The organism is Rhodoferax aquaticus (assembly GCF_006974105.1).
Lineage (GTDB): Bacteria > Pseudomonadota > Gammaproteobacteria > Burkholderiales > Burkholderiaceae_C > Allorhodoferax > Allorhodoferax aquaticus_A.
This window is the reverse complement of sequence record NZ_CP036282.1, coordinates 1,192,833-1,250,503: the sequence shown is the minus strand read 5'-3', so window position 1 is coordinate 1,250,503 and position 57,671 is coordinate 1,192,833. Positions and strand designations below refer to the sequence as shown.

The following is a 57,671-nucleotide window of genomic DNA, read 5'->3' as shown; positions in this document are numbered from 1 at the left end:
CATGTGCAGCGCTACCCAGACACGGCCTTTGAGCACACGCTTGTGAATAGCGGTGCACTCAGCCAGGATGGCGTCAAACGCCGCGCCGGTGAAGATGGCTTGCAGCGGTGCACGCAGCTGGGTCTTCCAACTGGCGCGCAGGCTGTGGTCCTGCAGTTGGGGGAACAGGGTTTCCACCCCGTCCAGCCAACCCTGCCACTGGCCGCGCACTTGCGCCACCAGGTCTAGCGCCTGGCCCACACGGTCTTCCAGCAGCTCGGCCGATGGAATGTCGTTGGCGTCATCGGTCTTGCCCAAAGGCAGGTCACTGCGCTCAAAGAAAGCGGTCAGTGCGTCACACAGGGCCAGCTTGTTCTGCAGGCTCAGCTCAATGTTGATGCGCTCAATCCCGTCGGTGTACTCCGCCATGCGGGGCAGCGGAATCACCACGTCTTCGTTGATCTTGAAGGCGTTGGTGTGCTTGCTGATGGCAGCGGTGCGCTTGCGGTCCAGCCAGAATTTCTTACGGGCCTCGGGGCTGATGGCTACAAAGCCTTCGCCGCTGCGGCCGTTGGCCAGGCGCACCACTTCGCTGGTGACGCGGGCCACATCGTCGGCGTTGTCACTAGCGATGTCGCCGAACAACACCATCTTCGGGAAGCCACCGCGCTTGCTCTTGGTGGCATAGCCCACCGCTTTCAGGTAGCGATCGTCCAAGTGCTCCAGGCCGGCCAACAACACGCCGCTGCGCTTTTGCTCGGCGAACATGAAATCTTTGATATCCACAATGCTGGGCACCGCGTCCTTGGCATTGCCAAAGAACTCGAGGCACACCGTGCGGGTGTGCGCAGGCATCTTGTGGACCACCCAGCGCGCGCTGGTGATCAGGCCATCGGTGCCCTCTTTCTGGATGCCGGGCAAGCCGCTCAGGAACTTGTCGGTGACGTCTTTGCCCAGGCCTTCTTTGCGGAAGGTGGTGCCGGGAATGTCCAAGCGCTCTTTGCGGATGGGCGTTTTGCCATCTGCCTTGTAATACTGCAGCTCAAAGCTGGCCACGTCCACGTCATGGATCTTGCCCATGTTGTGGTTGATACGGGTCACTTCCAGCCACTCGGCCTGCGGCGTCACCATGCGCCAGCTGGCGAGGTTGTCCAGGGCCGTGCCCCAGAGCACCGCTTTTTTGCCACCCGCATTCATGGCGATGTTGCCGCCAATACACGAGGCTTCGGCAGAGGTGGGGTCCACCGCAAACACATAGCCGCCGCGCTCTGCGGCATCGGCCACCCGCTGGGTGACCACACCGGCTTCCGACCACACCGTGGCCACGTCGCGGTCCAGACCGGGGAGGCGTTTCATCTCCACCTCGGTCATGGCTTCGAGCTTTTCGGTGTTGATGACCACGCTCTTCCAGGTCAGCGGAATCGCGCCGCCGGTGTAGCCGGTGCCGCCTCCACGGGGAATGATGGTCAGACCCAGCTCAATACAGCCCTTCACCAGACCGGCCATCTCTTCTTCAGAGTCCGGGCACAGCACCACAAAGGGATACTCCACGCGCCAGTCGGTCGCGTCGGTCACATGGCTCACGCGGCTGAGGCCATCAAACTTGACGTTGTCTTTGGCGGTGAGCTTGTAGAGCAGCTTCTGGGTCTTCTTGCGCAGGGTTGCCACTTCCACAAAGGCGGCGTCAAACGCTTTGACGGCTGCGCGGGCCGCCACCAGCAATTGGCCGACCATGGCGTCCCGCTCGGGGTCGGCCTCTGGGGTGCGGCGCTTTTCCACCTCAGAGAGGCGGTGATTCAAAGCATCCACCAACTGGCCGCGGCGCTTGGGGTTGTCCAGCAGGTCGTCCTGCAGGTAGGGGTTGCGTTGCACCACCCACACATCGCCCAGCACTTCGTAGAGCATGCGGGCGGAGCGACCGGTCTGGCGCTCGCCACGCAGCTGGTTCAACAGCTCCCAGCTATGGGATCCGAGCAAACGGATCACGATTTCCCGGTCAGAGAAAGACGTGTAGTTGTACGGAATTTCGCGGATGCGTTCGTGCACAGGGTGCGCAGCGGCTGTTTCAGGCAGAAGGTGATAGAGCGGTGTGGGGGCGTTCATCGATTTCTAAAGTTGCAGCGGAAAAGCCGCTTTCAGGCGCGGTGCGTGCGGGGTTGAGATGGTACCGCAGTGCAGCAAACCCGCCCACGCCTTAGTGGTATGCCCTTAGAACCGGCCAAACCCGTCGCATCCAGGCAAGTCCGCAACTTTTCTGAAACATAATTGACATATAAAACAAATACGATCGCCGATCCATCCCACTCAGGAACACCACATGACCTTCACGCGAACTGCGCTCGCTATTGCGGCCGTCACCGCAGCGGCCTTTGCCCTCCCCGCCCAAGCAGCCACCGAAATCCAATGGTGGCACTCCATGGATGGCGCCTTGAACGACTGGGTCAACGATTTGGCCAAAGACTTCAATGCCTCCCAAAGCGAATACAAAGTGATTCCCACGTACAAAGGCGAGTACGACCAATCGATGGCCGCAGGCATTGCAGCCTACCGTGCCAACAACGCGCCGGACATTTTGCAAGTGTTCGAAGTAGGTACCGCCACCATGATGTACTCCAAGGGCGCAATCAAGCCCGTGGCTGAAGTCATGAAAGAAGGCGGCGTCAAGTTTGACCCCAAGTCCTACATTTCAGCCGTGTCGGGTTACTACACTGCACCTAACGGCCAAATGATGTCCATGCCGTTTAACAGCTCCACCACCGTGTTCTATTACAACAAGGACGCGTTCAAGGCAGCGGGCCTGGACCCTGAAAAAGCGCCTACATCATGGCCCGAAGTGGTCTTGGCAGCTGCCAAACTCAAAACCAACGGCAGTACCTGTCCCTTCACCACCTCGTGGATGACGTGGGCCCAAGTAGAGAGCTTCTCCACATGGCACAACGTCAGCTACGCCAGCAAGTTCAACGGCTTTGGTGGTTTGGATGCACGCTTGGAGTTCAACTCCCCGCTGCACGTCCGCCATTTTGAGAACTTGGCCAATATGTCCAAGCAAGGCTTGTTTGTGTACAAAGGCCGCGCTGGAAAAGCATCCTCTTCCTTTATTTCTGGCGAATGCGCCATGTTTGTAGGTTCTTCTGGCAGCTACGCGACCATCAAGCGTGACGCAAAGTTCCAGTTTGCCGAATCCACTCTGCCCTACTACCCTGATGTGCCCGGCGCTCCGCAAAACACCATCTTGGGTGGCGCCAGCTTGTGGGTGATGAGCGGCAAACCAGCCGCCAACTACAAGGGTGTTGCGCAGTTCTTTAGCTACTTGTCCAGCCCTCAAGTACAAGCCGCCAGCCACCAACGCACCGGCTACTTGCCCATCACCATGGCTGCATTTGAGTTGACTGAAAAATCGGGCTTCTACAAAAAGAACCCTGGAACCGAGGTGCCAGTCAACCAAATGATTCGCAAAACGACGGACAAGTCACGTGGCGTGCGCTTGGGTAACTTTGTTCAAATCCGCGCGATCGTGGACGAAGAAACCGAACAAATTTGGACTGGCAAAAAGACTGCCAAAGAAGCCTTGGACAGCGCGGTCAGCCGTGGAAATGAATTGCTAGCCAAGTTCCAAGCTGCGAACAAGTAAAAAGCCCTCACGGCTCGCTTAACCCTGACAACCCGCCTGTAGCACTACAGGCGGGTTGTGTCATTGAACGGTCCACTATGGAAAAACGCGTATTTTTTCGTTCCAACTGGCTGCCTTGGTTGCTATTGGCTCCCCAGCTCGCCGTCGTAGGAATCTTCTTCTTCTGGCCTGCGGGTCAGGCTTTGGTGCAATCGCTGCAACAGCAAGACGCCTTTGGCACGTCCGTGACTTGGGTAGGTTTGGACAACTTCAAAGCCCTGTGGAATGACGCCACGTACCTCGCGTCATTCCAAACCACGGTCATCTTCTCAGCGCTGGTCACCGTGCTTGGTTTGAGCATCGCTTTGCTGCTCGCGGTGTTTGCGGACCGGGTCGTCAAAGGCGCAACCTTTTACAAGACGATTCTGATACTGCCTTACGCGGTGGCACCCGTGGTGTCAGGCTTGCTCTGGGCATTTATGTTTTCGTCCTCCATCGGCGTGGTCACTTACGCTCTGCACAAAATCGGCTTTGACTGGAACCACCTGCTTAACAGCAACCACGCCATGGCTTTGGTCGTCATGGCCGCCGTATGGAAACAAATTTCCTACAACTTCTTGTTCTTTTTGGCGGGCTTGAACTCGATTCCGAAAGCCCTCATTGAGGCCGCTGCCATTGACGGTGCCCGTCCGTGGCGCCGGTTCTGGACCATCCAATTGCCCCTCTTGGCACCGACCACCTTTTTCTTGTTGGTCATCAACATGGTCTATGCCTTTTTTGACACCTTTGCCATCATTGACGCCACCACACAAGGAGGCCCAGGCAAAGCCACTTCTACGCTGGTCTACCGCGTGTACTTCGATGGATTTAGAGGCATGGACTTTGGCGGCGCTGCCGCACAGTCCGTCGTTTTGATGGTCATTGTGATAGCCCTGACCGTTGTGCAATTCCGTTATGTTGAAAAGAAAGTGCAGTACGCATGAGTGCCTTAACGCTAACTTCTAACCTTGCGGGAGGCCAGCATGGTTGAGCGCCGCACCACCCTTGGCATACTGGCCCATGCCATCATGATTGTTGGCGCGCTCATAGTCGCCTTCCCCATCTATCTTGCTTTTGTGGCATCCACCCACACCCCCCAAGAGATCATGCAGTCACCCATGCCGCTGTGGCCGGGTAGCAATTTTTGGGAGAGTTACCAAACGGCCCTGCGTGGCTCCAGCAGTTCGCTGACCTCTACGCCTGTGGCACGCATGATTTGGGTGAGCTTTGTAATCACCATGATCATCACCATCGGCAAGATCAGTATTTCACTGCTGTCGGCGTTTGCCGTGGTGTACTTTAGGTTCCCTCTGCGCCAGCTATGTTTCTGGGCCATCTTCATCACGCTGATGCTGCCGGTCGAGGTGCGCATCGGTCCCACGTACCAAGTGGTAGCCGACTTAGGGATGATCAACAGTTTTGCTGGATTGTCGGTACCGCTCATCGCCTCAGCCACTGCCACGTTTTTGTTCCGCCAGTTTTTCTTGACGGTGCCTGACGAGCTAGTGGAAGCTGCGCGCGTAGACGGTGCCGGGCCTATGCGCTTTTTCATCGACATCTTGGTGCCACTGTCTGTGACCAGTATTGCGGCCCTGTTCGTGATCCAGTTCATCTACGGCTGGAACCAATACCTATGGCCCTTGATTGCTGCTACCAGCGAAGACATGTACCCCATCGTCGTGGGCATTAAGCAAATGATTGGCACCGGTGAATCCGTCTCTGAATGGAACGTGGTGATGGCCACCGCCGTGCTGGCCATGTTGCCACCTGCATTGATCGTTGTACTCATGCAAAAGTGGTTTGTCAAAGGCCTGGTAGACACCGAAAAGTAAGCCCGCGCCCAGCGCTCATTGGCTGAACTCCTTCAACACAGAACACATTGATTTATGGCTTCCATCGAACTCAAAAACGTTATCAAGCGCTACGGCACCGGCAAGACCGCCAACCAAGTCATCCACGGCGTGAACGCGCAAATCAAAGACGGTGAATTCATCGTCATCGTCGGCCCCAGCGGCTGCGGCAAGTCCACACTCTTGCGCATGGTGGCGGGCTTGGAGGAAATCAGCGACGGCACCATCAGCATTGGCAACCGCGTGGTCAACGACCTAGAACCCTCCGAGCGCGACATCGCCATGGTGTTCCAAAACTACGCGCTGTACCCCCACATGAGCGTGTTCGACAACATGGCCTACGGACTCAAAATCGCGAAAGTGCCTGAAGCCGAAATCAAAACGCGCGTGGACAAGGCTGCGAAAATTTTGGAGCTGGGCGCCTACCTAGACCGCAAGCCCAAGGCCTTGTCTGGCGGCCAACGTCAGCGCGTGGCCATGGGCCGCGCCATCGTGCGCCAGCCCCAGGTGTTCTTGTTCGACGAGCCGTTGTCCAACTTGGACGCCAAGCTGCGCGCCCAAACCCGCCTAGAAATCCAGAAACTGCACCGCGAACTGGGCATCACCAGCCTTTTCGTCACGCACGACCAAGTAGAGGCCATGACGCTGGCCCAGCGCATGATCGTGATGAACGGCGGCGTGATGGAACAATTCGGCACCCCCGAAGAGGTCTACACCCGCCCGGCCACCACCTTTGTGGCCAGCTTTATCGGCTCACCGCCGATGAACCTGCTCAAAAACGCACCCGATGCCAAAGCAGGCGTCATCACCGGCGTGCGCCCAGAGCACTTGGACATCACACCGAACGGCTGGTCGCTGGCCGTGGAAGCCGTTGAAATGCTGGGTGCCGAGCGCTTGATCTATGGCCGCTGGACGCATACCCAAGGCAACGACGGTGAGGTGGTCATCATCCGCACCGAAGAGTCCGCAGCCGTGCCCGCCATTGGCGCCACCTTGCACGTCACCCCCCGCCCCGCCAAAATTCACCACTTTGACGCCAACACCGGGCGTCGCTTGGAGACCGTATGAGCCATTCCCCCGTCTATGACGACCTGCCGACCTGGCCCTACCCCCGCTGGGTAGCCCACCGTGGCGCCGGCAAACTCGCCCCCGAGAACACCTTGGCCGCGTTTCGCTTAGGCGCGAGCCACGGCTACCGCATGTTTGAATGCGACGTCAAGCTCAGCAGCGACGGCGTGCCCTTCCTGTTGCACGACGCCACCCTCACACGCACCACACAAAGCAACCACCCAGAGCAAAAAGAGGCCTCTGCGCCCATAGATACTGCGCAAGCAGCTATAAAAAACGCAGCAAACGAAGCTACAGCCATTGCAGGCAAGCACACTTGGAACGCACTCAGCCAGCTCGATGCAGGCAGCTGGCACAGCCGCGCCTATGCGGGCGAGACCATACCAACGCTAGAAGCCATTGCCACCTACTGCATCCGCAACAGCTACTTTTTGAACATTGAAATCAAGCCCACGCCCGGCACCGAGCGCCACACCGGTGAAGTGGTGGCGCAACACGCCGCCCGCCTGTGGGCAGGCCAAGCCGTGCCCCCTTTGCTAACGTCCTTTGACCCTGAAGCACTGGAAGGCGCACAAGCCACCCAACCCGAGCTGCCACGCGGCTTGCTGCTGGATGAGCTATGGAGCGGCTGGCTAGAAACCGCCTTGCGCTTGGGCTGCCACGCCATTGTGTGCAACCACAAGCTCTGGGACACCAGCACAGTCACCCAAGCGAAGGCGGCCGGTATGCGTACCTTGAGCTACACCGTCAACGACGAACCCTCGGCGCAGCGTTTGATAGACCTGAACACCGACGGCATCATCACCGACCGGGTGGATCTGTTCAGCCCAGTCTGAAGCTTCGCAAGTAGACGCCCACTAAGCCCTAAGCCCTAACAGGCGCGCCACTACAGGCTGCACCGCCTGAGCGAACTGTTGGTGTTGGGGCTCATCCAGGTGCACACCATCCGTCGCACTGGGGGTGATCACCGTGGCCGCATCAAAAAATGCGCAGCCGCGGTCTAGCGCTACGCGCTGGTACCACTGGGCAAAGCCTAGTGACTCCTCTGCCGCACCTCTGAATTTTTCTCGCATGGTGCCGCACGGGTTCACGACCAAAGGCGGCGCCACCAACAACACCTGAGGCGCTTGTGTCATGGGCTCAATGCGGCTGTTTTGGATCACGTCCACCAAGGCATTGGCACCCAGGCTGGACTCGTAGGCCCCCACGTTGTACATGGCTTGCAAATCGTTGGTTCCCAAAAACACAATCACAAGATCCAAGGGTGCGTGCGACTGCAGCAAAGGCAATAAAGCGTCACGGCCTAGGCGGTTGGGGCGAAAAGGGTCATTCCACGCCGTTGTGCGACCGTTCAGGCACTCTTCAATCACCCGCACTTCTGGCCCCAGCAGGCCTTGCAAAATGCCGGGCCAACGCTTTTCAAAGGCATGGCGATTGCGAGAGCCGGGAACAATGCCCCACGACATAGAGTCGCCAAAGCACATCACGTGGTGTTTAAACATGAAGACTCTCGTAAAAAAAACCTACTTACCCGCGCGGACGCCGCCCAACATGAACCATTGGCAACTCGCCATAGCCACCAACATAAAGCCATAGCTAGCCATCTTGGCGTCGCGCCCAAAAAACCAAAACCCCAGCAGCATGGCCAACACACCAACTCCTAAATTCATAGCTACTTGCGCATACAGGGTGGGCGCAGAGGCCACTTTTCGCATCAAAAAAGGCGAGAGCACTACCAGCACTAAAGCTACAAAAGCGGGAGCCGCCGCGAAGTTCACCAGGTGATTGATCAAGTCCAGTGGACCCATAAAACTGCGCTTTTCCCGAGGCGCAAGGCCCCGACGTTGGTAGAAGATGGCGGTGATTTTATAATCGGGGATACCGAACAAATATGGCAGTCTGGGCATTAGGCATTAACCACACCACCGCACCGCTCGACTTGCGGGGCCGGTTCGCGTTCGCCATCGACCAAATCGAACCCACACTGCATGCCCTGCGGGCATCTTTGGCGCGCCAGCCCGAGGCGGCGCTGGTCTCCACCTGCAACCGAACCGAAATCTATTGCGCGGGCGATCAGCCTGAACTTGAGCACACGCTCGACTGGCTGGCCCAATGTGGCGGCGTGTCCCCTGCACTGCTTCGGGCCCACTCCTACACCATGCAAGACGATGTCGCTGCGCGCCACGCCTTCAGGGTGGCCAGCGGCTTGGACTCCATGGTGCTGGGCGAGCCACAAATCTTGGGGCAAATGAAAGACGCCGTGCGCGCTGCCGAAGCCGCAGGTGCCTTGGGCAGCACACTGTCGCAGCTGTTTCAACGCTCCTTCTCTGTAGCCAAAGAGGTGCGCAGCTCCACCGAAATTGGCGCGCACTCCATCAGCATGGCCGCCGCCGCCGTGCGCTTGGCAGGCCAATTGTTTGAAGACTTGGGCAAGGTCAAGGTCTTGTGTGTGGGCGCGGGGGAAATGATTGAGCTATGCGCAACCCACTTCGCCGCTAAAAACCCGCAAGCCATCGCCATTGCCAACCGCAGCTTAGAGCGTGGTGAAAAACTCGCTGGCCGCTTTGGCGCTGAAGTCATGCGCTTGGCCGACCTGCCCGAGCGCTTGCATGAGTTTGATGCGGTCATCAGCTGCACCGCCAGCACCCTGCCCATCATTGGCTTGGGCGCAGTCGAGCGCGCGGTCAAGCGGCGCAAGCACCGCCCCATCTTCATGGTGGATTTGGCGGTGCCCCGTGATATCGAGCCAGAAGTCAAAGCTCTGCAAGACGTGTATCTATACACCGTGGACGATCTCGCTGGCGTAGTGCAAACCGCGCAAGCCAACCGCCAAGCGGCCGTGGCGCAGGCCGAGGCCATTGTGGACGCCGGTGTGCAAAGCTTTATGCACTGGGTGGACCAGCGCGACCCCGTCAATGGCGTGGTCACACTCATCCAACAGGTGCACCAACAAGCTGACCAATGGCGCGCCGCAGAACTCGCACGCGCCCGCAAGCTGCTGGCCAAGGGTGAAGACATAGACACCGTGCTGGAGGCCTTGTCACGCGGCCTCACCCAAAAAATGCTGCATGGCGCCATGGCTGAGTTGCGGGGTGCAGACAGCCAAGCACGTGAGCGTGCCACCGCAGCGGTGCAACACTTTTTCTTGCGCAAATGATGGTGTCCACACCTTCATGGACGGCGCGCAGCCTTCGCACCTTGAAGGGTCTTGCGTTGGCCTGGGGCGGCGCAGCCCTGCGGGCGCGTTAGCTGCGCTGACAGCCACGCCATACCCCCACGCCTCTCGCGCCATCGGCGAGAGGACGGCTTTAGCAGCCACATTTTTCCGTTCTAGGCAGGGCCTCACCGGCTTTGCGTTATCCGTACTCCAGATTGCATTGATATGAAACCGTTTCTCCGCCAACAACTCAGTCGCTACGCCGATCGCCAAGGCGAGCTCGAATTCTTGCTGTCCCGCGAGGACATCATGAAAGACATGGCGCAGTTCCTCAAACTCTCACGCGAACACACCGACGTAGCAGCCGTGGCCACCCGTTGGGCGCGCTTCCAGCAGCGCGAGGCTGACTTGGCCACGGGCCAAGAGATGATGAACGACGCTGCGGGTGACGAAGACATGCTGGCCATGGCGCAAGAAGAGATTGATGGTGCCACCACGGAAATGGCCCAACTCGAAACAGAGCTGCAACGCATGCTGCTGCCCAAAGACCCTGATGACCAGCGCCCTGCGTTTGTGGAAATCCGCGCGGGCACCGGCGGTGACGAGTCCGCCTTGTTTGCGGCCGACCTCGCGCGCATGTACACCCGCTACTGTGATGCGATGGGTTTCAAAACCGAGATCATGAACGCGTCGGAAAGCGAACTGGGTGGCTACAAAGAAGTCGTGCTGCGCATGGAAGGCTCGGTGCAAACCAGCAGCGGCAGCTGCGGTGCCTATGGCATGCTCAAGTTTGAAAGTGGGGGCCACCGCGTGCAGCGCGTGCCGCTGACCGAAACGCAAGGCCGCATCCACACCAGCGCCTGCACGATTGCGGTGTTGGCCGAGCAAGACGAAGTGGAAGCCGCCAAAATCAACCCGTCTGACTTGCGCATCGACACCTACCGCGCGAGCGGCGCAGGTGGTCAGCACATCAACAAGACCGACTCTGCGGTGCGTATCACGCACATTCCCACCGGCATCGTGGCCGAATGCCAAGACGGCCGCAGCCAGCACAGCAACAAGGCCCAGGCCCTGAAAGTGCTGACCGCCCGTATCCACGAGAAGGAACGCTCAGAGCGCGCCGCCAAAGATGCAGCCGAGCGTAAGAGCTTGGTGGGCAGTGGCGACCGCAGCGACCGCATCCGCACTTACAACTTCCCGCAAGGGCGTCTGACGGACCACCGCATCAACCTCACCTTGTACAAGCTTGACCGCGTGATGGAAGGCGATATGGGGGATGTGGTGGATGCGCTGCAGGCTTACGAAGCTGCGCAGCAGTTGGCTGCGTTGGAGAGCAATCTGAACTAAGCGTTTCTTTGGTGGAGCGTTGGGACAGCAGCATGTTTTGCTCCGTGTCCCCCGCCCGCTTTGCGGGCTCCTCCTTTAGCTGCGCAAAACCTACTGCCGCCCCAACTTTTCTAACGTTGCGAATTAACACCATGACCATCGCGCAAGCCTTGCAGCACTGTATTGCCCTCGGGCTGGATCGGCTCGATGCGCAGCTGCTGCTCTTGCACCTGCTGGGCCGCGCACCGCATGACCGCGCGTGGCTGCTCGCCCACGATGCGGATACCTTGCCACCAACGCAATGGGCTACGCTGGAAGCCGCTGCGCTGCGGCGTGTTGCAGGCGAACCCATTGCCTACCTCGTGGGTCACAAAGAGTTCTACGGGCTGAACCTAGAGCTCACTGCCGATGTGCTGGTGCCCCGCCCTGATACCGAGACGCTGGTGGAGTGGGCGCTGGAGCTGCTAGAACCCACGCCCGATGTCCGGGTGGTGGACCTAGGCACCGGCAGTGGTGCGATTGCGCTGGCACTCAAGGCCACCCGGCCCGCATTGCAGGTGGAAGCGGTGGACTTCAGCCACGCTGCTTTGGCCGTAGCGCAGGCCAATGCGAAGCGGCTAAAGCTGGAGGTGGCATTCAGCCAAGGCTCTTGGCTCAGCGGTACACAGGGGCGATTTCAGGTGATCGTGTCCAACCCGCCCTACATCCGCGAAGACGACGAACACATGCCCGCACTGCGATTTGAACCCCGGCAGGCACTGACCGCCGGCGCCGACGGGCTGGACGATATCAGAGCCATCATCCAGCAGGCTCCAGATCGCCTACTTGCTGGAGGCTGGCTGCTGCTGGAGCACGGGTATGACCAAGCGGCTGATGTGCGCGGCCTCTTGGCTGCTGCGGGCTTCTGCGACGTGCAGAGCCGCCGCGACCTCGCAGGCATAGAGCGCTGCAGCGGCGGCAGGTGGCCGGCACTAATTTCCTAGTAAATAAGCCGCTAGCGCACACGAGTATTGCGCACGCAGCTCCTGAATTCATAGCAACAAGAAAGTACACATGTCCTCTACGCCCGCCTGCCCGCAATGCACGTTGGAAAACACTTACCCCGACGGCGACAACTTTGTGTGCGCCGACTGCGGTTTTGAATGGCCTCAAGCGGCGGCCGCAGCGGAAGATGAAGACAGCGCGGTGGTCAAGGACTCCAATGGCCAGGTGCTGCAGGATGGGGATGCGGTCGTGCTGATCAAAGACCTGAAAGTCAAAGGCAGCTCCACCGTGCTCAAACAGGGCACCAAGGTGAAAAGCATCCGTCTGGTGGGCGGCGACCACGAGGTGGATTGCAAGATGGACGGCGGCAGCTTCATGCTCAAGGCCTGCTACTTGAAGAAGGCTTGAAAAGCAAAAAAATGCTGCACGCCTTTGTAAAGCGCTTGCATGGCGAAAAGAAAGCACCCCACACACCGGCTTAAACGGCTTGCACTCGGCCATTCGTGCAAGAAGCAAGTGCGTCATCCCAGTCAGTAACACCGGGTGAGAGGGTTTGTACCGCCGCACTGCATGGTGGGCATCGCAGGCCGCCGCTGAGCCAAAGACAAGGCTATCCAAACCTGCACTACCCCGCTAAACTGCTTTCAGAATTGCGCGCATAGTGACTTGCTGCCCCTCAACAGTTGCTAGTAGGGGATCTGCGCAAGCGCATCACGGTCTTCAAAAGGGCAAGGTCAAGCATGCAAAAAGCATATCGTGCGTGGAGCTCTGTCAGCAACCGGGTCACTTTGTTGACCTTGCTGGTGTTTTTGGCAAGTGTGTGGAGCTTGGCTCTGGTGAGCGGCAGCGTTTTGCGCCAAGACTTGGAGCGCGAGCTGGGGCAGCGCCAACTGACCGTGGCCGGCTTCGTGGCTCAACAGGTCGACCAAGAGATCGGTGAGCGCTTGGCTGCGCTGGAGCTGGTGGCCGAGGGCATCACACCTGCAGCTATGGCCAAGCCAGCGGCTCTACAGACGTATTTGGAACAGCAGGTGTTATTCCAATCCATGTTCAATGGTGGGACATTTGCAACCAACACAGAGGCGACAGCTCTAGCGTCTGTGCCTCTAGACGCCAAGCGCGCGGGTGTTAGCTATGCAGACCGCCCCTTCGTCATGGCTGCTATCAACGAAGGGAAGTCGTCCGTCGGCGAGCCGGTCATTGGCAAGCAACTCAAGGCACCCGTCATCGTTATGGCGGTACCCGTACGCAGCGCCAGCGGCAACATCATGGGCGCGCTCATGGGCGTGGTCAATCTGGGAAAGCCTAGCTTTTTAGACAAGATCACGCAGAACCATTACGGCGAAGGCGGAGGTTTTTTGTTGGTGGACCCAAAGCACCGCATCATTGTGACCGCGACCAATAAGCAGTTGGTGATGCGTCCTTTGGGCACAGACCCACTGATTGACCGTTTTGTAGGCGGACACGAAGGTTTTGGAACCATGGTCAATCAACTGGGCACACCAGTTTTGACTGCTGCCAAGCGTATTCCTTCTGCACAGTGGTATTTGGCCGTCAACTTACCGATAGCCGAAGCATTTGCACCCATAGACAACTTGCAACGGCGAGTCTTATGGCTGGCCTTGCTGCTGAGTGGTTTGGCAAGTGCATGCACATGGTGGGTGCTGAGACGCCAACTGGCGCCGCTGGTGCGCGCCTCCGCCCAACTTGCAAGCCAAAGTACACACGGCTTGGCGGTACAGCCTTTTCAGATTGTGCGGCCCGATGAAATTGGCCAATTGCTGACCGGCTTCAATGCGCTCTTGGACCGGCTGGCTGACCGAGAGCGTGCGCTCAACACAGGCAAGCAAGAACTTGCGCTCGAAACAGAGCAAAGTCGCCAGTTGGCCGCCGCCCGACAAGAACTGGCCGAACGCCTTAACTTGGCGACCGAAGCCTGCGGTATCGGCATCTGGGAGCACCATCTACAGACCAAGGTCACGGTGTGGGACGCACAGGTGTTTCACCTGTTCACCGGCGAGCCACCCGACGGGCGAGACGCGCATGCCACTTGGCTGAGCAGCATGCACCCCGACGACTACGCCATGGCTGAAGCCGCCACTGTGCACGCCATAGCGGGCCCCAAGGTGTTTGATGTTGAGTACCGCGTCATTTGGAAAGATGGCAGCATCCACTATTTGCATGCCCGGGCCGTGGTGCAAGTGGACGCCAATGGCTCACCGTGGCGCATCGTTGGGGCGAACTGGGATATCACCCCCGCAAAACTTTTTGAAGCTGAGCTGGAACGCAGCAGCCAGCGTTTGCGCGGTGCCATCGACGCCATTGACGAGGCGTTTGTCATTTACAGCCCCGACGACCGCTTGGTGTTTTGCAACGAGAAGTACCGCACCCTGTATTCCAGCCCTGGTTTTGAGGTGCAGCCAGGCATGCCGTTTGAAGAAGTCTTGCGCCACGGCGCCCAGGTCGGGCAATACAACTTTGCAGGCACCTCCATGGAGGAATGGATTGACCGCCGATTGACGGCCCACCGCTCAAGTGGGCACGCATTGGTGCAACGCCATACCGATGGCAGAAGCTTCAGGGTAGTAGAGCGCAAGCTGCCTGACGGGCATACGGCTGGCTTTCGCATCGACATCACTGAACTGCTGCAAGCCACCGAGGCAGCGCAGTCGGCATCCCAATCGAAGAGCCAGTTTTTGGCCAATATGAGCCACGAAATTCGCACCCCCATGAACGCCATCTTGGGCATGCTGGCGCTGTTACATGCCACCGACTTAGATGGCCGTCAGCTGGACTATGCAAGCAAAGCAGAAGGGGCTGCAAAGTCGCTGCTAGGGCTGCTCAATGACATCTTGGATTTTTCCAAGATCGAAGCGGGCAAGCTTGAACTGGACCCGCAGCCCTTTGAGGTTGAAAAACTTTTGCGCGACCTGGCGGTCATCTACTCCGCAAACATAGGAGACAAACCCATCGAGGTTTTGTTTGACGTGGATCCGCAGCTACCGCCGTGTTTGGTGGGAGACGCGTTACGGCTGCAGCAGATACTGATCAACTTGGGGGGCAACGCCATCAAGTTCACGGCGCAAGGGCAAGTGGTGATCCGGCTGCGCGTGGCTCAACTGGACACCACCCACGCCACGCTGAATTGGGCGGTGGAAGACAGTGGGATTGGCATTGCACCCGAACATCAAGCCCACATTTTTAGCGACTTCTCCCAGGCGGAGGCATCGACCACCCGACGTTTTGGTGGCACAGGCCTTGGCTTGTCGATCTGCAAACGTTTGGTGCGCATGATGCACGGTGAGCTTGCGCTGCAAAGCAGCGCAGGGCGGGGCAGCTTGTTTTCTTTTGAAATCAGGTTGCCAATTGCGCCTGCCATCGCCCCGGCCACATCTGCGACAGAGGTGCAAGCAGCCCGACTGGCTAACCCAGCTCAAATGCCTAGCACTGCACTGGTGGTAGATGACAACCCCGAAGCGCAGACCATACTGGCAGCGATGGCGGCCAGTTTGGGATGCCAAGTCGATGTGGCGGCCAGCGGCCAAGCGGCACTGCAGTTGGCACAGGCGCGCAAGCAGCAAGGGCTAGCTCGCCATGACTTACTGCTTGTGGATTGGGAAATGCCGACGATGGACGGGTGGGAGACACTTAAGCACCTCTTGCACGATCCCAACCACGCTACCCATGGCGCTGCCACGCGCTGCACCGTCATCATGGTGAGCGCCCATCGGCGAGACCGCTTGGCCCAACGCAGTGCCGCAGAGCAAGCCATGCTGCATGCATTCTTGGTGAAGCCCATCACCACCGCCATGCTGCGCGACACGGTCTTAGCAGCACAAACGGGACGCGTGGCGATTCGGCAAACACCACGCGCAGCGCGCCCAGGAGGCACACGCCTTGCGGGCATGCGCATACTTCTGGTGGAAGACAATGTGATCAACCAACAAGTGGCTCAAGAACTGCTGGCCACCCAAGGTGCTCACGTACAAGTTGCCTCAGACGGTCAGCAAGGGGTAGACGCAGTCAAGCATGCAAGCGCACCTTTTGACGCAGTGCTGATGGATTTGCAAATGCCCGTCATGGATGGCTTTGAGGCCACCCGAGTGATACGGCAACTTCCCGGGTATGCAGCTTTGCCTATCATTGCTATGACCGCTAACGCAATGCATTCTGACCGCGACGCCTGTTTAGCTGCCGGCATGAATGCTCACCTTGGCAAGCCCTTTGATCTGCCTCAACTGGTGCAACTGCTGCTGGAGCACACCCACCCGCCAGGCGCTGCACTTGCACAGCCAGAGCTGCCCGCAAAGCAGCCTCCTAGCACCCCTGCGGGCGCGAACCTCGACATCGACCAAGCCTTGGCACGTATGGCAGGACTCAAAGACCTCTATGCAGACACCGTCTGCAGTTACTTGAAAGAATTGCATCGATTGCCCGCTTTAGTCGAGGCGCACTTAGCCGCAGACGATTGGTTTTCGCTCACCCGGGTTTTGCATACCCACAAGGGTTTGTCCGCCACAGTGGGCGCCATGGGCATGATGGCACTGGCCAAAACCGCCGAGCAACGAGCGAAAGCAGCAGCCCAACCAGAAAGCACACACGAAGACAAAGCCCAAGCGACGCACGCCTTACGCGCGAGCGTCTCCGAGATGCAAGCATGCATTGCGGACACCTCGCAGGCATTGCAAGACGTGCTGCGTAGCTGGAGTTTGGATGCCGAAACAAAGGTGGCAGCAGACACCATAGCGCCACAACTGCTTGAAGCCTTGCAGCAACTGCACGGTCAGCTCATGCAGGATGACATGCAGGCCATGGAAACCCATGCGCATTTGATGACGCTGACCCATGGCCAGGGTACAACTCGATTCGCGAAACTCGACGCAGCGATGGCGGACCTGGACTTTCCAAGGGCCTTGCTCGCCTGCCAAGACCTCGAAGCGCAGCTGCAAAGCGAGCGAACCTAGCCGGCCCGCTGCCTCCTGCTTACCACGCATTTAGGCCGCAACAGGCTCTGCCGCATCCACGTCCACCAGGCCCAGGCGGTTCACACCGCTGATCAGGGCCTTGACCGAGGCGGTCACGATGTTGGTGTCCATGCCCACACCGAAGCGCTCGCCGCCCTTGCCGGTGTCGCCGTGGGTGGCGACCAGCTCCAGGAAGGCGCAGGCTTGGGCATCACCGGCATCCGTGCTGGCTTTGGTGCTGCGCTCCTCATAGCTGCGCACCTGCACCTTCACGCCAATCGTCTGCAGGGCATGCACGGCCGCGTCGATGGGGCCATTGCCTTCACCACTTAAGAGCATGGGCTGACCGTCCACCTCCACGCCGATGCGGATGCCCTGCACATGGGCTTTTCCGGTCTGGCCGGGGTGGTCAAACAGGTGGTGCTCCACATAACGCACTTTGGCATCAGCGGCGTTCAGGTAGGTGGCGTCAAACAGGTTCCAAATGTCTTGCGCGCTCATTTCGCCGCCATGGCTGTCGGTGTAGTTTTGCACTTCGCCCGAAAACTCCACCTGCAGGCGACGCGGCATGACCACACCAAACTCGGCTTCCATCAAATAGGCCACGCCGCCCTTGCCGGACTGGCTGTTCACGCGGATCACCGAGTCGTAGCTGCGGCCCACGTCGGCAGGGTCTATGGGCATGTAAGGCACATTCCACATCGCATCCGGGCCGGCCGCCTTTTGGGCAGCAAAGCCTTTCTTGATGGCATCCTGGTGGGAGCCACTGAACGCGGTGAACACCAGGTCACCCACATACGGGTGGCGTGGGTGGATGGGCAACTGGTTGCAATGCTCGACGGTGCGGGCAATCGCATTGATGTCAGAGAAATCGAGGCCAGGGCTCACGCCCTGGGTGTACAGATTGAGGGCGAGGGTGACGAGGTCTACGTTGCCCGTGCGTTCACCATTGCCGAACAGGCAGCCTTCGACCCGGTCGGCACCCGCCATGAGCCCCAACTCAGCCGCCGCCACGCCAGTGCCCCGGTCGTTGTGCGGGTGCAGGCTCACAATGACGCTGTCGCGGCGGGCCAAGTGGGTGTGCATCCACTCGATCTGGTCGGCATAGATGTTGGGGGTGGACACCTCCACGGTGGCGGGCAAGTTAAGGATCACCTTGTTGGAGGGTGTCGCGCCCCACTCGGCCGTGACGGCGTCACACACTTCGCAGGCAAATTCGAGCTCGGTGCTGGTGAACACCTCGGGGCTGTACTGCAGCACCCATTCGGTCTCGGGCATGGTGGCGGTGATTTCTTTGATCAGGCGCACCGAAGACACAGCCAACTCTTTGACTTCAGGCTTGCTCATGCCGAACACCACCTCGCGGAACACGGGAGCCGTGGCGTTGTAGACGTGCACGATGGCGCGGCGCGCGCCCTTGAGCGACTCGATGGTGCGGCGGATCAAGGGCTCGCGGGACTGGGTGAGCACTTCGATGGTCACGTCCTCGGGCACATGGCCGCCGACGATCAACTCACGCACAAAGTCAAAGTCGGTTTGCGAGGCGCTGGGGAAGCCGACCTCGATTTCCTTGAAGCCGACCTGCAGCAGCGTGCGGAACATACGCAACTTGCGCTCCGCATTCATGGGCTCGAACAGGGATTGGTTGCCATCCCGCAGGTCCGTGCTCATCCAGATGGGCGGCTGGGTGATGGAGCGCGTGGGCCATTGGCGGTTGGGCAAATCAATGGCGGGGAAGGCGCGGTATTTGGTAGCGGGATTGGACAACACGGGAATCTCCTCAATTGAGCACACTTTTGCTCGTGGAGATATCGTAAGTCCAAGGCTCGGCAATCGGATTGCGCATTAGCCAATAAATAGCAAATTATTGGCAGATAATTGCTTATTTCTATAAAAATTGGCAACTTAAAAAGTCTAGCAACCCCAAAGTGCCTTGATTTCCTGCTTCGACAGGCACACCATCGCGCACTAAACCCGATGCAAAGCCAAGGTTGGCGTATGGCAGAGTCGCATGCAGTTCGGGATAGTGAAATAATCCGAGGACAGCAAGGCTTGCGCTGCGCTCACTATTTTTAGACCTTTAGGAAATCCACCATGAGTGACACCCAACAACGCATCGACGAACTCGTCAAGTCCAATGAAATTTTGCTGTTCATGAAGGGCACTGCCAGCTTTCCACAGTGCGGCTTTTCTGGCCGTGCGGTACAAATCTTGAAGGCGTGCGGCGTGGAGCCTAAGTCCATCAAGACTGTGAACGTGCTGGAAGACGCAGAAATTCGCGCTGGCATCAAAGACTACAGCAGCTGGCCGACCATTCCCCAGCTCTACATCAAGGGCGAGTTCATTGGTGGCTCCGACATCATGATGGAAATGTACGAAAGCGGCGAGTTGCAAAAAGTATTGGCCTGATCGTCTTCTCTGCACCCGGTTTTCCCGGGTGCACACCCCTCAAGCTTGCGCTCTCACCCTAGGGTTTTCGCATGAGCGTGCAGCGACAAGAAGTGTATACACTTTAACTTTTGTCGCTATCATCACGCAATGGACTCCACCACTACCAGTGTCATTGTCGAAGCGCTGACCCGCGCTATTGTTGAACACCGTTTGCACGCCGGTGAAAAACTGTCGGAGCAGAAGCTGGCCGACCAATTTGGGGTGTCCCGCACCTTGGTGCGACAAGCCTTGTTCCAGTTGTCACAGCACCGGCTCATCCGCATGGAGCCTGCGCGCGGCGCATTTGTTGCGTCCCCCTCTGCAGAAGAAGCCAAACAAGTGTTCACGGTGCGCCGCATGCTGGAGGCAGGCATGACACGTAGCTTCATAGCGACCGCGACGCCCGCCCACATCAAGGCTTTGAAAGAGCACGTTGCCCAAGAAGAAATCGCCGTGCGCCGAGGGGACGTGCCTGGGCGCACCACACTTTTAGGCGACTTTCATGTGCGCATGGCGCAACTCATGGGCAACGAGGTGCTGGCGCAAATGCTCAACGACTTGATTTCACGCTGCGCGCTGATCACGCTGATGTACCAGTCTTCCAGCTCTGCTGCGCACTCCCACGAAGAACACATGGACATCGTCAAAGCGCTGGAGGCCAAGGACGAAGCCTTGGCGCTAAGCCTCATGGATGCGCACTTAAGCCATGTGGAAGCCGACCTCACACTCAAACCCTGAACCACTATGAGCACCTACGACAGCACCCTGCCCTACCCACGTGACCTCATTGGCTATGGCAAGAAGCCTCCGCATGCCCAATGGCCGGGCCAAGCCCGTGTGGCAGTGCAATTCGTACTGAACTACGAGGAAGGCGGCGAGAACAGCGTGCTGCACGGCGACGCGGGGTCTGAACAATTCTTGTCAGAGATGTTCAACCCTGCCAGCTACCCTGAGCGCCATATCAGCATGGAAGGCATTTACGAATACGGCTCACGCGCAGGCGTGTGGCGCATCTTGCGCGAGTTTGAAAAGCGCCAACTCCCCCTCACTGTCTTTGGTGTGGGCATGGCCTTAGAGCGCCACCCAGAACTCACTGCCGCTTTTAAAGAACTCGGCCATGAAATTGCCTGCCACGGCTGGCGCTGGATCCACTACCAAAACATGGACGAAGCGCAAGAGCGCGAGCACATGCAAAAAGGCATGGACATCATCCAGCGCATGACCGGTGAACGTGCACTAGGCTGGTACACCGGGCGCGACAGCCCACGCACTCGCCGCTTGGTGGCTGACTTTGGGGGTTTTGAGTACGACAGCGACTACTACGGCGACGATTTGCCGTTTTGGATGAAGGTCCAAAAAACCGATGGCAATGTGGTGCCCCAACTCATCGTGCCCTATACCTTGGACTGCAACGACATGCGCTTTGCCTTGCCCCAGGGCTACTCGCATGCGGACCCGTTTTACCAATACATCAAAGACACCTTTGATGTGCTGTATGCGGAAGGCGCAGAGCAACCGGCCATGATGAGCATTGGCATGCACTGCCGCCTGTTAGGCCGCCCTGGACGTATCACCGCGCTGCAGCGCTTTTTGGACCATATCGCGCAGCACGACAAGGTGTGGGTCTGCCGCCGGGTCGACATCGCGCGACACTGGAAAGCCACCCACCCATTCCAAGGGTAAAACCTCAGACCACCGCTGTGTGCATGGCCCAACAATGGGCACTCTTCTTGCTTTGAGGTGAATAGTTGTTCACCTTGCCTATTTGGAGTCCGCATGCACAAACGTCACCTTCTCAAAAGCGCCATCACGGGCTTGTTTGCCCTCACGCTCGGCAGCGCATTTGCGCAAAATACGCCCATCAAGTTTCAGCTCGATTGGCGATTTGAAGGCCCTGCCGCTTTCTTTTTGACTCCCTTAGCCAAGGGCTACTTCAAAGACGCCAAGCTGGATGTCACGGTAGATGCTGGCAACGGATCGGGTGGCACGGTCACGCGGGTAGCGTCTGGCACCTACGACATGGGTTTTGCCGATATGGGCTCGCTCATGGAATTCCATGCCAACAACCCGGACGCACCCAACAAACCGGTCGCCATCATGATGGTCTACAACAGCACCCCCGCCTCGGTGATGGTGCTGAAAAAATCAGGCATCAAAACGATTGCGGACCTCAGTGGCAAAAAGTTCGGCGCGCCCGTATTTGATGCGGGCCGCCGCGCATTCCCCATCTTCGCCAAGGCCAACAACATCAGCAACGTGCAGTGGACCGCTATGGATCCCCCTTTGCGAGAAACCATGTTGGCGCGTGGAGATGTGGAAGCCATCACCGGTTTTACGTTCACATCGCTGCTGAACCTCGAGGCGCGCGGCGTCAAAGCGGATGAGGTGCTGCTGTTTCCCTACGCGGACAACGGCGTCAAGCTCTACGGCAACGTGATCATCGCGACCCCCAAACTTTTGAAGGAAAACCCAGCAGCCGTTAAAGCCTTTCTGCAGGCTTTTGCCAAAGGCATGAAGGAAGTACTGGCCAAGCCAGACGCTACGATTGAGTTCGTGCGCCAACGTGACGGCATTATCAATGTGGATTTAGAGACCCGCCGTCTCAAACTCGCCATTGACACCGCAGTCAACACGGCAGACGCCCGCACGGAAGGTTTTGGGCAAATTCGGCCACCGCGCATGTCGCTCATGGCAAGCCAAGTGTCTGATGCATTCAACACCAAAACCCGGGTGAACCCAGACACGGTGTGGAACGGCAGCTTTTTGCCCACAACGGCCGAACTCAACATTTTGCCCAACAAGAAGTAAGACGCGCATGCAGGCCGTGCCTACCCCCTCCGAAGCCTACTTTGTTGACTTTCAAGACGTTTGGCTCGCCTACAACGCACAGTTGTTAGCGCAGTCGCAGTATGCGGTGGAGGCCATAGACCTGAAGGTCCGCAAAGGCGAGTTCATTGCCATCGTGGGCCCCTCGGGCTGTGGCAAGTCCACCTTCATGAAGCTAGCTACAGGTTTGAAAATGCCCTCCAAAGGGCAGATTCGCATCGACGGCGCGCCGGTCACGGGTCCCCTCAAGATCTCTGGCATGGCATTTCAAGCACCCTCTTTGCTGCCTTGGCGTACCACGGTCGACAACGTGCTGCTGCCCTTAGAGATTGTGGAACCGTTCAAACAACAGTTCAAAGCCAAGCGCGCAGAGTTTGAAGCGCGGGCGCGCACACTCTTACAAAAAGTAGGCCTGGCGGGCTACGAGGACAAATTCCCGTGGCAACTGTCAGGCGGCATGCAACAGCGTGCCAGCATTTGCCGCGCCTTGATCCACCAGCCCAAAATGCTGTTGCTGGACGAGCCCTTTGGCGCGTTGGACGCATTTACCCGCGAAGAACTGTGGTGCATTCTGCGCGACCTGTGGACAGAGCAGCAATTCAACGTCATCTTGGTCACCCATGACTTGCGAGAGTCGGTGTTTTTGGCCGACACGGTGTACGTCATGGGCAAAAGCCCAGGGCGCTTCATCGTGCGCAAAGAAATCGACCTGCCCCGTCCGCGTGACCTAGAGCTCACCTATACCGCGGAGTTCACCGACATCGTGCATGAACTTCGCAGCCATATTGGCGCAGTCAGACAAAAGGCGATGAGCGTATGAGCACCACCACCTTGTACCGTTGGGCACCCGTGGCTCTAGCCCTCCTACTGCTGCTGCTTTGGCAACTGGTGTGCGCCGTGTTTGCGATACCTGAGTACTTGTTTCCATCCCCCTGGGCGATCACGCAGTCACTCATCGAGTTCGCCAGCCCCATAGGCCAAGCGGCATGGAAGACGTTTTGGGTCACGATGATCGGTTTTGGCTTGTCCATTGTGGTGGGGGTGATGCTGGGCTTTTTGGTGGGCTCCTCGCGCTTGGCGTATGCCGCAGTGTTTCCGCTCTTGGTCGCTTTCAATGCGGTGCCCAAAGCAGCCATCGTGCCGATCTTGATCGTGTGGTTTGGCATCGGCGTGGGGCCGGGGATTTTGACGGCGTTTTTGATCTCGTTTTTCCCGATCACCGTGAACATGGCCACTGGCTTGGCGACACTAGAGCCAGAGCTGGAGGACGTGCTGCGCGTGCTAGGGGCAAAGCGCTGGGATGTCTTGGTCAAAGTGGGCCTGCCCCGTTCCATGCCTTACTTTTTTGGCTCACTCAAGATTGCGATTACCTTGGCTTTTGTAGGTACCGTATTGGCCGAAATGACCGCTGGCGACTCTGGCATTGGCTACCTGATGCAGTCGGCAGGCTCGTCACAGCGCATGCCCTTGGCCTTTGCGGGCCTCGTGGTCATTGGTGCAATGGCTATGGCCATGTACGAGCTCTTTAGCTTCATTGAGAAGAACACTACCGCCTGGGCGCACCGCAGTTCACAGGGCGAGTAACCATGCTGTGCGTCCATGGCGTACACAGCTTGTAACAAAAGCAAGCCCAAGCGGCCTATTGTCTAGTTAGCCTTTTGCCGATGTAATAGCGGTACACGGTTGGTGCAAGGTCTTCCATGAGAAATTGCACCGAATCTGTGCATCGCGCACGACACGGGGGCTCCATGGCAATGGGCGGATGATGCAGTTTGACGAAGACCTCTCCAGTTGCTCTGCCTTGGTGGTGGATGGGAACCCCACGTCTCGCTCTATCCTGATCTCTCAGTTGCGGGACTTTGGCGTCGGCAAAGTGGCCCAAGCAGCCCGGGCGTCCGATGCACGGCGTCAGTTGGAGTTTCGAAGCTTTGACTTCGTGCTGTGCGAACTCAATTTTCATGGCGACGACCGCTCAGGCCAAGACCTGCTCGACGACTTGCGCCGCAACCAGCTGCTGCCCTTCTCCACCATCTTCATCATGATCACCGGTGAGGCCACCTATGCACGGGTAGCCGAAGCGGCAGAGTCGGCCTTGGATGGCTACTTGCTCAAACCCCACAAAGCCACCCATTTGGCGGAACGCCTGCGCCAAGCGCGCATTCGCAAAAAATCATTCAAAGAGATCTTCGATGCCATCGAGGCTGAGGACTTCAACCAAGCCGCTGAACTGTGTCTGGCGCGGTTTGAGAGCAAAGGCATGTTTTGGCTGTATGCCGCCCGAGTGGGTGCCGAGTTACTGCTGCGCCTGGACCGCACCAATGACGCGCAAACTCTTTACAAGGCGGTGGTGGCAGCCAAGACGCTCCCATGGGCGCGGCTAGGTATTGCCCGTGCGCAGCTGGACGCGGGCCAGCTCACCCAGGCCACCCACACGCTAGAAAACCTGATCAGCAGCGAACCGAACTACGCCGATGCCTATGACGTCATGGGGCGCGCGCACTTTGAACTCGGCAGGTTTGACCAGTCCCTAGAGACCTACCGCATGGCCGCCAGCATGACACCGGGCTCCATCACCCGGCTGCAAAACTTGGCCATGATGTGCTACTACGCGGGCGACCATGAAGAGGCAGAGCGCCTGTTAGACCGCACCACGCGCATGGGCCTAGAGTCCAAGATGTTTGACTGTCAGACCCTGGTGCTACTGGCCTTTACGCGGCTAGAGAGCACAGACCGCAAAGGCTTGCTGCGCTGTGTGGACGACTTTGAGCGCCTGATTGAAAAGAACCCGGATGACCCCCGACAACGCCGACTCGCCCGCATCGTCACGACCCTGAGCCTGATCCAAGACAGCCAGTTTGCCCTGTCTGTAGAAGCGGTACGTGCTATGGGGGCTACGGTCAAAGACATGGACTTTGACTTTGAATCTGCCAACAACCTGCTGGCGTTGATGGCGCATTTGGCTCGGCAAGCGATACAACTTGATGACATTGAACCCGTAATCGACCAGCTGGGCCTGCGCTTTTGCAACACCCGGGCCTTAACCGAGCTACTGGCCAGCAGCGCACAGGCACACCCACCCTACGCGGAGCGCATTCGGGCCTGCCAAGTGAAAGTTTTGGAGTACGCAGAAACCGCGGTCTCACTGAGCTTGGCGGGCAAGGCCACGGCAGCCGTCACCAACCTGATTGTGTTCGGCACTGAAACCTTGAGCGCGCGGCTCATCGACAACGCCATGCAAATGATTTATCGGCACCGCGCCAAGATTGAAGATGCCACCAAGCTAGAAGCCCAAGTGCAAGAGTTGCGCATCCGCTCGGGCAGTGCCAAGCTGTCGTTGGGCGAGAAAAAACGCCAAGCGGGTGGACTCACCCTGCGCACAGGTCGCCGCGCACCGCCGCCCAAAGTGGACAGTGACGATGACGACTCCCAACTCGACTTGGCCTTTGTCCCTACGCGAACGGCCGCTCCACCCAAGGCACCAGCGCCATCCTCTCCCGCAGCAGCTTTTATGGCAATGGCCGCAAGAAACAAGGCATAGGCAGCAGTTCAAGGGCAGTACTGCAAGACATTGACGTCACTACTTTGTCATGCGCATGTCATGTTTGCAAGGCAAGCTAGCAGTTTGGTTTTTGCTAAGTAACGGGCACACACACCCGCTTTCACCATGAGTTTTGATTCCCCCCAACATACCGAAGAGATGGTTCGCCGCATTCGCCGCGACATCATGGACAGCTACGACGAAGAGCTGGAAATGGAGCTAGACGACGGCACCATGGAAGCCCTCTCGGGCCAGCAAACTGAGGCGCAGACCGACGAAGACAAAGCCGCGCGCCGACGCTACTTCCAAGAGCTGTTTCGCCTGCAGGGCGAGTTGGTCAAGCTCCAAGACTGGGTGGTGCGCAGCCGCCACAAAGTGGTCATCTTGTTTGAAGGGCGTGACGCCGCTGGCAAGGGCGGGGTGATTAAACGCATCACCCAGCGGCTCAACCCCCGCGTGGCCCGCGTGGCCGCGTTGCCTGCACCCAATGACCGCGAGCGCACGCAGTGGTACTTTCAACGCTATATCTCGCACCTGCCAGCGGCCGGAGAAATCGTGCTGTTTGACCGCAGCTGGTACAACCGCGCGGGCGTAGAACGTGTCATGGGCTTTTGCACGGACGATGAGTACGAAGAGTTCTTCCGCACCGTGCCCGAGTTCGAAAAAATGCTGGCACGCTCGGGCATTCAGCTCATCAAATACTGGTTCTCCATCACCGACGAAGAGCAGCATTCGCGCTTTTTAGGCCGCATTCACGACCCGCTCAAGCAGTGGAAGCTCAGCCCCATGGACCTGGAGTCGCGTGTGCGCTGGGAGGAGTACACCAAAGCTAAAGAGGTCATGTTGGAGCGCACCCACATTCCTGAAGCGCCATGGTGGGTGGTGCAAGCCGTAGACAAAAAGGCGGCGCGCCTGAACTGCATCCACCACTTGCTGGAGCAAATTCCGTACACCGAGGTCGAGCACCCGCCAGTGCAACTCCCAGCCCGCGTACGGCACGACGACTACATTCGCCACCCGGTGCCGGACGAAATCATTGTGCCGGAGCGCTATTAGTTGAATAGCTGGATACGCTTATCCATCGGGCGCAAGGGCCTGATGTGACCTTGAAACCAAGCACTTATGCCAAAGCAGATTCACACACTGCCAAGGCTTGCCCAAAGTCAAGGTCTTGCAGGGCTTGCGCAAGGGCATCTTGGGTCTGTGGGCTCAACGAAGACAACTGCTGCCTTAACTCTGCGTAGCGCTCTAGCACCGCATAGTCTTCCTTCAACAACAAAGCCTGCAGGTCTTGCAATGCGACTTGCGCAGACGTCTGCCCATCGGGCTGTGCGGGCATAGCTGCTAGAGATGCGGCCGGCTCAAGCAGTTCAATAGCTTGACGTAACTGCCCTGCTGCTCGCGCCAACGTAGCATCTAGCTCCAGCCACTGGGCAGGTAAAAAGTCGTCCGCCGCGCGCATGCTTTGGCTATGGGTTTCCCACTGCCCCGCTATCTGGGCCAAATCGCGAAGGCCCAAGGTACCTGCGTTGCCTTTGAGGGTGTGCAACAGCATGGAAGCCTGCACAAACGCGTGGCTGTGCACGTGCTGACGTAGCGTCTGGGCCACGTCAGCCAGCTCTGCAGAAAAATCACGTGCTGTGCGCACGTACAGCCCACGCAAGCCGCCCATACGCGCAATGGCGGGTGCCAGGTCTACGCCATCGACCTCGGTTAAGTTGCCATTGGCAGTTTCTGCGTGACCTTGTGCCGGTAAGGACACCACCGCGGCGGCGGGCTGGGCCACAAACCCGGTTAACTGAATCAGCGTGTGCACCAAATGGCCCATGTCAAAAGGCTTGCCGATGTGGGCGTTCATGCCAGCGTCTATACAGGCTTGGCGGTCACTGTCCATGGCATTGGCGGTCATGGCCACAATGGGAAGGCTCGTCCACTGCGCATGCTGGCGAATGGCCCGGGTTGCGTCGTAGCCATCTAAAACGGGCATCTGCACATCCATCAGCACCACATCAAACTGCGGCTCGGCGCTCAGCACCGCTTCCACCCCCAACTGACCATTCCCTGCCAAAGAAACCAGAGCACCTTGGGCCGTGAGCAGCTCTTCGGCCACCTGCTGGTTCAGCAGGTTGTCTTCCACCACCAAAATGCGCATGCCCTGCAACTGGCGCGCACTGCTGCCGGCACGCACGGCTTGGCGCATGCGGGTTTGGCCCGTGGAGGCATCGGCAATAGCCTCCCACAATAGGGACTCCGTCAGCGGCTTGGCTAGCAAGCCATGGATCATTTTTTGCTCATCAAGGGTGCGTTGCGCCAGGTGGTCACGCCCTTGTGCAGACAGCATGAGGAAGGTAGGCCCTTTGCCCCTTTGGCCCGCGACTTGGCCGCGCAACTGGCGCACAAGCTCCCAACCGTCCATGCCCGGCAAATGCCAATCCACCAACAGCAATGCATACTCAACAGCGGCTGCGCCGGTCTGCTGCGTCAAGGCCAAGGCATGGATGCCGCTCTCGGCCTCATCCACTTCCCAGCCCCAGGAACGCATGGTTTTGGCCACACTGCGCCGTGCCAAGGTGTTGTCATCTACGAGCAACACGCGGCGTGCCTCCATGGACTGCCGCGCAGGGAGCACAAGTTCATCAGGTACTTGGGCGGGCACTGCAAACTCCACTTCAAACGAAAAGCGGCTACCTTGCCCCAAAGCACTGCGCACCTGCAGGGTGCCCCCCATCAAATCCACCATGCGCTGCGATATGGCCAGCCCCAGCCCCGTCCCACCAAACCGCCGCGTGGTGGACGCTTCCGCTTGAGAGAAAGCACTAAAAATATGCGCTTGGTGCTCTGGTGCAATGCCAATGCCACTGTCTTCCACCGCAAACTCTATGCGCACCCGCTCAGCGGCCATCGCTTGTGCCGCATTCGCGAGGCTGGGCACCACTTGCACTGAGACCACCACACTGCCTGCAGCGGTGAATTTCATGGCGTTGCCGCCTAAGTTGGTCAGAACTTGCTGCAAGCGCAGAGCGTCTGCCACCAGCACCTCGGGCAAAGCAGGGTCAATGTCAAAGACGATCTCCACATCCTTCTTGCCCGTATTACCCGAAAGCACTACGGCCAAGTCTCTCAAGAGTTGCTCAGGCCGCATGGGTCTAAGCTCCAAGCTCATCTTGCCGGCATCCACCTTCGAAAAATCCAATATGTCATTGAGCAGGCCCAAGAGTGACTTGGCTGCACCTTCGGTTTTGCGCACGTAGTCCAGCTGCTGGGCGTCCAGCTCGGTGCGCTGTACCAAGCTCAGCATGCCCAAGATGGCATTCATGGGGGTGCGAATTTCGTGGCTCATATTGGCCAAAAACTGGCTCTTGCTCTGACTCGCCACTTCAGCCTTGTCGCGCGCTTCTTGCAAGGACTGGGCGTACTGCGCTGCCTCAGTCACATCCCAATTGGTGCCCACCATGCTCACGGCTTTGCCGTACTCATCCATTTGGACCCGCCCAAAAGCCTTCAGGTGGTGCACCGTGGTATCGGGCCACACCACACGAAACTCATGGTTGAAGAGTTTCCCCGTTTGAAGGCTCTCTTGTATCAAGGCGTCGGCTTGAGAAACGTCTTCAGGGTGCACCAAACCTGCCCATAGTGCATAGTCCGCGCGGCGTGGAGCGAAATCCAATCCGTACAGGGCGCTCAGTTGCGCATCCCATAGCAACTCACCCGTGACCAGATCCAGGTCCCAAATGCCAATGCCCCCGCTGGTCGTGGCCAAGCGCACACGCTCTTGGGCCTGCGCCAAAGCCAAGCGGGCTGCGCGGGCCTGCGTGACGTCTTGGAAAGCGCCCACCAGTCGCACCGGCTGGCCATTGACAAACTCGACCTGCCCTACCGCACGCACCCAAATGCTGGGCTGACCCCGCGGAACAAAAGGCAGTTCCAGGTCAAAGCCAGGACCACCTTGCATAGCCACTTGGACTGCGTGCTCCACCTGTTCCCTAGCGCCCGGGGGGTAAAACGCGGTGGCTTCTTCCATCGTCGGCTGGTATCCGGGCTCCACACCATGGATAAGGCAGGTCTGCTCAGACCAGAAGATGCTGCCTTCTTGCAAGTCCACTTCCCAGCCGCCCGTCCCTGCGACCATGGCCGTGCGGTTGAGCATGGACTGGGTCTTGCGCAAGGCTTCATCACGCTCATGGCGTTCGGTAATGTCTTGCACCGTGCCTACGTAGCCGATGCGGCTCCCCGCCTCATCGTTGACAGTTCTGGCCAAGGTCGTCACATAGCGCACCGTTCCATCGGGCCGCAGCACACGGTAGTCCACCGTATAGATTTCTTGGTCCACCGCAGCGGTTCGCATGGCCTGACGCACTTGCGCCAAGTCATCTGGATGCACCACCGTCAGCCACTGGTGGCCCAAACTCTGCTCGCCCGATAGGCCGTAAATGGACTGCCAATGGGGATTGGTGTAGGTGCATTCTCCGCGGACATTGGCGTGGTAAATGCCCATAGGCGAGCTGTCGTGCAGGGCGCGCATACGCCCTTCACTCTCTGCCAACGCAGCCAATGCGGCTTGCGACACGCGCATCGCCCGGCGTCCTTCTAAAGCTTGGGCGGCTGCTAGTGCCAAGCAGCGAAGTATTTCGCGCTGGGCATCCGACAAGGCACGCGCCTGACGGTCAATCACACACAAGGTGCCAATGCGTTGGCCATCGGTCATGAGAATGGGCGCACCTGCGTAAAAGCGGATGTCGGGCTGCGATGCCACCAAGGGGTTGTCGGCAAAGCGGGGGTCTTGCAGCGCGTCAGGGACTTCAAACACCTCATCCCCCAAGATGGCGTGCGCACAAAAGGCAAGATCACGCGGGGTCTCTGACACACCGGGTAGTCCAATGTTGGCCTTGAACCATTGGCGCTCCGTGTCGACCAAGCTGATCAGCGAGATGGGCACACCACACACCAAGGAAGCCACTTTGATGAGCGCATCAAACTCCTCTTCAGGCCCGGTGTCTAAGACGTCCAAGCCTTTCAGTGTGGCCAAGCGGGCGGCTTCGTTTGCGGGAATTGCGGCTGACTGCATCAACGTCCTTTGCAAAGCTAAGGTGGGCACCGGTCCCCGCATGGGTGCTCGGCAGGCGTTGGCAAATTATGGTGAAGAAGCGCGTGGCTGCATAGCAAATTCGACGAATCTCCTTGCAAACGCCGATGGCACACACCTGAGAGGTTTAGATGTAGCCCCTGCGGAAGTTCAAAAAGTGGCCTTTGTAGGCCTCACCCGTGTTTTGGTGCAGGCCCGCGCGCTGCATGTCCAGCACGTAGCCCCGCTCTTGCATCTTGCGGCAAAAGCCATTGCGGTTGCCACGGTCAGGGTCCAACACGATCACATCGACCTGCGGACTTGAGTGCAGGTCAATAAAGCCCGACAAGGTGTCCGGCTGCTGGCGCTCGTACAGCACATCGCTTGCAATAATCAGGTTAAACAGGCCCAAGCCCAGGTTTTCACGCTCCCAGTGCCCGGTCTGGTACTTCATGGGAGGCAGGCCATTCAAACGGGCGTTCTCTTGCAAAAATGCATCGCTCAAGGGGTGGCAATCACTGGCGGTCACATCACCCAGCCGCTTGTGGATCACCATACTGGCCAAGCCCAAGCCGCAGCCAATTTCTAGCACGCGCTTGTTGACGAGGTCTTGGGTTTGCATGGCGTTGGCCAGCATGCGGGCAGAGGGCCAGACCAACCCGAACAAGGGCCACGCCGCAGACGAAATACCGGCCGCCTCGGCCGCCCCGTCAGCATCGTCGTACTGCATTTTGTCTAGCAGTGAGCGAATATGAAAGTTGGAGTCACCCAGCCTGTGGGTTTCGTGTTTGCAGTGGTAACCCGACATAGCAGGGTCCTTGTAGAAGGGGTTGCGATGCGAAGCGTGCACTTCGCTCAACAAACACAACACTTGCTACATGCGATGCGGGCCGATGGGGCGAGTATAGAGACCCGGACCGCAGGCGTCTACCAAGCAACGCCAATTGCTACTTTATTGATAGCTGCTCAGGCTTTATCCATAGGCGGAAACCGCATATTTGCCTTTGGACTTAAGTCGCCGCAGCATCAAATCGAAAACTCGATGCAGTCACACCTCCAAAGATGCCCTCTTCGTGGTACACGCAGGTGGCTGCGTCGCCAGCGGCGGCCCCCAAGGCCACCATCAAGGGAAGCAGGTGCTCCTCGCGGGGGTGGGCCATCCGGGCCGAAGGCGCTTGCGCCCAGTTGACCAAGCGCGCTTCGCGCTGTTCTGGCGAGCTATGGAGCAAGGTGTCTTGCAACCATGCGTCAAAGGCGTTGGAGGGCTGTCTGGCTTGGGGGCCAAACATGCGCAGGTTGTGGTAGCTCTGGCCACTGCCGACGATCAAGACCCCTTCGTCACGCAGGGGGGCCAATGCACGCCCCAAGGCGATGTGGATGGCGGGGTCTAAGCCTGCCTTCAATGCAACTTGCAGAACGGGGACCTGGGCGTCGGGATACATCACCACCAGAGGCGCAAAGGTGCCGTGGTCAAACCCCCGGTGCGGATCCAAATGGCTAGGCAGTCCAGCGGCGTGAATCAAGCTCTCGATGCGCTGCGCCAGTGCCGGCGCGCCCGGCGCTGGGTACACCACTTCGTAGGTATGCGCTGGAAAGCCAGAGTAGTCATACACCATGGGTGGCTTGGCATGGGACATGACGGCAAAGTCAGCCTCCTCCCAATGGCCGGAGATCACCAGCACTGCGCTGGGCGTGGTGCCTACTTGCCGAGGCATGTCTTGCAGTGCCTCCTCCAAAACGCGCATACGGGCACGCATGTCTTCCATGTAGGGCCAGGGTCCACCGCCGTGGGAGATGAAGTACGTGGGCATGCGGGTCATAAACGGGTTTTCCTTTGCTAGTGTGCGTTTGAGGTGTACGCGTAGGCGTGCCCACCAAGCTGCTTAGTTGGAGCCAACTGCAGCGCAATCAAGTAGGCACAGTACTTGCGAAGCAGTTAAACGCGTAGCGTGCCGCCGAGGACTCAGGACTTCTACCTAGTTCGCGAGAAAACCCCGGCAAGACACAGCGCCAGTGTGAACAACATTCGACTAATTCATTTTGATCGGGCCATGATTCAACCTCGTCACATTCTTGCTGGTATCGGCGGCGCAGGTGTTACTCCATTCGCATGGTGCCCCTCTGGGCAACTGGGCTTGCAGTACAACCAAGGTGCGCCGTTGAGGGCAAAAGCACGAGGTCGGCGAGCATATCTCCAGCGCTTAGGTGTCCTAGGCGCGCTTCTCAAACACAGGGTAAACCCGAACTAACGTGGGTGCACGTATAGCTCACACTCGGCGCACCCTCTTTGCCCTTAGTTTTGTACGCACGATGATCCAACGCCGCCAGTTACTCACCAGCCTCGCTTCACTCAGCCTCAGCCCGTGGGCCTTTGCCCAAGCCGACAAGGGTATTGTTCTAGGCCAGTCTGCCCCTTTTAGCGGCCCTTCTGAGCAACTGGGAGTGCAGTACAACCAAGGTGCACGCCTGTACTTTGAAGCCCTGAATGCCAAAGGCGGGGTCAACGGCCGCACGATTGAAATCAAGCGCCTAGACGACGCATACGACCCTGAAAAATGCGCCAACAACACGCGCCAGTTCATCAGTGAGGGCGTGTTTGCTTTGTTTGGCTATGTGGGCACCGCCACCAGCATGGCGGCACTGCCTCTGGCGACCGAGGCCAAAGTACCGCTGTTTGCACCGCTGACTGGCGCACAAACGCTGCGTGACCCCGTTAATCGCTACGTGGTGAACTTGCGAGCTTCGTACTATGACGAAACCGCCGCCATCATCAAGCAGTCCACCTCCGTGGGCATCAAAAAGTTTGCTGTCTTCTACCAAAACGATAGCTACGGCCAAACCGGTTTGGAGGGGGTTGTCCGTGCTTTGGCACCGCTGAACTTGAAGCCTGTAGCCACTGGCACCGTCGAACGCAACTCCAACGATGTGGCAGCAGCGCTTAAAGAAATTTTGGACAAAAACCCCGAAGCCATCGTGCAAGTGGGCTCTTACCGTGCCTGTGCCACCTTTATCCGCTTGGCGCGCAGGGCAGGCTATAGCGGCAATTTTTACAACCTGTCCTTCGTGGGCACCCAAGCCTTGAGTGACGAACTCGGCACCGTGGCGCGCGGTGTGGTGGTGAGCCAGGTCATGCCCTACCCCTACTCATCGGGGACGGTCATTGCGGCAGAGTACCTAGGCGCCATGCAAGCCGCAGGTTTGGTCGCAACTGGCCCCAATTACTCCAGCATGGAAGGGTTTGTGGCAGCCAAGGTGTTCACCGAAGCCGTGCGACGCGCGGGCAAAGCACTCACCCGAGAGAGCTTTATCACTGCAGTTCAAACCATGCAACCCTACAACGTAGGCGGCATGGCCTTTGACTTTAACTCCCAAAAGAACAGCGGCTCTACGTTTGTAGAAATGACATTGCTGACCGAGGACGGCAAGGTGAGGCGTTAAGCTCGGTTGCTCATGGGGCCGAGGCCCCGTGAGTCAAGGCACAGAGACCTACAAAGCCGCTTCCAGCACCCGTCGGCTTACCGCCAAATCAATGTCCCGGTGCTCACCGAGCTGGGTCATGCCGTGTGACTCCAGTTGGGCAACCACGGCACTCACCACGCTGGCGTCTAAGCCATAGTCCCTCAAGCGGGTTGGAATGCCCATGTGCTCGAAAAAGGTGCGGGTATTCTCAATGGCGGCTGCAATGCGTTCATCCTCAGTCCCAGACCGAATGCCCCACACGCGCTGGCCATACTGCAAGAGCTTGTCGCGTTTTTGCACCCGCCGCTCGTGCAACATGGCTGGCAACACGATGGCCAAGGTGCGGGCATGGTCAATGTTGTGCAACGCGGTGAGTTCATGCCCGATCATGTGGGTGGACCAGTCTTGGGGCACCCCAGCCCCAATGAGACCGTTGAGCGCCAGCGTTGCGGCCCACATCAGCGTCGCGCGGTCGTCGTACACCGGCTCTTTGGCGTCCAACAGACGAGGCCCCACCTCCACCAAGGTTTGCAACAGCCCCTCCGCAAAACGGTCTTGCACGGGTGCATGGGACGGATAGGTCAAATACTGCTCCACCGTGTGCACGAAGGCATCGACCACGCCGTTGGCCAACTGCTGCACCGGCAATGTGTAAGTTTTGGTGGGGTCTAGCACTGCAAACCGGGGGAACACGTGGGAGCTGCGAAACGGCAGCTTGGCACCCATATCTCGCCGCGTAATCACGCCGCCGTTGTTCATCTCAGAACCGGTGGCTGGCAAGGTCAGTACGGCACCAAAGGGCAAGGCGCTTTGGATGTTTCGGCCACCCTTGAGCAAAATAGTCCACGGGTCACCCTCAAAGGGCACCGCCGCCGCAATGAACTTGGTGGCGTCAATAACCGAACCACCGCCCACAGCCAACAGAAAATCAAAACCCTCAGAACGAATCTGATTCACGGCCTGCATGGCCGTATCAAAACCAGGGTTGGGCTCAATACCCGCAAACGTGCTGTGGGCACGTTCGCCCAAAGCCGAGCGTACCTCGGCCAACGTGCCCGTCTTCTCGGCACTGGCGCCCCCCACCAAGATCAAAACCTTGGCGCTTGCGGGCACCAGCTTGGCGAGGTCGGCCACTCGACCTTTGCCAAAAGCGATATGGGTTGGGTTGTGGAAATCAAAGTTAAACATAACGCTCCTTCACATGGGCCAATCAAACACTGAGGGCCAAAACCCCATTGTGCGCGCGGGAGGTCGTGTGCTCTGTCTCCGCGGTGCCTCAATGCGCCGCTTTGTCGCCCCACAGTTGTTGCAGGCGCGCATCCCGACCACAGCTCGTGCGGTAGTACTTGTAGCGCAGCGGGTTCTTCTTGTAATAGTCTTGGTGGTATTCCTCTGCGGGGTAAAAGGCGCCGCCCATCACCACATCGGTCACGACGGGTTCTTTGAACGGTTTGCTCTTGTCAAGCGCAGCGCGTGAAGCGGTTGCAATCCGCAGTTGCTCTGCATTTTGCGCAAAGATGGCGGTACGGTACGGACTGCCCCGGTCGCAGAACTGCTGATCTTTGGTGGTGGGATCAATAGTTCGCCAGTAGTACTCCACGAGTTGCTGGTAGCTCACTTTTGCTGGGTCAAACAGCACTTCAACGGCTTCCGCATGCCCCGTGCTGTGGCTAGACACCTGTTCGTAGCTAGGGTTGGCAGTCCTCCCCCCGGTGTAGCCTGAGGTGGTGCTCAGTACCCCTGGTACCTTGTCGAAATCAGATTCCACACACCAAAAGCATCCGCCCGCAAACACGGCCTTTGCGGTGGCCGCAGCGGGGCTTGCGGTGGTCTGGGCCAAGCCCGCGCTGGGCGCCCAAAGAGCTGCAGCGGCGATGGCCACGGCCATGGCCAATAGCCGCCTCGCGGAGGCAAGGAAAGAAAAGTAGCTTGTGAAAATGCGTGGCATACAGAGCACCTGCGTTGTGGGTTGTAAGGCTTGGTCGGCTGAAATCGCCACACCTTACACCGTCTCAGCGCCCACGTCAGCGCAGTTTTAGCGGTCCCCTGTACCTTTTGTAAACACGAAGTAAAGCCCTGAACCTCTTGCTTGCAATCGCCACAAACACCCACATGTACGGCCGGTAAGTCTATTGATGGCAAAGGAAGCTTTTCATGTTCAGTTTCTCAGGTGGCACACGCACCGCAAAATGGCTCAGCACGCTGGCGCTTGCGGCTTTTTCACTGGGTGCAATAGCCCAGGCAGAGCCCAGCCTCAACCAGGTCTATGAAACGGCCCAAAGCGGGCAGCTAGACAAAGCCCAAACCATGATGCAGCAGGTGCTGGTGGCCCACCCCAACAGCGCCAAAGCCCATTTTGTGCAAGCTGAGCTGCAGGCTCGACAAGGGCGAGCCGCGCAAGCGCGTGAGTCTCTTGCCACCGCTGAAAAGTTGGCTCCCGGCTTGACGTTTGCCAAGCCGGAGGCGGTGCAAGCGCTTAGGGCACAGTTGGCAGCTAGCCCGGGCCCCGCAGCTGCAACGCGCACTGCACCGGCACCCGCTGCCGCAACCCCCTTCCCATGGGCCTTGGCCATACTGGCGGGCAGCGGTCTGCTTGCGTTTGCCATTTACACCTTAGGAAAAAAGCGCAAACCCGCAGCCAGCGCTGCACAGCAAGACCCTAGCGCGAGCTTGCTCGGTCCACAAACCTTTGGCCAAGGGACCTTGGGCAATGGCGTGGCACCGCCCTACAGCCCAGCGGGCTACGCCCCCAACGCCTACGGCCAAGCCCCCAGCAGCGGACTGGGTGGCAAGGTGATGGGCGGGCTGGCCGCTGGCTTGGCGGTGGGCGCAGGGGTCATGGCTGCTGAGGCCATAGGCAGCCGGCTGATGGGCAGTGGCGAAACGCACCCCCCCCAAGACAACAGCTTTGCCAACAATGACTTTGCGGCACCCCATATCAACCGTGACATGGGGGGACCAGGGTTTGGCGTCAACGACAGCAGTTCTTGGGATGACGGTGCCTCGTTTGCCAGCAATGACGCGGGAGGGGGCGACTGGGACAGCTAAGGCTACCCGGCTACGACAAAGTTTCCATACGGGGGATGAATGAGGTATGTTCGGCTTTCAAGTTTTCTCATCTGGTAGCCGAAAAAGAAGAGACTTATGACAGACAACACATCCTCCGCAGCCGCCAACGGCGTTGACTCCACCAACTCTCTGATGTACGAAGGCCTAGGCCACGTAGTGCGTGCGCTCCACGATGCCCTCACATGGGTAGGTGCAGACAACGCCTTGGCCGATGCGTCTAACGAGTTTCCTTCCGCGCGTGAACGTCTCTTGCACGTAGCCACCATGACCGAGCGTGCCGCCAATACGGTGCTCAACAAGGTCGATGAGGCCTCCCCTTTGCAGCAAAACATGGAAGCCTCCGCCAAAGCTTTAGCCAAGCAATGGGAGGGCGTGCAGACCCATGGCTTGAGTCCCGAGATGCAAGCTTTGGTGCAGCAAACCCAAGCGTTTCTGTCAGACACCCAGTTCCGCACGCAGGCCACCAGTGCCGCCCTGTCTGAAATCATGATGGCGCAAGACTTTCAAGACCTGACCGGGCAGCTCATCAAGAAAGTGGCCACCTTGATCGAGCGCACCGAGACGGACCTGATCAAGCTGCTCATCAGTGGCGCGCCTGAAGGCAAAATCGCGTCCCTCAAAAAGGAAGAAGAGCTGGCTGGCCCGGGCGCCGTCGGCAGCATTCGCATGGCCCAAAACGATGTAGACGCCATGCTGGCCGACTTGGGCTTCTAAGCCCGTTTGCTACGCTCCAGCCCAGTCTTGCACATACTGCGGGGTGGGTGCGGTGCACAGTGGGTCTGGCTGGGGGGCTAAACGCTGACTGGCGATAGGTAGCACCCCAACCCACGCTGTGCTGCCCATATCGTCGGCATCATCCACAGCGCCTCCTTCGCGCACCTTGCAAGCGGCCTCGGTCAGCGCAATGCGCAACACCGTGGTTGCCGCATACTCTTTGTCATTCCCCGCACGTATTTCGGCTTGCCGGCCCACCGCCAGTTTGTCCATGAAAGCCTCCAAAGATGCGCGCTTGGCGGCATCACTCTCGACGCGCTCAAACTGGCCATACACCATGGCCGAGCGGTAGTTCATCGAATGGTTGAAGGCCGAACGCGCCAAGACCAAGCCATCGATATGGGTGATGGTGATACACACTTGCGTGCCCTTGCAGAGGTGCTTCATCAAGCGACTGCCATTGGAAGCATGGATGTACAAATGCTCCCCTTCACGCCAACACGCCATCGGAATGCAATGGGTACCTTTCTCATCGGCGAACGCAAGATGGCACACATAGGCCGCGTCAACGATTGCGTACAACGTTGCCGCGTCATAGCGAGCGTTTTCAGCCACCCGGCGCACCCGCGTGCGGTCGCTAGGGGCCATTGGCACGTCTGATGCAGGTGCAATGTGGGTGGTTTCGGTCATGGTGGGCGTTATCAAAAAAAGTGAAAGGAGCCCGCAATGTAGATACATGCGGCTCCTTTTTTAGAGCCACAATCGGGATTTTTTTTAGAACCAGAGATCACAAACACGCCCAGTTATGGACCTTTCCGTTTTGCTAGCCACCTATGCACCTGCACAAGGCTCTGCCCAGAGGCGTCTGCACATAGGTTTACGCACGGCCATTCTCAATGGCACCTTGGCGGCGGGTACACGTCTGCCACCTAGCCGCTCAATAGCGCTCGAATTGCGAATGGCACGCAACACCGTCTTGTATGCGTACAACCAACTAGTCACAGAAGGCTTGGTACACAGCGACCGCACCGGCACGGTAGTCAATGCTTTACCCATGCGCGCGGCGCTCGACGCGCGTGCGGCAAGCCCGCCTGCGGCCGGGCTATCGCGGCGTGCACGCGCCCAGCATGCCCTGCCGCTTGCATCCGATTTAGCCGGGGCTTTTGCGCCTGGCGTCCCCTCGCTGGCCGAGTTCTCTACCTTGGCTTGGCGTCGCACTAGCGAGCGCATATGGCGCCAACTGGGCCCGGCGCAACTGGGCTATGGTGACCCACTGGGCGAACCTGGCCTGCGCGCCGCCATTGCCGACCACTTACGGGCCTCACGCGGTGCGCGTTGCGACGCGCAACAAGTGTTTATCACCGACGGCACCCAAAGCAGCTTGGAGCTGTGCGCGCGTGCCTTTGCGGACGAGGGAGACACCGTGTGGATAGAGAACCCGGGCTATGGAGGTGCCCTGACGGCGTTTCGCAATGCGGGCTTACATGCGGTGGGCATTCCGGTGGACGCAGAAGGCATTGCCCCAAGGGCCCAAGACTGGGCCGCGCGCCCACCCAAGCTCATTTACGTCACCCCTGCGCACCAATACCCCACAGGCGGTGTGCTCAGCATGCAACGACGCGTGGCCTTGCTGACCCACGCAAGCCAAGTAGGCGCTTTGGTCATAGAAGACGACTACGACGCGGAGTTCCGCCACGAAGGCCCCCCGCTGCCCGCCATGCAAGGCCTGACGCAAGGCGCGCCGGTGCTGTACCTCGGAACGTTTAGCAAGATGCTGTTTCCAGCCCTCAGGGTGGGCTATGTGGTAACCCCCCCAAACTTGGCAGGCGCAGTGTCGCAGTTGGTGGCCCATGCCAGCTTGCGGGGACGCACCGCCGAGCAAATGGTGCTTGCAGAGTTCATGCGCAGTGGCCAGTTGAACCTGCACCTGCGGCGCATGCGGCGGGTGTACCGCGCCAGACGCAACGCATTGCTAACGGCACTGCACCAGCACCTAGACGATGTCTGCACCATCCACGGCGAGAGTGCGGGCATGCATTTGGCCCTATGCTTTAAAGACCCGCGCACCGCGGCGGCCCAAGTCAGTCTTGCGGCACTGCGTGCTGGCGTGGCTGCCCCAGCCTTAAGCAGCCATGCGACCAGCGACGGCGTTCCTGCGCAATGGAATGGCTTGGTCTTGGGCTACGCCCAAGTAGATGCCGCGCACATGCAGCCCTTGGTGCAAACCTTAGCCAGCGTGATTCGCCAACACACCCCAAAGCTTTGAGTTTGCAAAGCGCATGCACGCGCCTTAATCCACCCAACCGAATACGGGGTAGCGCATCCACTCCGGCTCGTGGAAACGCTTGCCGTTGGCAAAGATGAACTGCAAGACTTTCTGAGGGTCCGACACGTCTTGGGGGTGCTGGTCTTTCCAGTCTTCAAACTGCGCAGCCAGCAGCGGCTCGGCTTGTAGCATGTCCCACGCCGTGTCTTCAAACACGTAGTCGGAAAACGCTTCTTTCTTCTCCAGCACGCTGTTGAAAAAGCCCCACCGGAAAAAGCTGTCATGGGCCTGCGGCTCTAAGGTTTCTACGGCAAAGCGGGCTTGCGCTTGGTTCAGGGGCACCAGGTAGTCACCGGCATACAACTGCACGTCTTCCATGTGGGTGGTCACGGTGACTCCATCGTGGAACATATGGCCTTCGTAAGGTCTGGCCCGCGTTTGCACATGGGCTATGCGGTACACACCCACCCGGCGTACTTGGTCCTGCGCTAGGCGTTCCGTCACCACCCCGTTCCATTGCAGCCGTTCAATCACCTCGCGCCAGGCTTGGGGAATGACGTAGGCCTTGGGCGTGTCTACCAGCACCTCAGGGGTGCATCGGTTGAAAAACGTAATGTCGTGCTCCCAAGGCTGGCTGCGGTCATACGACAGCCGGGTGTAGTTACCCAACTTGCTGGGGCTGTAGACCGCCTTGAATCCTTTGAAGGGCACTTGCGAAGGCCGCTCGTAGTCAATGCGCCACAGCACGGGCCATTGGCTGCAGCGCGCAGCGTCTGCCTTAGCGGCAGCGCGCAGGGCTTGTAGGGCCGGACCGTGGCTCACGGTATAGGCCAGCACCGTCTCCACCAAAGCACGCATGGAGTCATAACGTTGGGCGAACGTCTTGAGCATGTGGGTCTCAGTCATAAAGCCCACGGTGTGGTGCAAGGCGGCGTAACCGGTAGAAAAACGCGGCACCTCCAAGGAATGCTGGATGCCTTTGTCAGGCGAGTCATGCACCGGGTTGACATAGGGGCAGGTGGGCCAGCCCCGCTGCTCCATGCCTTCGTAAATGGCAGGGAGCATGGTCTCGCGCAGATACGGGCCCAGCACGTCGCCCAGCTTGTCGCTTTGCGTGTGGATCAACGTCATGGTGTAGCTGTAGTCCGCGCCATTGGAGGTGTGGGTGTCCACCATGACATCGGGGTCCCACGCGGTAAAGAAGCGGCAAAAGGCTTGGGCCTCTAGGCTGTCGGCCTTGATGAAGTCGCGGTTGAGGTCCAGGTTGCGCCCATTGCCACGAAAGCCAAAACTCTCAGGCCCCACCTGGTCAGTGCGCGAGCGCTTGTTGCGGTTGTGCATGCCGTCTACGCCGTAGGCGGGAATGAACAAGAACACGGTGCGCCCCAGCGCCGCCAAGCGCTCTGGCTGCAGGCAAAAGTCGCGCACCAGCGCCATGCACGCGTCTATGCCCTCAGGCTCGCCGGGGTGGATGCCGTTGTTGTTGAAGTAGACCGGCCGCCCAAGGGCTTTTAAGGTGGAACGGTCAAACATGCCATCCGCTGTGACCACCCCAGCGTGCAGCGGACGCCCACTGTTGGTGGTGCCAATCTGTGTGAGCTGCAGCACCTGCGGAAACTGCTGCGCCAAGCCCTCGTAAAACGCAATGCACTGCGCCCAGGTGGTGGTTTGGTTGCCATTGCCCAACTCATAGGGCGTTTGAAAGCTAGGAGTGAACGCGTAGGTCATAGGCAGTGCAAAGGGCTTGCTAAAAAAGTGGTGGAATTGTCGCAAATATATTTCATTCATATTTTGAAAACCACCACCAACGCCGGTTGCTATTATTTACATAGCTACCGACGCTTATGGCTTAGGCGCAAGCGGCCTATTCACTCTGTCGCACCCATGGGCCGCAGGTATGCGCTGCCCCTTTGTGCACGCGCGGTGTCGGAACTGCTGACGCAACAGGTGCCTACCTGCGCGTCAGGTTCACCGCGTGGGTGTTGCACCGCACCGACCCTGTGCGCGTCACAGCGCAAGCTCCCACCCTTATCAACCCGCGGGCCCCTTAGGCCAAGGAGCACACCATGAGTTTGGGCAGCATTCTTTTAATCATTCTGGTCTTGATGCTGATTGGGGCTTTGCCCAGTTGGCAGCACAGCCAAGCTTGGGGCTACGGCCCCAGCGGCGGCTTGGGCGTGGTCCCAGTGGTTTTACTCGTCTTCATCCTGATGGGACGGCTGTGATGCCTCCGCCCGTATTCCCCACTTCACTAGGAGCCCCCATGTTTCACCTCAGCCCAAGTACCCTGCGCGCATGCCGGCTCACCGCAGGCGCACTGTGCCTGGCCTTGGCCGCCTGCAGCAGCCTAAAGACGCCCGCCACCGCTGACGTGGCCGTGTCCAAAGCCGCCGTAGATAACGCAGCAACTGCAGGCGGTGCGCAATACGCCCCCGACGAAATGCGCACCGCGCGTGAAAAGCTGGCGCGCGCCAACCAAGCCCTGGCCGCCAAAGACTACGCCATGGCGGTAGACCTAGCCGCCCAAGCCCAGGCCGACGCCAAGCTCGCCCAAAGCAAGGCCAACTCCACCAAGGCACAAGCCGCCGCAGCGGCGCTGCAAGACGACATACGCGTACTGCGCGAAGAGATTGAGCGCAACAACAAGTAGGTCCCCAGTGCCTTTGCCAACGCTAGGCCCCCACATCGCCCTCCACCATTTTTGAGACTACTCCAATGAAAACACCCCCACTTCCCCGCCATCTGACGACCCGGTTGGCCCCCATCGCGCTCGCACTGGCCGCGTTCTTAGGTGCGTGCAGCAGCTTGCCCAACAACACCACCCTGCTGGAGCAAACCCGTATGGACTACCGGGTCGCAGTTGCCAACCCGGACGTGGCGACCTACGCCCCACTGGAGATGAAGCTTGCCAGTGACGCACTCTCGCAGGCCAACACCGCCGCGATGGATAGGGCGAGCGCCGAAGACATCGACAAACTGGCCTACCTGGCCAAGCAAAGAATTGGCATTGCCCAAGCCCTTGCCAGCCAAAAGGCTGCCGAAGCCCAAGTCGCCAACGCCAGCAAAGTGCGTGACCAAGTGCTGCTGCAACAACGTACGGTAGAAGCCGACCAGGCCAAGGCTGATGCGGCCATCGCCCAGGCGCGGGCCGATCGGGCCCGCCTTGACACCCAACAGGCCCTGGACGCAAGTGCCGCCGCCCAAAACCAAGCCCAAAACGCCCTGGACAGAAACGCCTTGCTAGAGCGTCAGCTGGCCGCCTTGGCCGCGCAAAAGACCGAGCGCGGCTTTGTCATTACCTTGAGCGATGTGCTGTTCGGCACCGATCTCGCCCGCCTCAATGGCGACGGCATACGCACCGCCCAAAAGTTGGCGAACATCTTGCAAGAAAACCCGCAGCGCAGGGTGTTGATTGAGGGCTTTGCCGACAGCACAGGCAGCAGCGCGCACAACCAAGAGCTGTCTGAGCGGCGCGCCAACGCGGTCATGGAAGCCCTGCAAAACTTGGGCATACCTGCAGGGCGCATTGACGCCAAGGGTTATGGCGAGGCTTATCCCGTGGCTGCCAACGACACCGCACCTCAACGCCAACGCAACCGGCGGGTGGAAATTGTGTTGTCTGACGAGTCGGGCAGGGTCCCGCCGCGCTGACTATGGGGCACATAAGTAATTTAAATAATTTACTTATTGAGTTTTCGGCTACATTTGTAATCAATAAAGTTTACAAATGCAGCCACCATGGAACGCACGCCCCTCAAGACCACCCTGCTCATCATGGCCGCCTGCATGGTGGCTTTGTTCTCCACCGTGGGAGCGGCGCTGCCCTACCCCATCTTGCCGCCGCTGTTCGCGGCAGAGGCCAACAACAACTTCAACCACTATTTGGGCTTGCCGCCCAAGCTGCTGTTCAGCGTGGCACTGGCCATTAACCCCTTGGGCTTGCTCATTGGCTCAGCACTTTTAGGCCCTTTGTCAGACCGCTACGGCAGGCGCCCTGTACTGCTGGGTACCGCACTGGCGGCGGCCTTGGGCCACGCGGTGACCGCTGCCGCGCTGCTGATGCAGTCTTACCCGCTGTTTATCGTGGCGCGCTTTGTCACAGGCCTCATGGAGGGCAATGGCAGCGTGGCGCGTGCCATGCTTGCCGAGCAACTCGAAGGCAGCCTGCGCGTGCGGGCCATGGCTTGGCTCAATAGCGCGTTTTACATGGGCTGGCTGGCCGGCCCCTTGCTGGCGGGACTCACTTTGCCCTTTGGTGTCACCGTGCCATTTTGGGTGGCTGTGGCTGCGCTCTTGGTAACCGCCAGCATCGCCGCTATTGCCATTGCGCCCCAAGCGCCCAGCATGTGCCACACGGGTTGGTGGCAGGTGGTCAAGCATGAAAACTCGCTGCGGCTGCTGAGCCACGCGCCACTGCGCACCTTGTTCATCGTGCACCTGGCCTACACCTGTGGCATTACTGCTTTTTATGAGTTTTACCCGCTATGGCTGGTGGAGACTTGGAAGTTTGACGCCGCCGCCATTGCGTGGACCACCGCGGCCCTGTGCGGCGCCATGACCTTGGCCAGCACCGTGGCCGGGCGCAATGAACCCAAAGTGCCTCTGCTGCAGGCCAGCCGCTGGGCTGTGCTGACAGCCAGTTGTGTAGCGGCCGTCGGGCTGGGTTCGCCGCAGGTGGGCTTGGTAGCCATTGTGGCGTTTGCCGTTCCCAATGCGTTTTACAACGCCATCATGCCGGCGTGGTGCGCAGAGCGCTTTGGCCACTTAGGGCAAGGGGCGGTGATGGGTTTGCTGTCCACCACGTTTTGCATTGCCAACATCTTGATGGCCATGGCAGGCGCGGTACTTACCTTGTTTGACACCCGCTGGGTTTTGCTCTTGGGCGCGGTCTTGGGGGCTTGGTCAGCCTGGCGCATCGCGCAGTGGAACAAGACCATAGACAAAGCCCCCCACACCGTGACCCACAACTCGGCTATGGTGCGACCATGAACACAGCTGAGCACATACTGTTTTTAATCAAAACCCGGGGCCCCGCTACCGCCCAACAGCTAGCGCTGGCCTTAAACCTCACCTCCATGGGCGCTCGGCGCCACTTGGAAACGTGGCAAGACAAAGGCCTGTTGCAAGCCGAAGACCGTGCCGACAAAGTGGGCCGCCCTGCGCGCTACTGGATGCTCACCGACGCGGGCCACGCCCGCTTTCCTGACCGCCACAGTGACCTCACCTTGCAGCTCATCGCCCAAGTGCGCTCGCTATTCGGCGAAGCGGGCCTAGATCAACTGATCAGCGCCCGTGAAAAAGCCAGCGAGGCAAGTTACGCGCAGCGCATGCAGGGCACCAGCACCTTGGCCGAGCGTGTGGAGGCTCTGGCCCAGGTGCGCGAGGAAGAAGGCTATATGGCCCACGCCGAGGTGCTGCCCGACGGTGGCTTCTTGCTCGTAGAAAACCACTGCCCGATCTGCGCCGCAGCCAAAGAGTGCCAAGGCTTTTGTCGCTCAGAACTCGCCGTCTTTCGCACCGCACTGGGCCCACAAGCCCAAGTAGAGCGTGTAGACCATGTGCTGGCTGGGGGACAGCGGTGTGCGTATGCCATTACGCCCATCAAACCGATAAAGGGCTAAATCTCCGGCCCGTGGACTCCCCAGAAAAGCGGCCTAAAGACAGGGCTTTCCCCACAGCAAGGCAAGTTCATAGGGGGTATTCTGCGGAGAACACATTTAGGCTCAAGCACTACTTCTATGCTCTCCATGCAGTCAGCTCCAATAGGCTCTTACGTGGCGCAAGAACTACCGAGCGTGCCTAGCCACATCGATGATGCGCTGCGAGCCGCGCGGGAGCGGGTGCTTCAAACGGCGTTAGAGCACGGGGAGTCTTACCACCGGGCTGGCATGTTGGTGGAGGCCGAAGAGTTTTACCGCACCATCTTGCAAGAAGACCCAGAGCACGCCCAAGCACATCACCGCTTGGGTCTACTCGCCGTGCATGCCAAGCAGCCAGAGCAAGGCGTACTGCTATTGAAAAAGGCACTTGCGCTATGTCCAGAGTCCATGTCTTTCCGTTTGGATTTGGCAGATGCCCTTATCCAATCACAGTGCTTGCTGCAGGCATGGACGGTCTTGAACGACTCCCCTGACAAACCGGGATACGCCACAGCCCTCATTCCTCTCCTGCTCGATCTGTCCGAGGCTATGGAAGTGTCAAAGTCCGCTGGCGGCGTTTACGCCGCGTCCAGCCTGAAACGCAAAGCAGACAAAAGGTACCAAGCCCTGCGCGCGAGCAAGACCAAAATGCACGAGCAAGCCGCAGCGACACAGCTACTCGCCCAAGAGAAATTCCAAGCGCTTGAGGCGTTAGCACTTGATTTGCTTTTTAAGTGCCCCATGGACAACTTTTGTTGGGAGCTCTTTGGTTTGGCCCTGTTCCAAGGTCGTGGGGGCAAGGGTGCCGATGCATGCCTGCGTCGTGCGGTTGCCTTGGCACCTACCGTCGCGGAGAATCAATACAACCTTGGCGGCGTGCTCACGATACAGGGAAAGCTACAGGAGGCTGAAGACGCATTTCGCAGCGCATTGCGCATTGATCCTCAAGACGCCCTAGCGCACATGAACTTGCTTTTCTGCCTAAGCCACAACGCTACGGTGGGGGCACAGCAACTCTTTGAAGAACACCGCCGCTTTGGAGAGGTGTTTGAGGCGCCTTTGCGCAAGAGTTGGCCGAAGCACGCCAACGACCGCAACCCTCAGCGCGTGATTCGGGTCGGATTTGTCTCGCCAGACTTTCGTACGCATGTCGTAGCCAAGTTCATACTGCCGATGTTCGAGCGTTTAGCGAAGGACACATCACTGACACTGATCGCCTACTACACGCTGGCTACCGTCGATGAGGTGACCACGCAAATACGCGGCCACTTTGCGCAGTGGAATCACGTTGCCGGTATGTCTGATGAAGCGCTCGCGGCAACCATCCTCGCAGACCAAGTGGATATCTTGGTGGATCTGTCAGGGCACACGCGGTTCAACCGACTGTTGGCCTTTGCGCGCAAGCCAGCACCAGTGCAGGTCAGCTGGATTGGGTATCCAGGCACGACGGGTTTGACTGGCATGGACTACTACTTGGTGGACAAGGTCTTGTGCCCGCCCGAGAGCCCGATTGAGCAGCAATTCACAGAAAAGCTTGTACGGTTGCCCACTTGTGGCCTCATCCAACCCGAGGCGGGGCTACCTGATCCTGGGCCCTTGCCTGCGCTTCGCAATGGGGGATTGACCCTTGGCAGCTTCAATCGCATCGGGAAAATTACCCCGGAGTCCGTGGCACTGTGGGCAAAGCTTTTGCATGCATTGCCAAGCGCGCGACTCTTGGTAGGCGATGTCAATTTCGATGACGGCGTTGACCTCCGACTCATCGCGTCGTTTGAATCGCTTGGCATTGATCGGCAACGGCTGCGACTCGAGCCTCGCCGGGACATTCAAGGCTATCTGGCCTTGCACCAAGAAGTAGATTTTTGCCTAGACACTACGCCCTACGGTGGGGGCACCACCACCTACCATGCCTTGCACATGGGTGTGCCTACGCTCACCTTGTTTGGTGACACACTCACTCGCAGATTGGGCCTTTGCATACTGACCCATTACGGTTGCGAGCAATTCGCGGCAGACAATGAGCAGCATTTTGTAGAAAAGGGCGTTTACTGGAGCGAACACCTCCATGAACTCGCTGCGGTGCGCGCTAGTTTGGCGGAAAAGGTAAGACTCCACCAAGAAGCCCAAGTGCAGCAACAACGCATGGTCGATGGTATTTCGCGCGCGTTCAGGACCATGTGGAAGCGCTGGTGTGCCGGTCTACCTGCCGAGTCGTTTGATGCGTGAGCCTGTTGACGCGACCCCAGTCAGCCCCTCCATATGGTTCCTGAAATCTACGTCACGCGCCCCCTTCTGATCCCAGCAGGGCATCCGGTGCAGACGCAATTCACCGAGAAAATGTCCCCAAGCACCGTGGCGTTGTGGTCACGTTTATGGATAGATGCGCCGACTTCATTACTTCGCATAGGTGACGCGGATGGGCAGGAAGGCTCTATCGATCAGAGGGTGCAGGGGTTTGCGCAAGGCAGCAACCCCAAGGCCCGACTCCTATTTGTCGCGCGACGTGAAACCTTGGCGTACGTGCGTCCCGACCATGCGATAGATAGGCGTCTAGACCCCGTGCCTTATATAGCAGGGACCAGCACAGTTCATGCGCTTTGGATGGGTGTACCCGCACTGACGGCGGCCGGAAAAACCGACTTCACTGGCCATCGGGCTTGGGTGGGTTTCCGAAAGATGTGGCACCGTTGGCGCCAACATTTACCAGCAAAGTCTATGGACGTATTTTTGTCTGGCTCGAACAGTACTATGCCTCAGGCAATAACTTAACTCGAAGTTTGAGCAAATCGAAAACAATATTTCAACAGTGATTGGAAATAGGCATGCTTGACTTTAACAATGTCATTAACAACTACGGCCAGACAGTTGATGAAAAAACTCGAACTTTGGTGTTGTCGTTGATTTCTGAAAACCGTAAGCAAGCGCTCTATTTCTTCGGGCGTAATGAGTCATCAAGCCAGCTAAGTGCGTTGATTGCTTCGGACGGATTTATTGACGACTATGCTCCAGTTGGCACAACGTGGAGAGGCAAGCCTGTATTTAAATTAGATGAAGTTGCGAAGGATTCAATCGTTGTAAATTGCGTATCCAATTCACGACCAGCCACTGCAATGCGCCGTATTGAAAGTTCTGGGATTAAAAACATTCTGTCATACGCTGACTTATGCAAGGTCTTGCCAGACCGAGTACCGTTGCCCGACTTTGTCGCGCAAACGAGAGCAGATATGGCGATTCACGCAGGGAAATGGCAGACAGTTTATGAACGATTGGCAGACTCAGAGTCACAAAAAGTATTTAATGATGTTCTGATGTACCGACTTACGGGCGATTCTTCAGCCCTACCTGGCTACACATATCGACCTAAAGAGCAATACTTTGAAGACTTCCTAAATATTGACGATGAAGTGTTTGTGGATGCGGGTGGATTCGACGGCGAAACCACAGAGTTGTTTTGCCTGAAGTATCCAAATTATAGAAGGGTAATATTGTTTGAACCTTCACATGAAAACATGCAGCTAGCCAAAAGTAGACTGGCAGCATTTCGTTCTGTTGAATTCATTGAAAAAGGCGTATCCGACAAGGCAGGCACATTGCACTTTAAATCCAATTTGGGCTCAGGCAGTTTGATATCGGCGGATGGCGATGCCTCCATCGAGGTGACTACTATTGATTCCTACCTGGACGATGAGGCCACATTTATCAAAATGGATTTGGAAGGCTGGGAATTAAATGCACTCAAAGGTGCTTCTTGGCATATAAAGAAATGCCATCCCAAATTAGCGATAGCTGTCTACCACGCCCCATCTGATATTTGGAAGACGCTCGATTTCGTACTGGATTGCTGGCCTGAATACAGTGTATTTTTACGCCACTACACCGAAAGCTGGACAGAAACAATTATGTATTTTGTACCAGTAAAGCGCTAGACCATATCAGCGCTCTCTACAACTCCTTAATTCAACCAACCCAAAACGCTTGAGCCCTGATCCTCCAACAAAACAGAATAACTATGAAAATAGAAATTTCCGATCAATTGTTTATAGAAGTGCCGGATAGACTTGCAAAAATCTACAATGCATTCGAACCACTGACTACCAGTTATGTAAAAAAATATCTCCGACCTGGAGATACATTTTTGGACATTGGAGCAAATATTGGCTATTTTTCCACGCTTGCCTCCCAATGGGTTGGAGAAGCGGGACATGTATTTGCTGTCGAAGCATCTCCTGAAGTCATCCCTATTTTGCACGGCAACACCGCGACACTAGGCAATGTGTCAATTATTAACTTTGCCGTTGGCAATAGACGTGGAACAACCGATTTTTTCATGACGGAAGATTATGTAAATTCTGGTGTCTCGATGACACCATTTGCGCAAAATACACGAAAGATTACCGTTCCTATTGAAACTCTAGATCATTGGTACTTTGAACTTGAACCTCAGTCACGGAGAGTCGACTTCTTAAAATGCGATGTGCAGGGCGATGAGGTCGCGGTGCTTAGTGGGGCAAAAGAAATGATCGAATCAAGCAAGGATTTAAAAATGGTTATAGAGTGGGCGCCAACTTGGATGAGAGCGGCTGGCTATGATCCAGAAAACTTTCCGGAGTTCATTGCGTCACTTGGCTTTAAAGAGATAGTCATAATCGATGACTGGTTGCAAAGAGCAATGACTGTTAGTGAAATGCGGTCCGAGTTCTCTAGGGACACAAGCACCAAACGTTTTTGCAACATATTCGCTTCGAAATAGCGATTTTCTAGGAGTGCTTTGTGAAAGCTCTCATGAAATGCGTGAAAAAATTCTGCTCGCCATAAAATAAATAGCCTCAATTGTCGCAACGACAAGATAAAGATTTGGCAAGTCGCCAAATAGACTTTCATTCACAGCGATTAGTGCTCCAGTATTTTCAATTACATATTCATGAAACTTGCATATGTAGGTATTTTTAACTCAGTTGAACCATCTTTTGGCTTAATGAAGACTCTTTTATAGCCTCAGTAATTCTGAGATTTTCAAAGCCATCTCTTGCGGTGACAAGTGGATTCTCCCATCCCTGGATGATTTTAATAAAGTGGTTTAACTGGCATTCGAGAGGATCTTGCCTTTCAACGGGCCATATTTTTTGCTGAAGTGGTGTCCACCAAGTGCGTTCACCTTCATAGTAGCTAAGTTGCATATTGGGAATAGACAACGATCCGCGCGTCCCGGTCACCAGATAGCACTCCCCATTTTCAGTCGCAGGGTAGCTTTTGTTCTCCTGCGATGTGTGTTCCCAGCTCCTGCTGGACGCGGCGGTATCCGACAAAAGGAAGGTGCCGAGCGCCCCACTGGCAAACTGAAAATTGATGGCCACCGTATCTTCGACGGGAAATTTCCGAATGGCGGAAGATGTGATGGCTTGCACCGCAGTAATTTCTCCGCACAGTGACCGGAAATTCCCTACTTCATGGATCAAGTTGATCAAAATAGGGCCGCCACCAATCTCACGGCGCCAAGGTCCAGCCTCAAAATAGCTAGATGGCTTGTAAAAAAGCGCACTTCCCATAATGCCGACTACATTTCCCAGCTCCTTGCTCTGGATGATGTCCCGCGCTGCAGCCAATAGGGGACTGTGCGCGCGGTGGTGGCCTATCAATACCTTGGCATTTTTTTTATCTGCCAACTCAACAAGTTGGCTTGCAGATTCAACCGAGTGACTGATAGGCTTTTCCACTAGAACAGGAATGCCGGCATGAATGCAAAGTGCCGCTTGTGCAGCATGGAAAACATTGGGGGAGGAAATAATGACGCCATCCAGAGCGGTGGATTGCAGCATTGCTTCGATACTGTGGTACAGGGGAATCCCGAGTTGATGGGCGAATTGTTCATGCGATGCATGCTCTGGCGCGACTATGCTGACGAGTTCACACTGGGCATTGGCTGCGATGAGCTCAATATGCCGTTTTCCCATTAAGCCCGGTCCGACAACGGCTAACCTGACAGGACCTTGGGTTTGACCACGGAGTGTGCGCATGGAGTCATTTCCTAATGAAGCGTATAGATATCTCGGCTAAGGACTTTCTGCTGCAATGCGAGAAACGCCTGCTGTTCAGATACTTGGGCAAACAGAAGACCAATCCTTCCGAAAGGACTGGCCTTCACTCTATCGCCTGGCATACACAACGGTATGTACGCATTGATTCTTAACTGTGTATTAAATTGAATAGAATTGAATATTTTTTCTTCGGACTGGGAAATGGTGTGCCGTAATATGTTGACATATTGATGTTTTTGCTTATCGGCGAAAAAATTCTGATTTAAAAATGGTGCCACGTAAGCTTCGATGTACTTAAACCCTGTGCTACTTTCTATCAGCTTGCTATAAAGATCACCTGGGCATCGCCGTGTTACCTCGATTAACCAGAATGACGAGTCATTGGCAATAAACTGCGTATGTATTAAGCCATCCGTCAGGCGCAACTCTTTTGCCATTCTGAGAATGTCTGCCCGGACTTTTTCCAGCATTTTTTCTGGGAAATCATGCACGACCCAACTTGTATCCACCACAAATGGATTGGCAGTGCCGTGTTCTTCCACGATGAATTCGGCTTGGAAGTCGCCATTCCTTAAAAAGGCGGAATGGCTATAGAGTTGCCCTTGTACGAACTCTTCAATGATGCAGGTGTTTGTATTTGAAAATGTTTCCGCTTTTGTGATGGCGTTTTGAAGCTTGTGCTGTTCGGATGTGGAAATAATTGACATTCCTCTCCCGCTGTATGCATCGACCGGTTTGACTATCAAAGGCCAAATGTCTTGTGTGAGGGGTGATGCAACGACACGGGGAACGGACAACCCATGCTCAAGTGCAAAGGCCCTGAACAGTTCTTTGTTGTTGATGATTTGCTCGGTTTCAGCGGAATCCAAGCCGAAATACATGTCGCCAACCAAGTTTGCGCAGGCGCGATAAGAGCGATCGTTGCATCCGGGAACTACAAAATCAAATTTCATTGTTTTGACCAGGGCATGCATCGCCTCTGTATCTGAATAATCAATGTTGATGTAGTTCTTGCACGACTTCGCCAGGGAATCTAGCGGGTTGCCACCACAGACATAAACATCGTAGCCACTTTGCAACAAGTAATCGTGGATGGGAGTGGACGAAAAATTCGTATCCACCAAGAGCACTTTTGGCATGGTGTTAGTTTTTGGCCGAGTTGAACTTTATGAACAATGCTTTGCCGCACACAAACGCGCGCTCAATAGTATCGCTACGTTGTGCCAGTAGTTCATTGCCCATCCGGTATGGACCATCGCCGTGGGCCCACAGGTAGTCATCCAGAATCAGCCATCCATCCGGAGCCAGCATTTGCAACCATAGGTCGCAATCTAGTTTGACTTTGACGTAGTCATGGTTTGCGTCAATATGGATGAGCGCGATCTTGCCTGTGTAATCAGTGCGACCGAATGTGGCGCTGTACACGCTGAGATCTCTTCGGTAGATCTCAAATGCCTGGGCAGATTCATTGTGGATGTAATTGAATACACCAACGCCAATCGGGAATAAATTGACGGTAAAGATATCGTGGACAACGTTGAGGTCCCATGCATTGGCCATGCTGACACTCACATTTTCCGGTGAGTCATGCTGCGTACCTGCTTCCCACTGCCACGAGTCTACTGACAGGATATTTCCAATGTTGTGCCTGCGTGCCATGAGCGCGAGCACCGCGGCAGATTTTCCAGCGAGTGAGCCAATTTCGATAACATCCCCTTTGGGGACGCTGGAGAAGATGGCCATCATTGCCGCAATCTTCTGCTCATTGGATTCACCATAAATATCTGCAGCCATACGTAGAACTGCAGCCACTTCGATATTGCGCATATTGCAGGCGCCATCGGAGCATTGGTCAATAAAAGTTCGGTGTAAATCGACTTTTTTCAGCAATTTCTCATGGCGTTGAACTTCCTTTTGGGTTGGAGACTCTCCTAACAGCGCAATTGGCACACCTCTCGATTGGATGAAGTTATTGAGCCAGATGTAGACAGATGACACGGGGCAATAGACCTGGTCAATGTTTTGCGCGCTAACCAATTCGAGAAAGCAGGCTGGGAAGCGTTCGTCATAAATATAGGGCAGGGTCATCAAGTCCCCCACTCTTTGGGCTACATCAGCATCCCATTCCGATGTGGCTGCAACCACTTTGATGCCTTGCTGTTGGGCCGACTCAATAAATTCCAGTCCGTCAAGGTGCGTTGCTGGGAAAACCAGTGTTGTGGTTTCTCTCTGGTTGTAGTTCACCAAGGGTGATGCTGGCATAGTGATTGGCTTCACGTTATTTGATTTGCGATGAGGCTCACAATGAACTCAACCTGCTCGGGTGGTAAGTTTGGGTAAATCGGCAGACAAATAACCTCGCGTGCCACTTTGGAGGCCGCTGGTAGATTAGCGGCTGCGGATGACGGCAATCCGCGGTACATGGGAAATTCACTGATCAGTGGGTGAAAGTAGCGTCGTGCAATGATGCCGTGATCGTGCAGTTTTTGAAATAATCCGTCCCTTGTCATTGGGTATTCCGGGCCCACCTGAATCGGGAAGTAAGCGTAGTTTCCTACAGTTTCAGCGGCATCCGGCACGCAGCGTATGCCTTTGATTGGAGTCAATCCGTCACGGTAGGTCTGGTCGATAACGCCGCGTTTTTGGATGGCAGCATCAATCCCCTTCAGTTGTAACAAGCCCAGGGCCGCATTGATTTCACTCATCTTGCCGTTAATTCCGGGAGCAATGACTGTGGTGTCGTTGACAAAGCCAAAGTTTTTCAACTGATCGATGCGTTTCTTGGTTTTTGCATCGGGGCAGACGATAGCGCCCCCCTCAAAGGTATTGAACACTTTGGTCGCGTGAAAGCTCAAAACCGACAGATCTCCGTATCGCAACACGCTGCCATGCTGGCACTGGACACCAAATGCATGGGCCGCGTCATAAATCACCTTGAGCCCATAGTTGTCCGCAATCTTCTGTATGCGTTCCACATCGCAAGCATGACCGTAACAGTGCACCGGCATGATTGCAGTCGTTCTTGGGGTAATGGCCGCTTCAATGCGATCGGGGTCCAGGTTGAGGGTTACCGGGTCAATATCGACAAACACCGGTTTGATGCTGTTCCAAAGTAAGGAATGGGCGGTTGCTACGAAAGAATACGGAGTAGTAATCACCTCGCCGGAAATGCGCAAAGTTTGCAGGGCCGTTACCAGTGCGATGGTGCCATTGGTGAATAGGCTGATGTGTTTAACGCCCAAGTATTCGCACAGCGCTTGTTCGAATTGCTGGTGGAATGGCCCGCAGTTGGTGAGAACTTTGCTGCTCCAGATCTGCTCCAAGTAGGGAATAAACTCCTCTAGCGGTGGCAGATGCGGCTGGGTGACATAGATGCGGTTTTCTGTCATCTTAGGTACGGAGGGTTTCCCCACACTATGCCCCGCGCCCATTTGGTGTAATCGCCCATTTAAGGGTGCAATACCCACTTTATGGATCTTTTTTGGCTGTGGGCCTTATGCATCAAGCGTAAGTTGCTACCAAAATCATAGGAAGCATGGACGCTCTGTCTGGCTCCTTCATCGCGAAAAATGACCGCAAGTGGAATCAATAGCGTCAAATAAGCCATCGCTTTTGAATCGAAAAGCTGCGGGGTATATCTCGGTCTGTTTTGGACTTAATTTCTTCCAAAAACCGCGCTGGCCATGCGCAGGAAACGATCGTGTGACCAAGCCAGCGCTTCGTGCAACGAATGGTCCGCCCCCACCGTTGCGCCATACAGCCTTCGGCACTTGAAAGCGTGTAGCAGTCATGGCTGGAGCAGCACCACACGTCGCCCGCCATGCAACTGAGCCGCCACTTGGAGAGCGAGGGTTGGTTAGAAGCGCGCCGCGCTCGGGCTACTTTGTGCGCCCCCCCAGGCGCACCAGCTTGTCCATGGTGACCGCAGCGCAGCCCAGAGGCAATGCCCTGCTGCGTGCCGTGCTTGCCAAGCGGGCGCTGGCCGTGGGCCTAGCGGTCTCACCCGACGATGTGCAAATCACCCATGGCTGCGTTGAGGCACTGCCCACAAGGTACGCCTAGTGCAGCTGTACGACGCGCACCAAGTGCCCATCATGGCGCAGCACATGTGGGGCTAAGGTCCCGGCGCTGCCGTGTATTTCAACTTGCCGCCAACATACACCTGCTCTGTCGCAATCGTGGCTAAAGATTCAACAGGCTCTTTGTATGGGTTGCGTGTGACCACTTGAAGATCAGCCCACTTGCCCGGCTCTAAGCTACCGGTTTCAGTGGCCAAGCGAAGCTGATACGCCCCATGGATCGTCATGGCGCGCAGGGCTTGCTGCACATCAATGCTTTGGGTGGCATTGAGTTTGGCACCGCTGCTGGTGGCACGGTTCATGGCAGTTTGCATGAGTGCAAAACCCTTGGGTGGGAACATCGGGCTATCCGCATGCAAAGTGGGTTGCAAGCCTTGCTCAAAAGCGGCACGCACCGGCAAGGTTTGCTGCGCAGCGAGCAGACCGATGATGGAGTGGGCCAAGGCATCCCCGTAGTAACGGATATGGTGGATGTGGAAGGACGGCGTTACGCCCAAAGCTGCCATGCGCTGCACACCGTCTAAGGGCAACATCACACCATGTTCCATGCGCACTGTAGGCGCTTGCCCCCCGAGTGGGCCGGCTGCGGCAATGGCCTGCAACACGTCTCGATTAGATTGATCGCCTTGGCTATGAATGGCGACCTGCCAGCCCTGTGCCGTGTAGCGCTTGAGCTTTTCAACCAACATCGGCTCGGTCAACATGGCCTCGCCATGGCTCCCCGGGGCAATCCCTAGGGTACGCCCCAAAGGCGTGTCCAAGTAAGGAACGCTGCTGTACATGCTGCCGGTATAGGGAGAGCCGTCATGCCACAGCTTGACGCCAAGGACACGGAAAAACGGATTGCTAGTGTCTGGTGCTGTGGGCAAATATTGGAGCTCATTCTCCACCAAATAGAAAAACTGCCGGATGCGTGGCTGCAACTGGTGGGAGGCGGCCACCCGTGCCATCAGGGGCGGCACGTTGTAACCCAACGATGCAACGGAGGTAAAACCATGGGCCAGCAAACCATCGAGCACATCTACGTAGCGCCCATACAAGCGCAGCGGCGACTTGAGCTCTTTCATCAGCGGCACCGCAGCACGCGTTTCGGCAACAAAGCCTGTTAACTCCCCTTGTGCATCACGTTGGTAGTAGGCTCCATGCCCAGGATCAGGCGTATTGCGATCAATGCCTGCCAACTCAAACGCTTTGGAGTTAGCCCAAAACGAGTGCAAGGTTTGCGACACCAACACCACAGGGTTATCGGGCGCGAGTGCGTCCAATTCCTTGCGGCTGGGTATGCGCAAGTCGGGGGTCAAAATGGGGTCTAGGCCACCTGCATACACCCAGTTGCCTTTGGGTGCTTTTGCAACGGCATCCCGAAAGCCTTGCCACACCGACGCGTTGGTGGGGTGGGTAAAGCCAGACAAGTCCACCGCGCCATTGAAAACAGCACTGAGCGTCGGGTGCTCATGGGCCCCCACAAAACCAGGCATCAGCGCCTTGCCCTGGAGGTCAATCACTTCGGTGCGCGCTCCTCGCAAGGCCATGATTTCAGCGTCTGAACCCACAGCCTGAACTACGCCATCTCGCAC

47 protein-coding genes (2 of these 47 cut by a window edge) are annotated in these 57,671 nt (G+C 57.4%); 31 read left to right on the top strand and 16 right to left on the bottom strand.

The genetic code is table 11. The annotated features are described in order from the left end of the window. A protein-coding gene (locus EXZ61_RS05865) for a DUF3683 domain-containing protein (RefSeq protein WP_142809923.1) crosses the window boundary here: on the bottom strand, window positions 1–2,082 show its 5' portion. The gene continues 1,869 nt to the left of window position 1, outside the view; 2,082 of the gene's 3,951 nt are visible here — the first part of the coding sequence; its start codon is at window positions 2,080–2,082; its stop codon lies beyond the left edge, outside the window. 214 nt (window positions 2,083–2,296) lie between these two features. Between EXZ61_RS05865 and ugpB the strand changes: the two genes are divergently transcribed. The 5 genes from ugpB (at window position 2,297) to EXZ61_RS05840 (ending at window position 7,382) form a co-directional block, all read left to right on the top strand. Then, a complete protein-coding gene (ugpB, locus tag EXZ61_RS05860; RefSeq protein WP_142809921.1) occupies window positions 2,297–3,610 on the top strand; it encodes a sn-glycerol-3-phosphate ABC transporter substrate-binding protein UgpB in 1,314 nt (437 codons plus the stop codon). 77 nt (window positions 3,611–3,687) lie between these two features. Continuing rightward, the gene (gene ugpA / locus EXZ61_RS05855) at window positions 3,688–4,572 is read left to right on the top strand and encodes a sn-glycerol-3-phosphate ABC transporter permease UgpA (RefSeq protein WP_142809919.1); all 885 of its coding nucleotides are present in this window, start codon (window positions 3,688–3,690) and stop codon (window positions 4,570–4,572) included. Window positions 4,573–4,611: 39 nt separating this feature from the next. Next, window positions 4,612–5,460 (top strand): sn-glycerol-3-phosphate ABC transporter permease UgpE, encoded by an 849-nt coding sequence (ugpE, locus tag EXZ61_RS05850; RefSeq protein ID WP_142809917.1) that lies wholly within the window; start codon window positions 4,612–4,614, stop codon window positions 5,458–5,460. Between the two features lie 54 nt (window positions 5,461–5,514). Further along, the gene (locus EXZ61_RS05845; protein ID WP_142809915.1) at window positions 5,515–6,546 is read left to right on the top strand and encodes a sn-glycerol-3-phosphate import ATP-binding protein UgpC; all 1,032 of its coding nucleotides are present in this window, start codon (window positions 5,515–5,517) and stop codon (window positions 6,544–6,546) included. Further along, complete coding sequence (locus tag EXZ61_RS05840) at window positions 6,543–7,382, top strand: glycerophosphoryl diester phosphodiesterase (RefSeq protein WP_142809913.1); 840 nt, start codon at window positions 6,543–6,545, stop codon at window positions 7,380–7,382. The genes EXZ61_RS05845 and EXZ61_RS05840 overlap by 4 nt, the downstream gene beginning before the upstream one ends. 21 nt (window positions 7,383–7,403) lie before the next feature. On the opposite strand, the gene EXZ61_RS05835 is transcribed toward EXZ61_RS05840, so the two are convergent. Both EXZ61_RS05835 and EXZ61_RS05830 read right to left on the bottom strand, forming a co-directional pair. Next, the gene (locus EXZ61_RS05835) at window positions 7,404–8,048 is read right to left on the bottom strand and encodes an SGNH/GDSL hydrolase family protein (RefSeq protein WP_142809911.1); all 645 of its coding nucleotides are present in this window, start codon (window positions 8,046–8,048) and stop codon (window positions 7,404–7,406) included. A 21-nt stretch (window positions 8,049–8,069) separates the two neighbouring features. Then, a complete protein-coding gene (locus tag EXZ61_RS05830) occupies window positions 8,070–8,354 on the bottom strand; it encodes a hypothetical protein (protein ID WP_142809909.1) in 285 nt (94 codons plus the stop codon). An 83-nt stretch (window positions 8,355–8,437) separates the two neighbouring features. Between EXZ61_RS05830 and hemA the strand changes: the two genes are divergently transcribed. The 5 genes from hemA to EXZ61_RS05805 all read left to right on the top strand — a co-directional run bounded on the left by hemA (window position 8,438) and on the right by EXZ61_RS05805 (window position 16,977). Continuing rightward, complete coding sequence (gene hemA, locus EXZ61_RS05825; protein WP_142809907.1) at window positions 8,438–9,703, top strand: glutamyl-tRNA reductase; 1,266 nt, start codon at window positions 8,438–8,440, stop codon at window positions 9,701–9,703. Between the two features lie 225 nt (window positions 9,704–9,928). Beyond that, a complete protein-coding gene (gene prfA, locus EXZ61_RS05820) occupies window positions 9,929–11,050 on the top strand; it encodes a peptide chain release factor 1 (protein ID WP_142809905.1) in 1,122 nt (373 codons plus the stop codon). Between the two features lie 131 nt (window positions 11,051–11,181). Then, window positions 11,182–12,012, top strand: a complete 831-nt coding sequence (gene prmC / locus EXZ61_RS05815; protein WP_142809903.1) for a peptide chain release factor N(5)-glutamine methyltransferase — start codon at window positions 11,182–11,184, stop codon at window positions 12,010–12,012. Between the two features lie 70 nt (window positions 12,013–12,082). Continuing rightward, on the top strand, window positions 12,083–12,421 hold the full coding sequence (locus EXZ61_RS05810) for a zinc ribbon domain-containing protein YjdM (protein ID WP_142809901.1): 339 nt from the start codon (window positions 12,083–12,085) through the stop codon (window positions 12,419–12,421). Window positions 12,422–12,753: 332 nt separating this feature from the next. Next, window positions 12,754–16,977: a response regulator gene (locus EXZ61_RS05805; RefSeq protein ID WP_142809899.1), complete on the top strand. Its 4,224-nt coding sequence runs from the start codon at window positions 12,754–12,756 to the stop codon at window positions 16,975–16,977. 30 nt (window positions 16,978–17,007) lie between these two features. Here EXZ61_RS05805 and leuA read toward each other — a convergent pair whose 3' ends face one another. Next, window positions 17,008–18,747 (bottom strand): 2-isopropylmalate synthase, encoded by a 1,740-nt coding sequence (leuA, locus tag EXZ61_RS05800; RefSeq protein ID WP_142809897.1) that lies wholly within the window; start codon window positions 18,745–18,747, stop codon window positions 17,008–17,010. Between the two features lie 324 nt (window positions 18,748–19,071). On the opposite strand from leuA, the gene grxD reads away from it, so the two are divergent. The 8 genes from grxD (at window position 19,072) to ppk2 (ending at window position 26,827) form a co-directional block, all read left to right on the top strand. After that, window positions 19,072–19,386 (top strand): Grx4 family monothiol glutaredoxin, encoded by a 315-nt coding sequence (gene grxD / locus EXZ61_RS05795; protein WP_142809895.1) that lies wholly within the window; start codon window positions 19,072–19,074, stop codon window positions 19,384–19,386. Between the two features lie 129 nt (window positions 19,387–19,515). Beyond that, window positions 19,516–20,145, top strand: coding sequence for a GntR family transcriptional regulator (locus EXZ61_RS05790; RefSeq protein ID WP_142809893.1), 630 nt, complete (start codon window positions 19,516–19,518; stop codon window positions 20,143–20,145). A gap of 6 nt (window positions 20,146–20,151) precedes the next feature. Then, window positions 20,152–21,090, top strand: coding sequence for an allantoinase PuuE (gene puuE, locus EXZ61_RS05785; RefSeq protein WP_142809891.1), 939 nt, complete (start codon window positions 20,152–20,154; stop codon window positions 21,088–21,090). 93 nt (window positions 21,091–21,183) lie between these two features. Next, window positions 21,184–22,215 (top strand): ABC transporter substrate-binding protein, encoded by a 1,032-nt coding sequence (locus EXZ61_RS05780; protein WP_142809890.1) that lies wholly within the window; start codon window positions 21,184–21,186, stop codon window positions 22,213–22,215. 7 nt (window positions 22,216–22,222) lie between these two features. Next, on the top strand, window positions 22,223–23,053 hold the full coding sequence (locus tag EXZ61_RS05775) for an ABC transporter ATP-binding protein (protein ID WP_142809888.1): 831 nt from the start codon (window positions 22,223–22,225) through the stop codon (window positions 23,051–23,053). Further along, window positions 23,050–23,817, top strand: coding sequence for an ABC transporter permease (locus EXZ61_RS05770; protein ID WP_142809886.1), 768 nt, complete (start codon window positions 23,050–23,052; stop codon window positions 23,815–23,817). The genes EXZ61_RS05775 and EXZ61_RS05770 overlap by 4 nt, the downstream gene beginning before the upstream one ends. Window positions 23,818–23,995: 178 nt before the next feature. Beyond that, complete coding sequence (locus tag EXZ61_RS05765) at window positions 23,996–25,771, top strand: response regulator (RefSeq protein WP_142809884.1); 1,776 nt, start codon at window positions 23,996–23,998, stop codon at window positions 25,769–25,771. Between the two features lie 126 nt (window positions 25,772–25,897). Next, window positions 25,898–26,827, top strand: a complete 930-nt coding sequence (gene ppk2, locus EXZ61_RS05760; RefSeq protein ID WP_142809882.1) for a polyphosphate kinase 2 — start codon at window positions 25,898–25,900, stop codon at window positions 26,825–26,827. A gap of 64 nt (window positions 26,828–26,891) precedes the next feature. Here the strand turns inward: ppk2 and EXZ61_RS05755 are convergent, their stop codons facing one another. From EXZ61_RS05755 to EXZ61_RS05745, 3 genes are all read right to left on the bottom strand, one after another. Beyond that, window positions 26,892–30,836, bottom strand: coding sequence for a PAS domain-containing protein (locus EXZ61_RS05755; protein ID WP_168224711.1), 3,945 nt, complete (start codon window positions 30,834–30,836; stop codon window positions 26,892–26,894). Between the two features lie 145 nt (window positions 30,837–30,981). Next, the gene (locus EXZ61_RS05750) at window positions 30,982–31,641 is read right to left on the bottom strand and encodes a class I SAM-dependent methyltransferase (protein ID WP_142809878.1); all 660 of its coding nucleotides are present in this window, start codon (window positions 31,639–31,641) and stop codon (window positions 30,982–30,984) included. 202 nt (window positions 31,642–31,843) lie between these two features. After that, on the bottom strand, window positions 31,844–32,653 hold the full coding sequence (locus EXZ61_RS05745; RefSeq protein ID WP_142809876.1) for a DODA-type extradiol aromatic ring-opening family dioxygenase: 810 nt from the start codon (window positions 32,651–32,653) through the stop codon (window positions 31,844–31,846). A gap of 490 nt (window positions 32,654–33,143) precedes the next feature. On the opposite strand from EXZ61_RS05745, the gene EXZ61_RS05740 reads away from it, so the two are divergent. Next, complete coding sequence (locus EXZ61_RS05740) at window positions 33,144–34,271, top strand: ABC transporter substrate-binding protein (protein ID WP_142809874.1); 1,128 nt, start codon at window positions 33,144–33,146, stop codon at window positions 34,269–34,271. 48 nt (window positions 34,272–34,319) lie between these two features. Here EXZ61_RS05740 and EXZ61_RS05735 read toward each other — a convergent pair whose 3' ends face one another. Both EXZ61_RS05735 and msrA read right to left on the bottom strand, forming a co-directional pair. Beyond that, window positions 34,320–35,480 carry an iron-containing alcohol dehydrogenase gene (locus EXZ61_RS05735; protein WP_142809872.1) on the bottom strand — a complete coding sequence of 387 codons (1,161 nt, stop codon included), beginning with the start codon at window positions 35,478–35,480 and terminating at the stop codon, window positions 34,320–34,322. An 88-nt stretch (window positions 35,481–35,568) separates the two neighbouring features. Next, the gene (gene msrA / locus EXZ61_RS05730) at window positions 35,569–36,240 is read right to left on the bottom strand and encodes a peptide-methionine (S)-S-oxide reductase MsrA (RefSeq protein WP_237219100.1); all 672 of its coding nucleotides are present in this window, start codon (window positions 36,238–36,240) and stop codon (window positions 35,569–35,571) included. A gap of 206 nt (window positions 36,241–36,446) precedes the next feature. Between msrA and EXZ61_RS05725 the strand changes: the two genes are divergently transcribed. Both EXZ61_RS05725 and EXZ61_RS05720 read left to right on the top strand, forming a co-directional pair. After that, a complete protein-coding gene (locus EXZ61_RS05725; protein ID WP_142809870.1) occupies window positions 36,447–37,340 on the top strand; it encodes a tetratricopeptide repeat protein in 894 nt (297 codons plus the stop codon). Window positions 37,341–37,436: 96 nt separating this feature from the next. Then, window positions 37,437–38,075 (top strand): protein phosphatase CheZ, encoded by a 639-nt coding sequence (locus EXZ61_RS05720; protein ID WP_142809868.1) that lies wholly within the window; start codon window positions 37,437–37,439, stop codon window positions 38,073–38,075. Between the two features lie 9 nt (window positions 38,076–38,084). Here EXZ61_RS05720 and EXZ61_RS05715 read toward each other — a convergent pair whose 3' ends face one another. Then, window positions 38,085–38,765: a pyridoxamine 5'-phosphate oxidase family protein gene (locus EXZ61_RS05715; protein WP_142809866.1), complete on the bottom strand. Its 681-nt coding sequence runs from the start codon at window positions 38,763–38,765 to the stop codon at window positions 38,085–38,087. A gap of 115 nt (window positions 38,766–38,880) precedes the next feature. Here EXZ61_RS05715 and pdxR point away from each other — a divergent pair, with 115 nt between their 5' ends. Beyond that, entirely contained in the window at window positions 38,881–40,341 is a 1,461-nt protein-coding gene (gene pdxR, locus EXZ61_RS05710; RefSeq protein WP_142809864.1) for a MocR-like pyridoxine biosynthesis transcription factor PdxR, read from the top strand. 24 nt (window positions 40,342–40,365) lie between these two features. Here the strand turns inward: pdxR and EXZ61_RS05705 are convergent, their stop codons facing one another. Next, complete coding sequence (locus tag EXZ61_RS05705) at window positions 40,366–42,069, bottom strand: M14 family zinc carboxypeptidase (RefSeq protein WP_142809862.1); 1,704 nt, start codon at window positions 42,067–42,069, stop codon at window positions 40,366–40,368. Window positions 42,070–42,407: 338 nt separating this feature from the next. Between EXZ61_RS05705 and EXZ61_RS05700 the strand changes: the two genes are divergently transcribed. The 8 genes from EXZ61_RS05700 to EXZ61_RS05665 all read left to right on the top strand — a co-directional run bounded on the left by EXZ61_RS05700 (window position 42,408) and on the right by EXZ61_RS05665 (window position 50,730). Continuing rightward, the gene (locus EXZ61_RS05700; protein WP_142809861.1) at window positions 42,408–42,566 is read left to right on the top strand and encodes a DUF3309 family protein; all 159 of its coding nucleotides are present in this window, start codon (window positions 42,408–42,410) and stop codon (window positions 42,564–42,566) included. A 38-nt stretch (window positions 42,567–42,604) separates the two neighbouring features. Beyond that, window positions 42,605–42,991, top strand: a complete 387-nt coding sequence (locus EXZ61_RS05695) for a DUF4398 domain-containing protein (protein WP_142809859.1) — start codon at window positions 42,605–42,607, stop codon at window positions 42,989–42,991. Between the two features lie 65 nt (window positions 42,992–43,056). Further along, entirely contained in the window at window positions 43,057–43,992 is a 936-nt protein-coding gene (locus tag EXZ61_RS05690) for an OmpA family protein (protein ID WP_142809856.1), read from the top strand. A gap of 87 nt (window positions 43,993–44,079) precedes the next feature. After that, window positions 44,080–45,330, top strand: coding sequence for an MFS transporter (locus EXZ61_RS05685; RefSeq protein WP_142809854.1), 1,251 nt, complete (start codon window positions 44,080–44,082; stop codon window positions 45,328–45,330). Next, a complete protein-coding gene (locus EXZ61_RS05680; RefSeq protein WP_142809853.1) occupies window positions 45,327–45,962 on the top strand; it encodes a helix-turn-helix transcriptional regulator in 636 nt (211 codons plus the stop codon). Before EXZ61_RS05685 ends, EXZ61_RS05680 begins: the two co-directional genes overlap by 4 nt. Before the next feature lie 126 nt (window positions 45,963–46,088). Continuing rightward, complete coding sequence (locus EXZ61_RS05675) at window positions 46,089–48,206, top strand: tetratricopeptide repeat protein (RefSeq protein WP_168224710.1); 2,118 nt, start codon at window positions 46,089–46,091, stop codon at window positions 48,204–48,206. A gap of 596 nt (window positions 48,207–48,802) precedes the next feature. Then, window positions 48,803–49,906 (top strand): FkbM family methyltransferase, encoded by a 1,104-nt coding sequence (locus EXZ61_RS05670; RefSeq protein WP_142809848.1) that lies wholly within the window; start codon window positions 48,803–48,805, stop codon window positions 49,904–49,906. An 83-nt stretch (window positions 49,907–49,989) separates the two neighbouring features. After that, entirely contained in the window at window positions 49,990–50,730 is a 741-nt protein-coding gene (locus tag EXZ61_RS05665) for an FkbM family methyltransferase (RefSeq protein ID WP_142809846.1), read from the top strand. Window positions 50,731–50,926: 196 nt separating this feature from the next. Here the strand turns inward: EXZ61_RS05665 and EXZ61_RS05660 are convergent, their stop codons facing one another. The 4 genes from EXZ61_RS05660 to EXZ61_RS05645 are packed head-to-tail and all read right to left on the bottom strand — an operon-like array spanning window position 50,927 to window position 55,404. After that, complete coding sequence (locus EXZ61_RS05660) at window positions 50,927–51,994, bottom strand: Gfo/Idh/MocA family protein (RefSeq protein ID WP_142809843.1); 1,068 nt, start codon at window positions 51,992–51,994, stop codon at window positions 50,927–50,929. Window positions 51,995–52,005: 11 nt separating this feature from the next. Next, window positions 52,006–53,154: an ATP-grasp domain-containing protein gene (locus EXZ61_RS05655; RefSeq protein ID WP_142809841.1), complete on the bottom strand. Its 1,149-nt coding sequence runs from the start codon at window positions 53,152–53,154 to the stop codon at window positions 52,006–52,008. 4 nt (window positions 53,155–53,158) lie between these two features. Beyond that, complete coding sequence (locus EXZ61_RS05650) at window positions 53,159–54,277, bottom strand: class I SAM-dependent methyltransferase (protein ID WP_142809838.1); 1,119 nt, start codon at window positions 54,275–54,277, stop codon at window positions 53,159–53,161. An 11-nt stretch (window positions 54,278–54,288) separates the two neighbouring features. Then, window positions 54,289–55,404, bottom strand: a complete 1,116-nt coding sequence (locus EXZ61_RS05645) for a DegT/DnrJ/EryC1/StrS family aminotransferase (protein ID WP_142809837.1) — start codon at window positions 55,402–55,404, stop codon at window positions 54,289–54,291. A 463-nt stretch (window positions 55,405–55,867) separates the two neighbouring features. Between EXZ61_RS05645 and EXZ61_RS05640 the strand changes: the two genes are divergently transcribed. Further along, on the top strand, window positions 55,868–56,077 hold the full coding sequence (locus tag EXZ61_RS05640) for a hypothetical protein (RefSeq protein WP_142809835.1): 210 nt from the start codon (window positions 55,868–55,870) through the stop codon (window positions 56,075–56,077). Between the two features lie 52 nt (window positions 56,078–56,129). Here the strand turns inward: EXZ61_RS05640 and EXZ61_RS05635 are convergent, their stop codons facing one another. Then, window positions 56,130–57,671: the 3' portion of an amidohydrolase gene (locus EXZ61_RS05635; RefSeq protein WP_142809833.1), read on the bottom strand. 156 nt of this gene lie beyond the right edge of the window; only the last 1,542 of its 1,698 coding nucleotides appear in the window; its start codon lies beyond the right edge, outside the window; the stop codon is at window positions 56,130–56,132.

What these genes read in the sequence shown, in the direction of transcription:
- EXZ61_RS05830 (WP_142809909.1), bottom strand. Translation starts at nt 8,354, where the DNA reads ATGGGTCCACTGGACTTGATCAATCACCTGGTGAACTTCGCGGCGGCT.
- EXZ61_RS05750 (WP_142809878.1), bottom strand. Translation starts at nt 31,641, where the DNA reads ATGTCGGGTTACCACTGCAAACACGAAACCCACAGGCTGGGTGACTCC.
- EXZ61_RS05670 (WP_142809848.1), top strand. Translation starts at nt 48,803, where the DNA reads ATGCTTGACTTTAACAATGTCATTAACAACTACGGCCAGACAGTTGAT.
- msrA (WP_237219100.1), bottom strand. Translation starts at nt 36,240, where the DNA reads ATGCCACGCATTTTCACAAGCTACTTTTCTTTCCTTGCCTCCGCGAGG.
- EXZ61_RS05665 (WP_142809846.1), top strand. Translation starts at nt 49,990, where the DNA reads ATGAAAATAGAAATTTCCGATCAATTGTTTATAGAAGTGCCGGATAGA.
- EXZ61_RS05775 (WP_142809888.1), top strand. Translation starts at nt 22,223, where the DNA reads ATGCAGGCCGTGCCTACCCCCTCCGAAGCCTACTTTGTTGACTTTCAA.
- EXZ61_RS05695 (WP_142809859.1), top strand. Translation starts at nt 42,605, where the DNA reads ATGTTTCACCTCAGCCCAAGTACCCTGCGCGCATGCCGGCTCACCGCA.
- ppk2 (WP_142809882.1), top strand. Translation starts at nt 25,898, where the DNA reads ATGAGTTTTGATTCCCCCCAACATACCGAAGAGATGGTTCGCCGCATT.
- EXZ61_RS05810 (WP_142809901.1), top strand. Translation starts at nt 12,083, where the DNA reads ATGTCCTCTACGCCCGCCTGCCCGCAATGCACGTTGGAAAACACTTAC.
- EXZ61_RS05845 (WP_142809915.1), top strand. Translation starts at nt 5,515, where the DNA reads ATGGCTTCCATCGAACTCAAAAACGTTATCAAGCGCTACGGCACCGGC.
- prmC (WP_142809903.1), top strand. Translation starts at nt 11,182, where the DNA reads ATGACCATCGCGCAAGCCTTGCAGCACTGTATTGCCCTCGGGCTGGAT.
- EXZ61_RS05650 (WP_142809838.1), bottom strand. Translation starts at nt 54,277, where the DNA reads ATGCCAGCATCACCCTTGGTGAACTACAACCAGAGAGAAACCACAACA.
- EXZ61_RS05655 (WP_142809841.1), bottom strand. Translation starts at nt 53,154, where the DNA reads ATGCCAAAAGTGCTCTTGGTGGATACGAATTTTTCGTCCACTCCCATC.
- EXZ61_RS05705 (WP_142809862.1), bottom strand. Translation starts at nt 42,069, where the DNA reads ATGACCTACGCGTTCACTCCTAGCTTTCAAACGCCCTATGAGTTGGGC.
- EXZ61_RS05720 (WP_142809868.1), top strand. Translation starts at nt 37,437, where the DNA reads ATGACAGACAACACATCCTCCGCAGCCGCCAACGGCGTTGACTCCACC.
- pdxR (WP_142809864.1), top strand. Translation starts at nt 38,881, where the DNA reads ATGGACCTTTCCGTTTTGCTAGCCACCTATGCACCTGCACAAGGCTCT.
- EXZ61_RS05690 (WP_142809856.1), top strand. Translation starts at nt 43,057, where the DNA reads ATGAAAACACCCCCACTTCCCCGCCATCTGACGACCCGGTTGGCCCCC.
- EXZ61_RS05645 (WP_142809837.1), bottom strand. Translation starts at nt 55,404, where the DNA reads ATGACAGAAAACCGCATCTATGTCACCCAGCCGCATCTGCCACCGCTA.
- EXZ61_RS05715 (WP_142809866.1), bottom strand. Translation starts at nt 38,765, where the DNA reads ATGACCGAAACCACCCACATTGCACCTGCATCAGACGTGCCAATGGCC.
- EXZ61_RS05685 (WP_142809854.1), top strand. Translation starts at nt 44,080, where the DNA reads ATGGAACGCACGCCCCTCAAGACCACCCTGCTCATCATGGCCGCCTGC.
- EXZ61_RS05780 (WP_142809890.1), top strand. Translation starts at nt 21,184, where the DNA reads ATGCACAAACGTCACCTTCTCAAAAGCGCCATCACGGGCTTGTTTGCC.
- EXZ61_RS05755 (WP_168224711.1), bottom strand. Translation starts at nt 30,836, where the DNA reads ATGCAGTCAGCCGCAATTCCCGCAAACGAAGCCGCCCGCTTGGCCACA.
- ugpA (WP_142809919.1), top strand. Translation starts at nt 3,688, where the DNA reads ATGGAAAAACGCGTATTTTTTCGTTCCAACTGGCTGCCTTGGTTGCTA.
- EXZ61_RS05725 (WP_142809870.1), top strand. Translation starts at nt 36,447, where the DNA reads ATGTTCAGTTTCTCAGGTGGCACACGCACCGCAAAATGGCTCAGCACG.
- grxD (WP_142809895.1), top strand. Translation starts at nt 19,072, where the DNA reads ATGAGTGACACCCAACAACGCATCGACGAACTCGTCAAGTCCAATGAA.
- EXZ61_RS05700 (WP_142809861.1), top strand. Translation starts at nt 42,408, where the DNA reads ATGAGTTTGGGCAGCATTCTTTTAATCATTCTGGTCTTGATGCTGATT.
- EXZ61_RS05790 (WP_142809893.1), top strand. Translation starts at nt 19,516, where the DNA reads ATGGACTCCACCACTACCAGTGTCATTGTCGAAGCGCTGACCCGCGCT.
- puuE (WP_142809891.1), top strand. Translation starts at nt 20,152, where the DNA reads ATGAGCACCTACGACAGCACCCTGCCCTACCCACGTGACCTCATTGGC.
- EXZ61_RS05740 (WP_142809874.1), top strand. Translation starts at nt 33,144, where the DNA reads ATGATCCAACGCCGCCAGTTACTCACCAGCCTCGCTTCACTCAGCCTC.
- EXZ61_RS05805 (WP_142809899.1), top strand. Translation starts at nt 12,754, where the DNA reads ATGCAAAAAGCATATCGTGCGTGGAGCTCTGTCAGCAACCGGGTCACT.
- EXZ61_RS05835 (WP_142809911.1), bottom strand. Translation starts at nt 8,048, where the DNA reads ATGTTTAAACACCACGTGATGTGCTTTGGCGACTCTATGTCGTGGGGC.
- EXZ61_RS05770 (WP_142809886.1), top strand. Translation starts at nt 23,050, where the DNA reads ATGAGCACCACCACCTTGTACCGTTGGGCACCCGTGGCTCTAGCCCTC.
- ugpE (WP_142809917.1), top strand. Translation starts at nt 4,612, where the DNA reads ATGGTTGAGCGCCGCACCACCCTTGGCATACTGGCCCATGCCATCATG.
- EXZ61_RS05840 (WP_142809913.1), top strand. Translation starts at nt 6,543, where the DNA reads ATGAGCCATTCCCCCGTCTATGACGACCTGCCGACCTGGCCCTACCCC.
- EXZ61_RS05745 (WP_142809876.1), bottom strand. Translation starts at nt 32,653, where the DNA reads ATGACCCGCATGCCCACGTACTTCATCTCCCACGGCGGTGGACCCTGG.
- EXZ61_RS05765 (WP_142809884.1), top strand. Translation starts at nt 23,996, where the DNA reads ATGATGCAGTTTGACGAAGACCTCTCCAGTTGCTCTGCCTTGGTGGTG.
- EXZ61_RS05735 (WP_142809872.1), bottom strand. Translation starts at nt 35,480, where the DNA reads ATGTTTAACTTTGATTTCCACAACCCAACCCATATCGCTTTTGGCAAA.
- EXZ61_RS05675 (WP_168224710.1), top strand. Translation starts at nt 46,089, where the DNA reads ATGCAGTCAGCTCCAATAGGCTCTTACGTGGCGCAAGAACTACCGAGC.
- hemA (WP_142809907.1), top strand. Translation starts at nt 8,438, where the DNA reads ATGGCAGTCTGGGCATTAGGCATTAACCACACCACCGCACCGCTCGAC.
- EXZ61_RS05660 (WP_142809843.1), bottom strand. Translation starts at nt 51,994, where the DNA reads ATGCGCACACTCCGTGGTCAAACCCAAGGTCCTGTCAGGTTAGCCGTT.
- EXZ61_RS05680 (WP_142809853.1), top strand. Translation starts at nt 45,327, where the DNA reads ATGAACACAGCTGAGCACATACTGTTTTTAATCAAAACCCGGGGCCCC.
- prfA (WP_142809905.1), top strand. Translation starts at nt 9,929, where the DNA reads ATGAAACCGTTTCTCCGCCAACAACTCAGTCGCTACGCCGATCGCCAA.
- ugpB (WP_142809921.1), top strand. Translation starts at nt 2,297, where the DNA reads ATGACCTTCACGCGAACTGCGCTCGCTATTGCGGCCGTCACCGCAGCG.